The organism is Roseibium algae, from assembly GCF_037783265.1.
In the GTDB taxonomy this organism is placed as follows: domain Bacteria; phylum Pseudomonadota; class Alphaproteobacteria; order Rhizobiales; family Stappiaceae; genus Roseibium; species Roseibium algae.
Map to the genome: position 1 here is coordinate 56361 of NZ_JBAKIA010000014.1, position 57671 is coordinate 114031.

A 57671-nucleotide genomic window follows, 5' to 3' on the forward strand; every position below is an offset into this window, starting at 1 on the left:
CACTCTCCAGAATTCTGAGCGACGTGGTGCCAACAGCCACAACCTTGTTGCCCCGAGCTCTGACAGCCTTGAGTGCCTCAACAGTCTGAGCGCTGATGTCTCCCCATTCGGCATGCATTTTGTGGTCGCCGGTGTCATCTGCCTTGACCGGCAAGAATGTTCCAGCGCCAACATGTAGGGTTACCCGGTGCTGTTCAATGCCGCGCTGATCGATCTTTGCCAAAAGCTCCGGCGTAAAATGAAGCCCGGCTGTAGGTGCCGCAACAGCACCCTTTCGGTCAGCAAACATGGTCTGATAGTCGGACTTGTCCTGCTCGTCTTCACCGCGTTTGAGGGCAATATAGGGCGGCAGTGGAATATGCCCGACGCCTACAATCCCATCATCCAGCGCAGAACCGCTTCGGTCAAACACCAAAAGCGTTTCTCCGGCATCGCGTTTCTCGGCAACCGTGGCTTCCAGAAAGCCTGAAGAATCCACTGCCGCATCAGCGCAGACATCGCCGACAAACCGAATTACATCGCCCATGACCAGTTTCTTGGCAGGACGCACAAAAACCCACCAACGGTCGTCACCTGCTCGCAAATGCAAGGTCGCGCTAATTTTGGCAACCGCATCGCCGCGTGTCCGTGTTCCCTCCAGCTGAGCCGGAATGACCTTGGTATCGTTGAAGACAAGCGCATCACCCGGCTCAAGGCAATCTGCCAGATCAGAGACACCGGCATCGGTCAGCTCACGATCACCTCCCGGGCGCACGACAAGCATCCGGGCAGAATCACGCGGACGGGCTGGACGCAGGGCGATCCGCTCATTGGGAAGATCAAAATCGAAGAGGTCGACACGCATGGGTCTATAACAATCGCTCGTGAAAGTGTGCTTCAAAAACCGAATTAAGCCGGGGATCTAAGCTGTCCAGGCCCGGTTTTGAAACACAAGCCGATAGCCATCCGGGTCTTCAAATGTTTTTCCAACCACATCCCAATAGGGATTGTTGGACGCTGCGGGCTGATAGCCATGGAGGCGCATGCGGTCAACTGCTGTTTGCCATTCCTGATGATCAGGCAAATACAATACCAGAAGGTTTTCAGACCCCACAGCCCTCGACGCTTCAACACCCGCCTCTTTCACAAGCTCCAAGTGCCAGGGTGCCTGTGGATACCCAAGAACCAAGCCGTCAAATCCGTCATGGTCAGCGAATGATGCAAGAATACTGAACCCGGCACCATCACAATAGAAATGTTTGAGCGTGGCGAGGTCATTGGCAGGCCTCGCCACGCGCAGGATCGGGATCTTTGGTAGATCAGAGTTCATCAGGCAACGTCAGCTGCAACCTTGATGGAGACAATGTTGTCAGGGTTCTGAACTGGCTCGCCGCGTTTGATCTTGTCGACATTTTCCATGCCTTCAGAAACCTGGCCCCAAACAGTGTACTGACCATCCAGGAAACCAGCTTCGCCGAAGCAGATGAAGAACTGGCTGTCGCCGGAATCAGGGTTCTGAGCACGGGCCATAGAACAGACACCACGACCATGATGTTCGTCGTTGAATTCTGCTTTCAGCTTTTTGCCGGAACCGCCTGTACCTGTTCCCTGTGGGCAACCGGTCTGAGCCATGAATCCTTCGATTACACGGTGAAAAACAATACCGTCATAAAAACCTTCGCGAACCAGTTCCTTGATGCGCGCAACATGGTTTGGTGCAATGTCAGGCTTCATTTCAATCACGATGTGCCCTTGAGTGGTTTCCATCAAGAGTGTGTTTTCGGCGTCTTTGTACTCAGCCATCGGTATCTCCGTCGTTTGCGAGGCGCATTGCCTCTGTCTTATGTTGTTTTGCCGGTTAGCCAGCGTCAGCAGCAACCTGCATTTTTACGATCTTGTCCGGATTTGCCGGCGGCTCGCCCTTGGCGATGTTGTCGACCAGATCCATGCCATCGACCACTTCACCCCAGACCGTGTATTGGCCATTGAGGAAATTGCCATCGTCAAACATGATGAAAAACTGGGAATTCGCGCTGTCCGGGCTTGCTGCACGTGCCATGCCAAGAACGCCGCGCTTAAATGGCTCTTTTGAAAACTCGGCCTTGATGTCAGCTCCCTTGGAGCCGCCCATGCCAGTGCCGGTCGGATCACCAGTCTGGGCCATGAAGCCATCAATTACACGGTGAAAGATAATGCCATCATAGAAGCCTTCACGGGTCAATTCCTTGATGCGTGCAACGTGGTTTGGCGCAAGATCCGGGCGCAACTTGATAGTCACCCGTCCGTCTTTAAGGTCTAGATAAAGTGTGTTTTCCGGATCGAGATCCTGGGCGCCAGCCAAAGCTGGTGCAAACATGATTGACGCAATGAGCATCACAATTGAAAGCAAACGAGACACATGGAACTCCATTTGGTCGGGGAAACGTGTGGCCTTGGGTCAGCCCCTGGCTTTATCAGCCAGAGGTCCGGCCACAGTCGGCGGAACGAAAGCACCTGCATCGCCGCCCATTTTGGCGATTTGACGTACAAGCGTGGCGGTGATGTGGCGACTGGCAGGGGAAGCCGGTAAAAACACTGTTTTGATGTCCGGTGCCATGGTGCCGTTCATCCCTGCCATCTGCATTTCATAATCAAGATCAGTGCCGTCGCGCAGACCACGCACCAAAAGATTGGCACCAAGGTCACGGGCGGTCTCAATGACCAGATTGGAGAAGGAAACAACCTTGATCCGAGCTGCTTCATCAGTTCCAAAAGCTGCAATGGCGCAATCATGGATCATCTGGCCGCGCTCTTCGAAAGTGAAAAGCGGCACTTTTCCTGGATGAATGCCAATCGCAACGATGACTTCATCCGCCAAAGCAAGCGCCTGGCTGAGGATATCAAGGTGGCCATTGGTGACGGGATCAAAGGAACCCGGATAAAGCGCTGTCCGTTTCATGGCGCACTCCATAGCTTGATCGAGCCGGTACGACAAGCCGGAAAGCCGAAACTAGACAGGGTAGAGCAGATCCCCAGTGGTTATAAAGCCGCAGTTTTGTGATGGGCATCACGACACAATGGGAAAACAACCGTCATTTTAGTCTCATCGACACACAGGGCATTACGCCCGGGAGGAAGCGAACATGACCCATTGCAGCGCCTTTCAAACCAATACGTTCTTGCAGGAATTCGGCAACCAGTCGTTTGACGATCACTCCCAAGCCGTCGGCACACGTGTTGTCAGCGTTCTGATCCTCAGCATTCTCGCAATCATTCTGGCAGTCTTCCTTGCATTTGAACCTTTGAACGCCAGTGCCAGAGCGGCTGACCAGAGCGCAGCTCTGGGAAAGTCTGACCGAATCGAAAGCGACCAGACTGGTAACTGCAATGGGGTGGCAAGGCGCGCTTGCGGCGTTTCCCTCTCTGAAAACATTACTGTTCGAAAGGTTGGTTTTGTTACGATCGACCGCCCATCTACCGAGCCGAACACATCCAATCTGGTTCGCGTTCCAAGAGGCAGCTAGCAAGCAAGAGCACCTCACACTCGAATGCAAAAACAGCGGCTCAGACATTTCTGTCTGGCCGCTGTTTTCATTTGAGTTTACTGGTCCGAACGCTTACTCGGCGCTCGGCTCACCATCTGTTTCCGGCTTGTCGTCTGAACCTGATGTGTCGTCGGCAGAGCCTTCTGGTGAAGCAGAAGCTACGCCGCCCTCACCCGTTCCTTCGGCCTCAGCGCCATCAGCATCTTCGATGTCATCGTCATCAACCTCGCTGACACGTTCCACGGCAACGACACTTTCATCGGTGGCTGTCTTGAAGACAATAACGCCCTGAGTCGCGCGACCTGCGATGCGAATGCCCTCAACCGGGCAGCGGATCAATTGACCGCCATCTGTGACCAACATGATCTGATCGTTGTCGTCGACCGGGAACGAGCCAATCAATTGACCATTGCGCTCATTCACAGCCATGGCTGTGATCCCCTTACCACCACGCCCGGTGACCCGGTACTCGAACGATGAGGTGCGCTTGCCATAGCCATTTTTCGACAGCGTGAGGATGATCTGCTCAGCGGCACTCATTTGCGCATAACGCTCCTGAGGCAGCGGACCGGCCACAACATCCTGTTCGTCTTCAGGTCCAGAATCAGTGGACGCATCATCAGCTTCACCGCGCAAGGCTCGGGACATCTTCAGATAGGCTGCCCGTTCTTCCGCATCAACATCAATGTGATGCAGGATCTGCATGGAGATCACGTGATCCTGGTCCGGAAGCCGGATGCCGCGCACACCGACAGAATTGCGTCCTGCAAAGACACGCACATCCGTTACCGGGAAGCGAATGCACTGGCCGGTTGCTGTGGTTAGCATGACGTCGGAATGTTCAGAGCACGTTTCAACGCCGACAATGCCGTCACCGTCATCCAGCTTCATCGCAATTTTACCGTTGCGGTTGATCTGAACAAAGTCGGACAGTTTGTTCCGGCGTACGGTGCCACGCACGGTGGCAAACATCACATCGAGGTTTGCCCAGCTTTCCTCATCCTCCGGCAGCGGCATAAGCGAGGTAATCTGCTCTCCCTGCTGTAGAGGAAGCATATTGATCAGAGCTTTGCCCTTGCCGGTTGGTCCGCCAAGCGGAAGGCGCCAGACCTTCATCTTGTATGCTATGCCACGAGAAGAGAAGAACAGCACAGGCGTATGGGTGTTGGCCACGAACAGGCGTGTGACGAAATCCTCGTCCTTGGTTGCCATGCCCGAACGCCCCTTGCCGCCTCGGCGTTGAGCCCGATAGGTCGCCAGCGGAACGCGCTTGATGTAGCCCGCATGGGACACGGTCACGACCATGTCTTCACGCTGGATCAGATCTTCTTCATCGAAGTCTGCACCGCCATCGATAATCTCGGTCTTCCGCGGGGTCGCGAATTCTTCGCGAATCTCGAGCATTTCAGTCCGAATAATGTCTTGAATCCGCTCGCGAGACCGCAGGATATCAAGGTATTCAGTGATTTCGGCACCAATCTTGTTGAGTTCTTCCTCAATTTCATCGCGTCCCATCGCCGTCAGGCGTTGGAGCCGCAACTCAAGAATGGCCCGGGCCTGTTCTTCAGACAGCTTGTAGGTACCGTCGTCCTGAACCAGATGACGTGGATCATCAATCAGACGAATGAGAGACTCAACATCCTGAGCTGGCCAATTGCGTTCCATCAACTGGCGACGGGCGGTCGCTGGATCGGGAGCCGCACGGATCAGCTTGATAACTTCATCAATATTGGCAACGGCAATGCCCAAGCCGACCAAGATATGGGCACGATCACGACATTTGCGCAGCAGGAACCGGGTCCGCCGTCCAATGACTTCCTCACGGAAGGCAACAAAAGCCTTCAACATGTCGGACAAGTTCATCAGTTCCGGCTTGCCGCCATTCAGTGCAACCATGTTGCAGCCAAAAGAGCTCTGCAGCTGCGAGAAGCGATAAAGCTGATTGAGAACAACGTCAGCAACCGCATCGCGCTTCAGCTCAATAACAACGCGCATACCGGAGCGATCGCTCTCATCGCGAATATCGGAGATGCCTTCGATGCGCTTGTCGCGAACAGCCTCGGCGATCTTTTCGATCATCGAGGATTTATTCACCTGATAGGGGATTTCCGAAATGATCAGGGCGAAGCGATCCTTGCGGATTTCCTCAACCTCAACACGGCCACGCATGACGACCGAGCCGCGTCCGGTTTCAAACGCGGAGCGAATGCCTGAGCGCCCAAGGATTATGCCTCCGGTCGGGAAATCCGGACCAGGAACAATCTCCATGAGCTCTTCAAGGCTCAACTCCGGATTTTCCATCATGGCGATGGCAGCGTCGATAACTTCGCCCAGATTATGCGGCGGAATATTCGTTGCCATACCAACGGCAATGCCGCCAGCACCATTGGCCAGGAGGTTTGGGAACTTGGCCGGAAGAACAACCGGTTCGCTTTCCGAGTTGTCATAGTTTTCCTGATAATCGACTGTTTCCTTGTCGATATCATCAAGAAGCTTATGAGCAACCTTCTTCAGGCGGCATTCTGTATAACGCATGGCCGCAGCGGGATCGCCATCGATCGAGCCAAAGTTGCCCTGCCCGTCGATCAGCGGCAGTCGCAGCGAAAAGCTCTGCGCCATACGGACCAAGGCGTCGTAAATCGCGCTGTCACCATGGGGGTGGTATTTACCCATCACGTCACCGACGACACGTGCCGACTTGCGATAGGGTTTATTCCATTCATAGCCGGTTTCATGCATGGAATACATGATGCGGCGGTGCACTGGTTTCAGGCCGTCCCGGACGTCAGGAAGCGCACGGCTGACGATCACGCTCATCGCATAATCGAGATAGCTGCGCTTCATTTCGTCGACGATGGAAATCGGCTTGATGTCGGAAGGCATTACGCCACCCGGAGTGCTGGTATCCTGATCAGCCAAGGATTGTACTCATATCGTTGTTATTGCTTTTTCTTTTATATCCGATTCACGAGTTTGAACCAAATGTGACACTTTCCTCGACGCAACATACTTCCCTGCTATTTCAATGACTTGCGAGCGTCATACACAGGCCTGAAAATAGATTTTCAAACCACCCATGATCTGAAGGCAATTCAGTGACTATGATGACATTCAAACGCCAGCTCTAGGGACCGCGATCAAGCCAATGTCCGACTTTATCATCAATGCCTTTGCAACCCTTTTTGTTACCATAGATCCGGTTGGATTGGCCCCGATGTTCCTGGCTGTGACGGCAGGATTGTCAGCAACTGAAAGACGCCGCGTAGCGATCCGGGCCACCGTGACAGCCGCCGGAATTCTGATGCTGTTCTACTTCGCCGGGCAAACCGTTTTGAATGTGCTCGGCATCTCGGTCTCCGCGTTTCGGGTCGCAGGCGGAATATTGCTGTTCATCATCGCGATCGAAATGGTGTTCGGAAAACGTGCCGAGCGCAAGTCTGAAACGGCCGAAAAAGCCATCGGAGAGCACACAGCTGCCGACCTTCATGAAGTGGCGATTTTCCCTCTAGCAATCCCGCTGATAGCCGGGCCTGCAGCTATATCGGCAATCATCCTCCTGTCGGGTCAAGCACCCGATACACTCGCTTATGCAGGCCTTGGAGCGGTCATTGTCATCATTCTTGCCAGCTGCATGTTGACATTCTTTCTCGCGGACAAGATCGAACGACTGATGGGTGATACGGCACAGCTCGTGATCACACGGCTACTCGGGGTCCTTTTGGCAGCTCTGTCCGTGCAGTTCATCGCTGACGGCATCCTCGTGCTCGTGCGCACCTCAAGCTGAGGACACGGGCATTGGGTTTCAAGGTACCAGTTTGACCTCATAGACCTGCGCAGCCACGCCGTGGACGGTGTCGCGAGCCCGTACACTCACCGTATCCAAGCCCTCTGGAATGGCAACACCGCTCAAGGAGCGGGTGAACGGCTGCTCGTTGACATGCGGATGGGCCAAGACCCGCTCGCCGAGCACTTCGCCATTTGGAGCAATCACCTGCCATAGATCTGCATAATGATCCCAGCCTTCATCTGCGTGCTTTAAGGTCACATCGAAGCGCCAGCCATTGGATTCATGCTCGGCGACCACATTCACGATCTCCACGTCGCCAGCGCGAACACCCATTGACCACACAAGGCCACACCAAAGCGTCACAACTGTCAGAATATGTTTGTGCATTCGTCTCCACCTTCCCGCCGGAACGGTTTGTTCTTGATGGATTGTACGTTTGCGCATGGCAGCCCTTGTATAAAGTCACAAGCTCGTCATAGCTTCTGGCCAGAGACTAAGACAAGCTAAGCTGAGCTGAGCATCTGGCGCAAACACAAGCCTGAACGCAGGCTCAAACACCGATAAAGGGAAAACCACCCATGGCTGGACACGGATCTAAGAAAGTCATTTACGCAGCTTTGGCAGGCAATGCCCTGATCTCCGTCACGAAATTTGCCGCAGCCCTCTTTACCGGATCGTCTGCGATGATGTCTGAAGGTATCCACTCTCTGGTGGACACAGGCAACCAGGGTCTTTTGCTTTACGGTATGAAAAAAGCCAAAAAGCCAGCCGATCAGCAACATCCATTTGGTTACGGTGCAGAGCTTTATTTCTGGTCTTTTGTGGTCGCCATCCTGATCTTCGCGGTGGGCGCAGGTGTCTCCATCTATGAAGGCATACACAAGGTCCTTGATCCGCATCCAGTTACCGATCCACACATCGCCTATATCGTTCTGGGTCTCGCCATGATCTTTGAGGCCGGGGCCTGGTGGATTGCCTACAAGGCCTTCAATGAAGTGCGTGGTTCAAAGAGCCTGATGAGCGCCGTACGCGATAGCAAGGACCCGACCATATTTACTGTCTTGTTTGAAGACACAGCTGCCATGCTCGGCCTGGTGGTTGCTTTCCTCGGCCTGCTTGGCGCCCAATACTTGGAACTGCCTTGGCTTGACGGCGCTGCATCGATCACCATCGGCATAATCCTCGGAGCAACGGCGATCTTGCTCGCCTATGAAACCAAGGGCTTGCTGATTGGCGAAGGGGCAGATCCGGAAACACTCAAAACCATTCGCTCGATAGTGTCGGCGGCCCCCTCTGTTCAGTCACTGAACGAGATCAGAACCCTGCACAGGGGTCCTCAGGACATCCTTCTGGCGCTGTCCGTCGATTTTGAAGATGAGCTGAAAGTCGGAGCAGTGGAAGATGCCATTTATGCACTGGAAGTCGCGATCAAACGACAGTTTCCAGATGTAAAACGGCTTTTCATTGAAGTTCAGTCAACAGAGCATCACGAGGAAATGCTGAAAGCCGAATTGGAAAGCCACTGAGGCCTCATTTGCTGAGGCCTCACGCTTGTTCTGAAACCTGTTGGCCAATCTGTTCTGGCCACAGGTCCATGTGGGTGTCACCCCAAGCCTTCAGAGCCCGGATAACGGGTTCAAGGCTACGGCCCAGATCAGTTAGAGCGTATTCCACCTTTGGCGGCACGACAGGATAGACCGTTCGACTGATAAGACCATCGGCCTCAAGAGCACGCAGCTGGTTGGTCAGCATGCGTTGTGTGACGCTTGGAAGGCGGCGTTTGATCTCGCTGAAACGCATGGTGCCGTCGATCAGATGGTAGAGAATGACTCCCTTCCATTTCCCATCAATCAGGCTCAGAGTTGCTTCCACCGCGCAGCCTGGGCTGCATTCAAATGCCGCGTGTTTGGTCTTGGCCAATCCGGTATCCTTTTTTACACTGAGTTCCCTTTTCGACACTAAGGGTACTTTATGTGCGTTCTTGTAACATACAAGTGTATGCGCCACTTCTCCGCCTAGCAAACAAGGAGATTGCAATGCGCGCCATCGGATATCAAAAATCCCTGCCTATCAGTGAGATAAACTCTCTCTCAGACATTGACCAGCCACGTCCGCAAGCTGCCGGAACTGACCTTCTGGTGGAGATTCGGGCGGTCTCAGTCAATCCTGTCGACACGAAGGTACGAATGCGCGCTGAACCTGAAGATGGCGCCTATAAAGTATTGGGCTGGGATGCAACCGGTGTGGTTGTCGGTGTTGGAAAAGACACAAGTCGGTTCAAGGTCGGTGATGAGGTGTTCTATGCCGGTGACGTTACCCGCGCTGGGACAAATTCCGAATTTCACCTGATTGACGAACGCATCGTCGGGCACAAGCCAAAATCCCTGTCATGGGCGCAAGCAGCTGCCCTGCCTTTGACTGCAATCACTGCATGGGAAGCTCTTTTTGAACGGCTCAAAGTCTCAGACCCAACTCCAACAGCTGCTAATACGCTCCTGATCATTGGCGGAGCTGGCGGCGTTGGTTCCATCGCCATTCAGCTCGCACGCAAACTCACCAATCTGACCGTAATTGCGACGGCCTCCCGTCCTGAGACACGCCAATGGGCAACCGACCTTGGAGCACATTATGTCATCGATCACTCCAATCCGCTGGCCGGTGAAATCGAGGCCCTTGGCATCACAGCTCCCGACTTCGTCTTTTCCACGACCAACACGGGTGACCACTTAAGCGAAATCGCAAAATTGATCGCGCCCCAGGGACGCTTTTGCCTGATTGACGATCCTGCAGACTTGAACATCATGCCATTCAAACTGAAGAGTATCTCAACCCACTGGGAGATGATGTTCACGCGTTCCATGTTCCAGACGTCGGACATGGACGAACAGGGCAAGCTGCTCAACCAGGTCTCGAGACTGGTCGATGAGGGAACTCTGAAGACAACGCTTGGTGAGCATTTCGGCACAATCAACGCCGCTAATCTGAAAAAAGCTCATGCCCATCTGGAAACTGGCAAGGCAAGAGGCAAGGTGGTGCTAGAAGGTTTCGGCGATTGAGGAAACACCACTCATAAATAAAGGCGGGAGCACATGCTCCCGCCTTTTAGAATATCCCCATTGATCTGACAAAACCTCTCAAGGCTGATCGGCGACATCATCGACGATAACCTGGGGTATTCCCTTTGAACAATGTTCGATGCGCGCATCGATGCTATAGACCTCACGCAGCAAATTGGGCGTTATCACATCCGACGTTGGCCCACTGGCTCTCAATCTCCCGCCAGATAAAACCATCACGCTTTCGGCAAACCTCATCGCATGATTGATGTCATGCAACGCGATCAGAATGAGCATTTTTTTTTCAACCGCCAGAGCGCGCACGATCCGTAACAACTCGATCTGGCGGTTTAAATCCAATGCAGAGGTTGGCTCATCCATTAAGAGAATATCCGGATTGCGCACCAGCGCCTGCGCCGCACTGACCAGCTGCCGCTGACCTCCGCTCAGATCGCCAATGTTGTGATGGGAAATGCTTTCAAGTTTCAGCAGGTCAACCACTTCGTCGACCTTGGCAAGGTCATCACCTTTGACCTTAAGCGCACGGCCTTGCATCCGGGCCAGTATGATCGATTCATAAACGCTTAGAACCGGATTGGCCCCAGTGTCCTGAGGCATGTAACAGACCGCTTGAGGGGATGAAGCCCCCGTGACCAGCACCTCACCTGCCCCTTTCATCACCCCTGCAATTCGACGAAACAAGGTCGATTTCCCCGCCGCATTGGGCCCGATCAGTGCCACCACCTGACCACCCTTGAAAATGGGCGTGGAGATGTCGGTCAAAATCGGTGTTCGACCATAGCCAGCACACACGGCATTCAGTTGCAAACTTACCATGACGGCCTGGACGTCCTCAGAATCAGGGACAGGAAGAACGGAATCCCGACCAGAGACGTCACAATCCCGATGGGAAACACGGTTCCGGGGATCAGAACTTTGGAAACGATGGAACTCAGCGATAGGATCAAGGCGCCGCACAGCGCAGAGGCAGGCAGAAAGAACCTTTGATCTTCTCCGACCAGAATGCGCGCGATATGCGGCCCGACCAGTCCGATGAAGCCAATCGTTCCCACAAAAGCCACCGGGATTGCCGACAGCAGGCTGACCAGAACCAGAGTTTCCAAACGCAGTCGCTTGGCATTGACCCCGAAACTTTCCGCTTTGGTGTCCCCGAGCCTCATGGCCGTCAGCGCCCATCCGCGCCGAATGAAAAACGGGATAACGGCAACGAAGACAGCCAGTGTGATCCAGACCTTCGGCCAGGTCGCCTTGGTCAGGCTTCCCATGGTCCAGAACACGACCGCTGACAAAGCCTGCTGACTGGCAAAAAACTGTATCAAAGCCAGAAGCGCATTGAAGCTGAACACCAACGCAATGCCGAGCAGGACGATGGTTTCAACCGTTACACCGCGCTTGAGCGTCAACAAATGGATCAACAACGCTGTCAGCATTGCCATGACAAATGCATTCAGCGGCACCACATATTGAATGGAGCCCGGAATAATCGCGATGCCAAAGGCCAGCGCCAGAGCTGCGCCAAAACTTGCGCCAGCTGAAATCCCCAAGGTGAAGGGACTGGCGAGCGGATTGTTTAAAATGGTCTGCATCTGGGCTCCAGCGACAGACAAGGACGCCCCGACGATCACCGCCATCAGGGCGATGGGCATACGGATATCCCACAGGACCACGCGTTCTTGCAAACTCGCAGATCCCGGCATGAATATCGCGGTCACGACCTGCTGCAAACTATAGCGCGCAGGGCCAAGTGCCAGATCAAAACACAGGCTCAACAGTAATCCCATGAGGAGCGTCGCCAAAATAGCCTGTCGCCGAAAGACAGCGGCGCGGTAAAAACCGCGCCCCTGCCCTTCACTCAAATCATTTTGAATTTCAGTCGTTGTCATTCAGCGAGACCCAATAGCCGGGCTCATAGCTGACCGGAAGATAATTCTCATGCAGTTCTTTCATGGTCGCTTCCGGGTCAAGTGTTTCAAACAGATCCGGATGCAGCCATTTTGCGATCTTCTGGATCGCAACAAATTGATACGGGCTGTTGTAGAACTGATGCCAAATGGCGTGAAAATTTCCTGCCTCGACAGCATCGATTCCCGTCATTGCAGGACGCTTGGTCAAATTCATCAACTTGCGACGGGCTTCCGTCATATCAGCACCGGGACCAACACCGACCCAACCGCCACCGGGGACATAAGCATCCCAGTTGCCGCCGGTCACAATCACCTGATCCGGATTGGCGGCGATGATCTGCTCGGGGTTCAAAGTGCCAAAGGTATTCGGGATGATCCCGCTAGCGATATTTGTACCACCGGCAAGTTCAATATAACGGCCAAAGTTGCCGTCTCCAAAACTCATGCAGCATTCTTCAGAATAGCCACCTGCCCGGTCAATCAAGACCTTGGGACGATCAGGGTTCGCCGCTTCGATCACATCTGTTACCCGAGCCATCTGGATGTTGCGAAAATCAATAAAGCCCTTGGCTTCAGCTTCCTTGCCGAACAGTTTTCCCATCAGGCGCATACTGTCTTCGGTATGCTCAAGTGGCTTTTCACGGAAATCCACATAGACCAACGGAATACCAACAGCCGCCAGCTTTTCGTCATAGCCTGCATCTTCCGTCGCAGGCTTGGCTTCCAAGTTCATAATGATCACATCCGGGTTCAGGGCAACGGCCTGTTCCACGTCGAATGTGCCATCCTTGAACCCACCGAAGGTGGGAATGTCCAACAGCTTAGGGAATTTTTCCTTGTAGCGAGCATAACTGTCAGGATCTGCCTGCGAGAAATCCTTGCGCCATCCGACGACCCGCTTGAATGGATCATTCCGATCCAGAGCGCCCACCAGATAGATCTGACGGCCTTCCCCCAGAATAACACGGTCAACAGGCACGTTCAGCGTGACATCACGCCCGGCAATGTCCGTAACTGTAATTTCTTTAGCCGATGCGAAGCTCGTAATCGTCGCTAGTGAAACGCCAAATGCGAGGCCTAGGATACGTGTCAGCAAGGTAGTTCCCTTCATGATTTGACACACACAAATGGCTACAAGCGTTCGTCATCATGTTTCCAGGACGCGGACTACATTGCACACCAGATGTCTCAATGATCTACAAATTCACTGCAAGGGACAGCCCGAAAGCCTGAGCCAATGCAGCTGCAATATCGCGTATCAAACATGAATATAATAATCAAGTTATAGAATATGAATAGTTATCGCTTGCTCGTGAACTCTAACAACCCTGAATATTGAACGCATTTAATATGCACCAAAGAAGTAAGGAAATTATAGATCCGCTCGTCGAAGGGAGCGGGCTTCAAATATGGAACTCCATAAAAAAAGCCAGCGCAACAAAGACGCTGGCTCTTATTCATTCATGAAGGACGGAGAAGAGAGACAGGCCTTTAGGTTTGTCGGTCTCTCTATTTCACCATCGTTATTCCCACTCGATCGTGCCGGGTGGCTTTGAGGTAATGTCGTAGGTGCAGCGATTAATGCCTTTGACTTCATTGATGATACGCGTTGCGGTCTCACCGAGAAATTCATGGCTGAACGGATAGAAGTCAGCCGTCATGCCATCAACACTGGTCACCGCCCGCAAAGCGCAGGCATAGTCATAGGTGCGATAATCGCCCATGACGCCAACGGTCCGAACGGGGAGGATCGCGACGAACGCCTGCCAGATTTCATCATAGAGACCGTGCTTGCGGATCTGATCGATGTAGATTGCGTCAGCCTGACGCAGGATCTCCAGTTTTTCACGGGTGATTTCGCCCGGGCAACGAATAGCCAAACCAGGTCCCGGGAACGGATGGCGTCCGATGAAGTCCTTCGGCAGGCCCAGTTCACGGCCAAGCGCACGGACTTCGTCCTTGAACAATTCTCGCAAGGGCTCGACGAGCTTCAGTCCCATTTTTTCCGGCAAACCGCCGACATTATGATGGGACTTGATGGTCACCGATGGACCGCCAGAAAAACTAACGCTTTCAATGACGTCCGGATAGAGTGTGCCCTGCGCTAGGAATTCCGCGCCCTCGATTTCATTGGCATATTTCTGGAACACGTCAATGAACAGTTTGCCGATGATCTTGCGCTTGGTTTCCGGATCCGATTGACCATCCAGAGCACCCAGAAACAGTTCCTGTTCATCGGCGTGAATCAGGCGAATATTGTAATTGTCGCGGAACATGGCGACGACTTCATCAGCCTCACCCAAACGCAGCAGACCATGATCAACAAAAACGCAAGTCAGTTGGTCGCCAATGGCTTCATGGATCAAGACAGCAGCAACTGAACTGTCAACACCGCCAGACAGACCACAGATAACCTTTTTGTCGCCAACCTGTTCTCGGATCTTGGCAATGGCATCTTCGCGGTAAGCGCCCATAGTCCAATCGCCAGTAAAGCCAGCCAGAGTGATGAAGTTCTCATAGAGCTTGGCGCCATTGGGCGTGTGATGCACTTCCGGATGGAACTGCACCGCATAAAAATTCCGCGATACATCAGCGGTGATGGCAAACGGTGCATTTGGTGAGGTGCCAAAAACCTCAAAATCAGGCGCTATCTCGCTGACGTGGTCGCCATGAGACATCCAGACTTGCTCGCGCTCACCTTCGAACCAGCCATCCAGAAGGCCTAGCGTTACATCTTTCGGCGTCACGTAAGCACGGCCAAACTCAGCGGTCTTGTGACCACGTTCCACCTTACCGCCGAGGCAATGCATCATGACTTGCTGGCCATAGCAGATGCCCAACACCGGGACACCCAGTGTGAAGACAGTTGGTGGCGGCATCGGAGCGCCATCGTCAAAGACCGAACACGGCCCCCCTGAAAGGATCACGGCCTTGGGCGCAAACTCTGCCAAAAAGCCATCTGTGACATTCTGATAGGGATGAATTTCGCAATAGACGTTGAGCTCCCGCAAACGCCGCGCAATGAGCTGCGTCACTTGAGAACCAAAATCGACGATGAGGAGACGGTCATGCTTTATCATGAGAGGTTTCTAACGTCATCAGAGCCTGATTTGAAGCGGAAAATCACGCCAATTGCCTGCCTTTCCACGCCCTAAGATCTCATTTGGGTAAACCAGAGTTTCAAAGTGTCCAAGAAGTTTGCACAAGCTTCTGTGCCTAAGCTCGGCCTTTGGCGATGTTCGAGACTGTTTTGCCCCAAAGGCTCGCTACAATGACCCTATGATGATTCGATTGTGACGTTTGAAATCGGCTAATTTCCGGGAAAAATCGACCAATTTTTCGTCAAGCAGGAAACACCCAGAACCTGATGTACTCAGGGACCCGATATGTGGATTGCCAAATGACAACGTCGGCTAGAGACGCTTTTGATTATGCGCTGGACTGCGAACGCCGAGGCGATCCCAAATCAGCTCTTGCAGCCTACCTTGAGGCTTTGGAGCTTGATCCCGAAGACATGGAAATCATTTATCGCACGGCAACGGCTTTGTTGCGGGCCGGGTTTCTGGAAGAAGCAGCCTCCCAGTTGCGACGGGTCGTTTTTGTTGAGCCGACACATATTCCGGCGCGAGCAAATCTGGGAAATTGTCAATTGCTGATGGGCGACATGAGCAACGCCGAAGACAATTTCAACAGCGTTTTGGAAGCCTCTCCTGATAACCACAATGCGCTGTATGGCCTTGCAACGGTATGCCTTAAACAAGACAAGCGGCAGCAGGCACTTGTAACTGCCGAACGCTTGATGACGCTGTTGCCTGAGAATGCACCTGCCCTTACGCTCTATGCACAAGCAGCTAGTGACGACCCACAGGCTTCCCGAGCTGCTGCGGCCTACCGCAAGGCGCTGACCATAGATCCAACCTATATACCGGCGCTTCTCGGGCTGGCCAAACTCTCAATTCGGCGCAAGCGCTATGATGAAGCGCTGATGTTTGCGGAAAAAGCCTGCCATCTATCTCCTTCTGAATCTGAACCGAACCGGGTTTTGGCAGAAGCCCATGAGGCAGCAGGCAACCTGCAGCAGGCAAGGGCCGGTTATACCAAGGCATTGACCTATTCTGGCGATGAAAAGGCCAGTTTGCTCGTGTCCCTAAGCACAATTAGCCGGAAATTGGGCGAATATCCCAAAGCTCTGTTACATGCGTTTGATGCCTGGCAGAGAGCCCCAGGACGCAAGGATGCGGGAAATGCGCTTGGAGCAGCCTTGAAAAACCTCGGTCGATCAACAGATGCCAGAGCCATTTTAACTTCCATGGCCCAAGGCAAGTCTCTGGACAGTGCTTTGGAGCGCAGGCTGTTTGATCTGGCGCGGGATTTGTTGGATCAGACCGTTTCGCTCGCCGATGAAAAATCGCTGGCCGCACAAGCCGAAAATGAAGCGGCCGCATTCGAAATAACAGCCGAAATCGCACTTACTGGAGAAGTGACCACTGCGGAAGATGTCGCTTCGGCAAGTGCCATTCCAGCGGGCCAACTTGATGAAGCCCCGCTGGAGAATAGGGGTGAGAAAACCACCTGAGTGACGACCGGCTCACCGAACAACCTATAAGCCGGAAGCGTATTAGTCTGTCTTTCGGCCGAGCAATGCAAAGAAGAAACCATCCGTTTCGGTGGTTGCTGGCGTCAAGGTGACCCCACCTTCTTCCGTGACATAGGCAGGCAGCCTGTCTTCGCCGAACACGTGTTTCCAAATTGCAATGGCATCAACGGCTTCAAAGTCTGAGTTTTCAGCCAGAAAACGCTTTACCTGATCGCCATTTTCCTGTGGCAGAATCGAACACGTCACATATGCGATACGTCCGCCTAGTTTCACGAACTCTTTCGCAGTGTCCAGAACTTTACGCTGCTCTTCAAGACGGTCAGCCAGTGCTTTTTCCGAAAGCTTCCACTTGGAATCTGGACGGCGACGCCAAACGCCTGTTCCCGTACAAGGTGCGTCGATGAACACAAGGTCCATTGCTTCCTTGAGTGGATCAAGGTTTGAACTGGCAGGGTCGCGAACCTGTACATTCCGAACACTGGAGCGCTGAAGCCGCTCATGAATTGGAGCCAATCGCAAACGATCCGAATCATAGGCGTAAATCTGACCCTTATTGTCCATGGTAGCAGCCAGAGCCAACGTCTTGCCACCACCGCCAGCACAAAGATCCAAGACCTGTTCGCCTGGTTTGGCGCAGGCGAGAGCTGCAGCGATCTGACTGGCTTCATCTTGAAGCTCAAACCAACCTTTGCGATAGCCTTCCTCAGCCTGAACATGAGGCATGCGGGAAGCGCCCGGTTTTGCCTTTATACGCAGTGCCGTCGGCGTGATGCTTGTGGCTTCCGCATTCACATGCGCCAACCGCTTCAAGAGCTTTTCACGGTCAGATTTCAATGAGTTTGTGCGCAGGTCAATCGGTGCACGCGTGGCAAGAGCCTTGCCCTCATTTACAGCATTGTCGCCAAAAGCGGCCTCGAAATACGGCCAAAGCCATGCGGGAACATCGGCAGCAACTTCTGGCTCTAGATCGTCAACAGACTCATTTGCAAGCGCAGATTCTTCTGCTTCATTCAGGGCTTCAGGAGAGTGGGGATCCTCACCCAGAACTTCCTTCAACCGGTCGATGCCATTGCCCCAAGCAAAAACATAAGTTCCGAGGATTTGCATCCGTGGTTCGGATGAACCGGTTCGGGCTGTCAGGCTCGACTTGTGCCGAAGTGCATCGAATACCAGATTGCCGATAACCGTTCTGTCGCCGGACCCGGCAAACCGATGGGATGTTCCCCAGTCGCGCAGCGCAGGCTGCACTGGGCGATGGCGCGTTTCAACCTCGGTCAGAACCTCGATTGCTGCAGATAGGCGGCCGCCATCTTTCATGGACTAAACTCCAAAGCTCCGGCCTTCAACCTTGGGAGGCCGGGCCGTTGTTATAATTAATTATAGACCGGACGGGTAATTCGGGCTTTCCCGAGTAATCGTCACATCATGTGCATGACTTTCACGAAGGCCTGCGCCGGAAATCCGGACGAAACGTGCCTTTTCCTGAAAGTCGGGTATCGTCTTGCCACCGACATATCCCATGGCAGCTCGCAAACCGCCAGCAAGCTGATGCAGTACGCTGGACAAGGATCCTTTGTAGGCAACCTGTCCTTCAATACCTTCTGGCACCAGCTTCAGACTATCACGAACTTCCGCCTGGAAGTATCTATCGGCAGAACCGCGCGCCATGGCTCCGACGGACCCCATACCACGATAAGATTTATAAGAGCGCCCTTGATGCAGATAAACTTCACCAGGGCTTTCTTCTGTTCCGGCCAGAAGGGACCCCACCATTACGGAGGATGCACCTGCAGCCATGGCCTTTGCCAGATCGCCGGAATATTTGATCCCGCCATCGGCCATGACCGGCACATCGAGTTTATTAGCCGCATCAACGGCCTCCATGATGGCCGTTAACTGAGGCACACCAACGCCAGCCACAATCCGTGTCGTGCAAATGGAGCCTGGTCCGATACCGACTTTTACACCGTCAGCACCAGAATCAATCAGCGCCCTGGTGGCTTCACCAGTTGCAACGTTACCGGCCAGAACCTGAACCGAATTGGACAGGTTCTTGACCTTGGTCACCATCTCCAGAACACGCGCCGAATGACCATGTGCTGTATCGACAACAACCATGTCAACACCAGCATCAATCAGACGCTCGGCTCGCGCCATGCCTTCATCCCCAACGCTTGTTGCCGCGGCAACCAGCAAACGTCCCTGAGAATCTTTGGACGCATTTGGGTTAAGTTTGGCTTTTTCCATGTCCTTGACAGTGATCAAGCCAATACAGTTTAAATTGTCGTCCGTGACGAGCAATTTTTCGATCCGGTGTTGATGCAGAAGTCTCTTGGCTTCTTCCTGGCTCACGCCATCATTCACCGTGATCAGATTTTCCCGCGTCATCAGCTCGTAAACGCGCTGATTGGGGTCAGATGCAAACCGAACATCGCGGTTGGTCAAAATACCAACAAGCCGCCCTGTGACCTGACCACCGACACCACCATTATCAACAACAGGAACGCCGGAAATTCCATAGCGCTCCATCAGGTCGAGAGCATCTTTCAACGTCGCATCCGGTCCAATCACCAGGGGATTGACAACCATGCCGGATTCGAACTTCTTCACCATCCGAACTTCTTCGGCCTGCCGGTCAAGAGACAGGTTGCGGTGAATGACGCCAATGCCACCAGCCTGGGCCATGGCAATCGCAAGACGTCCCTCAGTCACCGTATCCATAGCGGATGAAATTATCGGCAGGTTTAGCTCTAGCTCCCGTGTTAGCCGGGATTTCAGCACAGTCTCGCCTGGCATAACCTCGGAATGGCCGGGGATCAGCAGAACATCGTCAAATGTGAGCGCTTCAGCGCCTGTTGACGGAACAAAAAATGAGGCCATCGCCAATTCCCCTTTATAAAATGCATGAGAGGGACGCAAGATCTTGGGGTTCTTGCATCCGTCGATTCGCTTCGGCAATGCCGGAGAAGTTGGCGCGGGTCAATACCACGCAGATCACAGGAAGAAAACCCTGAAGAATGAGAATTCCGCTCTTCAACCCATTCAAACCCGTATAAATTTCAATATGACGATCTAAGGGTCAAACCTGATCGTTTTTGGCCCGATCTTCGGCGTTGCCTCTGAAGCCCTTCGCTATCACATAGAGCTCAGGACTTTCTTTCCGGCTCGCAGGTGGCTTCACATGGGCGACCGACTTGAAGTCACGCTTGAGATCGTTCAACAAGGCATGCTCGGTACCGCCGCGAAAAACCTTGGCCAGGAATGTTCCACCAGGAACCAGGTTCCGCTGGGCAAATTCAATTGCCACTTCGAACAAATGCGTTGTCCGCAAATGATCTGTCTGGCGGTGACCCGTCGTTGGTGATGCCATATCGGACAGAACCACATCCGGACGATGGCCGCCGAGTGCCTCAAGCAACGCCTCTGGAGCATCATCATCAAGAAAATCCTTTTGAAGGAACAGCGCACCGCGCACATGATCCATCTCAAGGTAATCAATCCCAACGACCTTCGGCGCATCGAGCGATGACTGCACGCGGGCAGCAGCAACCTGACACCAACCACCAGGGGCCGCTCCCAGATCCACCACCCGGTAGCCGGGCTTCAGGATCTTGTGCTTGTCGTCAATCTCGATCAGCTTGAAGGCCGCACGAGAGCGATATCCGTCGGCCTGGGCACGGCGCACATAGGGGTCGTTTAATTGCCTGTGCAACCAGCGGGTCGAGGATTCGCGGCGCCCTGCTGCGGTTTTCACCCGCACCTTAAAACCCCGGTCCCCGGTGCCCTTGCTCCTGCGCGTCATGTTCTGCCTCTTTGGCGTCCGCCTCGGCGATCGCTTGTCTTTTTAGACCACACACCATCGGCGGCCATGAGTTCTGTCAGAATGCCTTCACGAAGACCCCGGTCCGCGACCCGAAGGCGCGAACACGTCCAGCGCCGGCGGATGGCTTCCAAAATAGCACAGCCCGCCAGAACGAGATCAGCACGATCCGCGCCGATGCAAGGGTTCTCAACCCGTTCTTCGTAGGACATTTCGCGCAGCCGATCAATCATTGCGCCAACTTGATGGTCTTCCAACCAGACGCCATCGACCCTGCGTCGATCATATCGTCTCAATCCGAGATGAATTCCGGCAAGCGTTGTCACTGTTCCCGATGTGCCCAGCATGTGCACCGAGCCGCTTGCAATTGCCTCGGTCAATTCATCACCGAGATTAAACCCTGCAAGATGTCCGGCCACATCTGCCACCATTGCCTCGAATACATCAAACGTAACATTCACACCGCCGTGACGCTCGGCCAGATTGACAACCCCTACCGGCAGTGAATCCCAGGAGCGAATGAAACGGGTCAACGCAAAACCGCGCGCACCGCTCCGGTTACGCAGATCCAGCCAGACGATTTCCGATGACCCTCCCCCAATGTCAAACAGGATCACGCCATCTGCATGCTGATCGACCAAAGTCACGCAACCGGCCACCGCCAGTCGTGCTTCTGTTTCACGGTCAACAACCTCGAGTGCCAGTCCCGTCTCTTTCTGAACCCGTGAGATGAATTCAGCGCCATTTTCCGCCGCACGGCAAGCTTCCGTTGCGATCAATCTGGAGCGCTGAACACCGCGCTCGGCCAGTTTGCGGTGGCAATTGGCCAGAGCATCAATGGACCGCTCCATGGCATTTTCGCTAAGACGGCGGCTCGCACCAACCCCCTCACCCAGACGCACTATTCTGGAATAAGCATCCACCACCCGGAAGCCACGTTCTTCCGGCTTGGCAATCAGCAAGCGGCAATTGTTGGTGCCAAGATCAAGCGCAGCATAGAGCGTTTGGTTCAGGTCGTCCTCTTCGTAGTGCCTGCGCAGATACCGCGAAGGGCGATGGTCTCCAGTCCGGCTATGACGACCTTGTGGCCCAGTGCCGGTTCCAGCCCCAGGTCTGTTGGCAGGTCTAACATGCTTGGGCTGATCAGGCAGAAAGGCTGCGGCGCTCACATCGGGCTGAGGTCCGAGCCCCGGAATTTGACCAGCAGCACGACCGGCAACCTGGCCTGAATTTACATTTCGCACATGTCCGTCATGGGACGCTGGATGCCCTCCCGCAGCCCGCTGATCGCCAGGGGTTTCAGCAGAACCGGCCGGCAAACCAACCTCAGCACGGGTGAACACGGAGCGTTTGCCGCCGCGTCGACGTTTGCGGCGCTTATGCGGATTTTCCGGTCCACGTGTCTTGGCAATCTGTTCTGAGCCAGCCCCAGCCTTCGGAGCCTTGCCGGAAAAAGAACGCTCATCGGAGGAGCCCTCACCAGCACCAGACGACTTCCTACGGGATGCAGGATTATCGGAAGACACAGTGCTTGTAGCGCCGGCAGAGCCATACCCTGCAGCGCTTTTATGCCCGCTTCCAGTTTGCTCCTGCCGGCTTAAGGAATTGGCAGCGCCCGCTCCGCCAGACACAGCATTTTGACCGCCGCTCCTGCGTCGCCGCTTGCGTCCCTTGGAGACGGAATTGGGGCGTCCCTCTGTCGTTCCGGAGTGTGCCTCGCCAGATCCATGACCATCTGATTCTCCACGGTTTTGTGGAGGGACTGATGGCGTTGCTTGCCCAATTTGGGCAGTCGTGGCACCCGCGCCGCGCTTTTTGCGCCGGCGTCTGGATGCAGCCCGTTTTCCGCGGACTGCAGGTTCTCCGGACGTTTCAGGGGACCCTCGCCCGGCATCGGGCGGTTCCTGACCTGAATTTGTCACGTCTTAAGCCTTTTCAAGGCGCCCCTTCAGCTGATTAAGCTTTTTGAAGTTCGCACCGTTTCATCGTTGACCAAACTGTAACAGGTCGTGAGGGGCGCGCATAGCGGCTCAGTGCATTTGTGACAGACCTATTTTTGCAACAGATTTTATATCCTGAGTTACCTTAAGTCCGGGCAGGATCCGGCTTGCGTTTCAGTGGATTAAAACAGCTTTTTGAAAACACCGGGAAAAAGTTGAAACTGCCTGTTGCATCGCCGTCCAACTTAGATGTATACCGCCATCAACGTTGAGCTTTTGGCGAACGTTCTGAAGTTGCATGGCAATTTCGGTATTGGGGAATAGGTTAACGGTAGACCCGCAGACTCTGACTCTGTTAGTCCTGGTTCGAATCCAGGTTCCCCAGCCAATTTTTCTGTAAGTCATTGATATTGCGTTGTTCCGATCCATTCCGGACCGGTTGATTTCGGCTATTCGACCAACTGACACCCAAAACTGGTGTAGCGCGCAAGTTCGGATGGCATTTCGCGCAAGAACGAATGGCAACCGATTTGGATTGCGTTTCGCCTTCTTTTCTAGCCTCCCCCTTCCCTTTTTAGAAACTCTGCCCTGAGAGTGCGCCACGCATGCGCTGCAGCCAGGGGGACAACTCCGTTACCGGCTGCTCTGGATCGCTCCACCCGATTGGCCAGCCCATCAGCCAGTCCGAGAAGTTCGGGTTGAAGGTCCAGTCGCCCGGACAGGTGCGTGTTCCAAGATTGATGGCAGCCCGGATCAGGGGCCGCTTATATGTAATTCGTCGTGGACATATGGACGGCTCAGTAGTTCAAACCACGTTGCGTTCCCGGTAGGTTTGCAGGAATGTGCGGATACGCTCGTCTTCGGGGTCCTGGCTGAAGATTTCAGCAGGTGGAACACAAGCGACCAGTCGCCCGGCATCCAAAAAAGCCACCCGGTCCGCCACGTGGGCTGCAAAGCCCATCTCGTGGGTAACGACAACCATGGTCATGCCTTCCGCGGCCATTTCCTTCATGACTGTCAGAACTTCGCCCACCAGCTCGGGATCAAGCGCAGAGGTCGGCTCGTCAAACAGCATGACCGTCGGTTCCATGGCAATGGCCCTTGCAATCGCCACACGCTGCTGCTGGCCGCCAGACAGGTTAGCCGGGTAGTTTTCAGTCTTGTCTGACAGGTTCACCTTACCCAAAGCTTCACGGGCTTTTTCATGGGCCTTGGATTTGGGCAAGCCCTTTACCTGAATGAGCGCCTCAGCGACATTTTCCAGCGCTGTCAGATGGGGCCAAAGATTGAACTGCTGAAACACCATGCCGATGTGCTGACGCTGTTGGCGCAACGCATTGGTAGAAAGGGCTTTACGCGGGGTGGAATCACCATCCTGCCAACCGATCAGATCACCATTGAGACGCACTTCGCCGCCATCATAGGCCTCCAGGAAATTCAGACAGCGCAGCAAAGTGCTTTTACCGGATCCGGACGGACCGATCAGACACAGAACCTCGGAGCGATTGACATCCAGAGTGACGTCATTCAGAGCAACGAAATCTCCGAAATACTTACTCATGCCGCGCACCGAGATGATCGGTTCGCCTGTCTTGGGGGACATTGCAGATGTGTCAGACATAATAGCTCTCGTATTCACAAGGTTCAAACCAACTTCAGGTCGCCAAACTCAGTTGGCCCGTTTCAGATGACGCGTGACACGGGCCTCGACCCGTCCGCCAATCCAGCTGGTGCCAATGACCATCAGCCAGTAGAACAGCGACAACACCAGAAATGGCTCAACGAAGGTAAAGGTTTCCGCCGCCATGGTCTGCGTTTCATACAGCAGTTCAGGCACAGTCACGACCGACAAGATGGCTGTTTCCTTGGTCAGGATGATGAAGAAATTCGTCAAAGGTGCCGTGATCGGTACCAGCATCTGTGGCAGGATAATCCGCCTCAGGATGCGTGCCTCGGACAAGCCAACACAGCGCGCAGCCTCAATTTGCCCTGTTGGCACCGCATTAAAGCCGCCCCGGAAAATTTCTGAGAAATATGGGCTGCCATAGACAACGAAGCTCAAGATCCCGGCCTGGATGGGCGACAGGACCAGGCCGATATAAGGGCCGCCATAATAGAGAATGAAAAGCTGGATCATGAAGGGCGTTCCCCGGATGACCTCAACATAGGTGGAAATCAGCCAGCGGAAAGGTGCAGCCCCCCAGCGATAAAGACATGCAATCGCAAAGCCCAGCACAAGCCCGCCAAATGAGCCGACCAACCAGCACAAGATAGTGACGGCAAAGCCGGACAGGAGCGCAGGTCCATAACGAACGAAAAGATCGAGTTCCATGATCCGCCCTACCCCACCTGCATGCGCCGCTCGGCCAATCGGCCAAGGCGGGAAATGACAAAATTGATCACGAAATAGATCGCGGCAGCGGCAATGAAGATCTCAAGCGGCCGATAGGTCTGACCGGTGATGTTCTGAGACACACGGGTGAGCTCGCCGATGCCAACCACAGAGGCAAGCGATGAGACTTTCACCAACAAGATCAATTCATTGACCAAAGACGGCAAGCCGATGCGGATTGCCTGGGGAACAAGGATCCGGCGCCACAGAGAAAAGGCTGGAATGCCGAGCGCATTGGCTGCTTCTGTTTGTCCGGCTGGAATGGATTGAATGGACCCGCGCAGAATTTCAGCGGTGTAGGCCGCCGAACATAGGCCGACCGCCAGGATAGCCGCCAGAATGGCTGGCAAATCTAGCCCGATATAGGGCAGCATATAATAGAACATCAGCAGTTGAACGAGAAGCGGTACGCCCCGGAAAAAGCTGATGTAAAGAGCCGCGATGCGCCAAACAAAGGCGTCCTTGGACAGGCGTGCAGCGCATAAAAATGTCCCCCAGACGATGCTGATCGCCATGCCCGCAATCGAGATGGCCAACGTCCAGCGGGCTGCTGCCAGCATATACGGCAGGTTCTGCCAAATAACTTCGAATGAGAAATTCACTCGTCCGCCCCCAAAGTGGCTCGCCGTGAACGAACGGCGAAGGAGAGCCCGGCAGATCCAGATCTGCCGGGCCGAAGTATCATGTAACCTGATGCCTGATTATTTTACAGTCGGCATGGTTGTGGGCAGTTCCGGAGCTGTTCCGAGCCACTTTTCATTGATCGCCTTGAGACGGCCGTCCTTGTGCATTTTAAGGATAGCGTCGTTGATCGCTGCGATCAAAGTTGCACTGTCTTCACCGGCGGGAGCAACCCAGCCGAAGTACTTGGGATCGCCGAACGGAGGCATGACCATTTCGAACAGGCCAGGACGCTGAACGGCAGCATAGCCCATCAATGGCATGGAGTTGGCAACGCCCTGAATACGGCCAGCAGCCAGATCGGCCAGAGCTTCATCGATGTTGACATACTCGCGGACATCAGCAGGAGGAGAAAGCGTTTCAGAGAATGCCTTCAACTGTTCCAGCTGAGCCGAGCCCTTCTGAGAGCCAACGGCCTTGCCTGCAATGTCGGACGGCTTGGTGATGCTTGTGTCACCGGCCTTTTTGGCCAGAGCCACAGTTGCGTTTCCGATTGGCAGAGTGAAGCTGTAGCGCTTCATGCGTTCTGCCGTGATTGTCACAGGTGCATTTACAACATCGAATTTGCCAGCTTCCAGGCCAGGCAAGATCGACTGCCAAGGCAAATCAAGGAACTCAACTTCAACGCCGAGTTCTTTGGCAACTTCTGTGAAAAGATCATGGCAAATGCCCTGATATTCGCCGTCCTTGAGGATGTCGAACGGCGCATAATGCATTTCCGTTGCAGCAGTGATCTTGCCCTTTGCCTTGATGTCGGAAAGCAAATCGGCATGAGCTGCCCCGGAAACACCAAAGCTGATGGCTGCGGCTGCAACAAGACCTAGAATTTTAAACTTCATGGCAGATATTCCCCTATGTTTACAATCTGGTTAGGTGGTTGGAAGGGTATTGTTTTTATACAATCTTTCAGGTGAGAATACCCGGAAGATTGAGGTTATTTTCTTTCGCACAGTCCAGCGCGATTTCGTACCCGGCATCTGCATGACGCATGACACCCGTCGCAGGATCGTTCCACAAGACCCTGCCGATACGTTCATCTGCATCTGCAGTGCCATCGCAGCAAATGACCATGCCGGAATGCTGGGAAAAGCCCATACCGACACCGCCGCCATGATGCAGCGACACCCATGTCGCGCCTGAAGCAGTGTTGAGCAAAGCGTTCAACAGCGGCCAATCGGATACGGCATCCGAACCGTCCTTCATCGCTTCGGTTTCCCGATTTGGAGAGGCCACGGAGCCTGAATCCAGATGATCGCGACCAATCACGACTGGTGCTTTCAATTCGCCAGTGCGGACCATCTCGTTGAACGCAAGCCCAAGCCGGTGACGTTGACCAAGTCCAACCCAGCAAATGCGTGCAGGCAAGCCCTGAAACGCGATGCGCTCGCGGGCCATGTCGAGCCAATTGTGCAGATGTTCGTCGTCCGGAATCAGTTCCTTGACCTTGGCATCGGTCTTGTAAATGTCCTCTGGGTCGCCGGACAATGCGCACCAGCGGAACGGGCCGACACCGCGACAAAACAGCGGACGGATATAGGCTGGCACAAAACCTGGGAAGGCAAAGGCATTCTCAAGCCCTTCATCGAGGGCGACCTGGCGAATGTTATTGCCATAATCCAGCGTTGGAACACCCTTGTCCCAGAAGGCCACCATGGCTTCGACCTGTTCGCGCATGGAAGCACGCGCTGCTGTTTCAACAGCCTTGGGATCGCTCTCACGCTTTTCGCGCCACTCGGCAACGCTCCACCCCTTTGGCAGATAGCCGTTGATCGGGTCATGAGCAGACGTCTGGTCAGTGACGATATCCGGACGAATGCCTCGACGTTCCAGCTCAGGGAAGATCTCGGCGGCGTTGCCGAGCAAACCGACTGACTTGGCTTCACCGGCAGCGGTCCAGCGTTCAATCATCGCCAGCGCCTCGTCCAGGCTGGTGGCTTTTTCATCGACGTACCGGGTGCGGATGCGAAAATCGATCCGGGTTTCGTCACACTCAACGGCCAAGCAACAGGCTCCGGCCATGACAGCGGCCAGAGGTTGAGCACCGCCCATACCGCCCAGGCCACCGGTCAGGATCCATTTGCCTTTCAGGTCGCCGCCATAATGCTGACGCCCGGCTTCCACGAAAGTCTCGTAAGTGCCCTGAACGATGCCCTGTGTGCCAATATAGATCCACGAACCAGCGGTCATCTGGCCGTACATTGCCAGACCTTTTTTATCCAATTCGTTGAAGTGATCCCAGGTGGCCCAATGGGGCACCAGATTGGAATTGGCAATCAGAACCCGAGGCGCGTCTTTATGGGTCCGGAACACGCCAACAGGCTTGCCGGACTGAACCATCAGGGTCTCAGTGTCTTCCAGAGATTTCAGCGCAGATACGATCTTGTCAAAATCTTCCCATGTTCGCGCAGCACGGCCAATGCCGCCATAAACCACAAGCTCATGCGGGTTCTCGGCAACATCTGGATGTAGATTGTTCATCAACATGCGCAAGGGCGCTTCAGTCAGCCAGGACTTGGCATTCAGTTCCGTGCCCGTGGGCGGAAACACGTCGCGCGAATTGTGGCTACGATCAACCATTGTCGGATCCTCCCGATGGGGTGTTTTCTGTTTTAATAGGTTGGGTTTTGCAAAGGTCTCCGGCAACAGCCGCCAGGTCTTCCAAAATAGACGTCAAATGCGGGCGAATCCTGCCAGCCTTTTCAAGTTCATAGGCAAAAGGCTTGGCTTCTGTGCTGAGATGGGTCGACTGGGCCAGCTCCATCTGGATGGCATGTACGCCAGTGTCTGGCTGACCATAATGGCGAGTTGTCCAGCCCCCTTTGAAGCGACCGTTCAACACAGACGTGTATCTTTTGGCTGCCGTGGTTCGCGCAACGACGGCAGCCTCGATGGCTGGTGAACAGGTTGCGCCGCCATTTGTTCCAACGTTGAAGTCTGGCAAAGCGCCTTCAAATAGGAACGGAATATGAGAGCGGATAGAATGGCAATCATAGAGGATTGCGATGCCGTGGATCTCTTTAACCCGGGAAATCTCGGCAGCAAGCGCATCGTGATAGGCCGCATGATAGTTTTTGCGCCGCGTCTCGATTTCCTCAGCTGAAGGCTCTTGCCCCTCCAGGTAGATTGGCAGGCCATCGAAATCTGTCACCGGGCAAAGGCTGGTGGTGTTTTGCCCCGGATAAAGGCTCACGCCTTCAGGGTCACGGTTGGCATCAATCACGTAGCGATGAAAGGTTGCCGCGACCATGGTCGCACCGGGCAGCAGGTTCGAATAAAGTTTGTCAACGTGCCAATCGGTGTCAGTCAGGCCCTGCCCTGTCTCATTCAGACGAGCAAATATATCTGCTGGAACATGAGTTCCCGAATGAGGCAAGCCCAGAATGATCGGACTATCGCCCTTCGTGACGACAACCGACTCCATTAAAACTCACCTAGTGCGAGAAGCGGCAAGTCTGAGACTGCAGCGAGAAGTTTGCCGGTGGAAACGATCTCGGCTGCGGATTTCAAATCGGGTGCCATGAAGCGATCTTCCAACAAAGGTTCGACATCCAGACGCAGGCAATCAATCGAAGTTTGCAAGGATTTACTGGTTTTCAGAGGTGCCCTGCACTCAATCCCCAGTGACGCACAGAGCAGTTCCACGCCCAGGATATTGCCCAGATTGGCCGTCATCCGTGACAGGCGACGTGCTCCGTGAGCAGCCATCGATACGTGGTCTTCCTGGTTCGCGCTGGTTGGCGTTGAATCCGTCGAACACGGGTGCGACAGATGCTTGTTCTCACTCATCAAGGCCGCTGTGGTGACTTCGGCGATCATCAGTCCTGAATTCAGGCCCGGGTTCATGGCCAGGAACGGCGGCAGATCGAAGGAAAGCGTCGGATCAACCATCAGCGCTACACGGCGCTGGGCGATGGAGCCGATTTCAGCAAGTGCCAGCGCGATCTGATCAGCGGCAAAGGCGACAGGCTCAGCATGGAAGTTGCCGCCGGAGACAATCTGATCGGCTTCAGTCAGTACCAGTGGGTTGTCCGTGGCTGCATTCGCTTCAATTTCAAGCGTCTTTGCAGCATTGCGCAGGAGATCAACGCAGGCACCGACAACCTGTGGCTGGCAGCGGATGCAATATGGATCTTGCACGCGGCTGTCGCCATCACGGTGGCTTTCGCGAATTTCAGAGCCTGCCATCAGATCGCGCATGGCAGCTGCCACCTCAATCTGGCCCCGATGACCACGCAGCGCATGAATTTCCGGCAAAAGCGGTGCCGTTGACCCCATAATAGCATCTGTCGAAAGGCTGGACGTTATCAGGCATGACTGAGCCAATCTCCAGGCGTCAAACAGTCCGATCAGCCCATAAGCCGTGGAGAACTGGGTGCCATTGATCAGCCCGAGGCCTTCCTTGGGACCAAGCACAACAGGCGTCAAACCTGCCTTGGCCAAGGCGTCTGCACCACTGAGCCGCTCGCCTTGATAATAAGCCTCGCCCTCGCCGATCATCGCCGCAGTCATATGCGCAAGAGGAGCAAGATCGCCAGATGCACCGACAGACCCTTGTGCCGGAACAACAGGCACAACGCCCTTGGCCAACATCGCCTCAATCAGCTGAAGCACATCCCAGCGGACGCCAGATGCGCCGCGCGCCAGCGACATTAACTTCAACGCCATCATCAGGCGAACAGCGGAGGCATCCATTTCCTCGCCAACGCCACAGCAATGGCTCAGGATCAAGTTTCTTTGAAGAGTTTCAGTATCTTCCGGGGCAATTTTCACACTGGCAAGCTTGCCGAACCCAGTGTTGACACCATAGACAGCAACGGATCCCGCAGCCGCAATTCGAACTCGCTCTGCGGCACCATCCACGCCAGCTTTCGCTGCCGGGTTGATAGTGACAACGGCATCCTGCCGCCAGATCGTTTCCAGCTCGGCAAGCGTTACATTGCCAGGGGTCAGCACCATCGTGCTCATAAGATCTCTCCGAAAATACGCTCATGAAGGGGATTGAAGCCAATCCGATAAGACAACTCAGCCGGATGCTCTACATCCCAGATGGCAAGGTCAGCCTTGAAGCCAGCGCGCAGAACACCGCAGTCTTTAAGACCCAACGCCTTGGCAGCTTCTCGGGTTACACCGGAAAGGGCCTCTTCTGGCGTCATGCGGAACAGTGTGCAGGACATGTTGAGGGTCAGAAGAAGCGACGTCATCGGCGATGAGCCGGGATTGCAATCTGTTGCAATGGCGATGGGCACGCCGTGCTTACGAAGAAGCTCGACCGGCGGCATCTGTTTTTCGCGCAAAGTGTAAAACGCACCAGGCAGGAGAACGGCAACTGTGCCAGCTTTCGCCATGGCAATGACACCAGCTTCATCAAGATATTCAAGATGGTCAGCAGACAGTGCCTGGTAACCGGCAGCAAGTGCAGCGCCGCCGAGGTTCGACAACTGTTCAGCGTGGAGTTTAACCGGTAGGCCCAGACTGATCGCCTTGTCGAAAACGCGTGTAATTTGCTCTGTCGAGAAGGCGATCCCCTCGCAAAAGCCGTCAACCATATCGACGAGGCCTAATTCATGAGCCTTTTCCAGGGTCGGCAGGCAGACTTCCGACAGATAGCCGTCCTCCCGGCCTTTATAATCCGCAGGAACGGCATGTGCGCCGAGGAAAGTCGTGCGCACGCGAACAGCGCGCTCCTGGCCAATCCGGCGAGCCACCGTCAGCATCCGCAGTTCAGTTTCGACATCAAGACCATAACCTGATTTGATTTCCAGCGTGGTGACGCCCTCGGCAATGAGCGCATCTACGCGCTTGAGAGCATCGCGTAAAAGCTGATCTTCACTGGCAGCTCGTGTTGCAGTGACTGTCGAGACGATCCCGCCCCCGGCGCGGGCCACTTCTTCATAGGTCGCCCCATTGAGGCGCATTTCAAACTCACGCGCACGATTGCCACCAAATACCACATGGGTGTGGCAGTCGATCAGAGCTGGTGTCACCAAACGGCCACCAACGTCTTTGCGCTCCAGAGCATCAAACGTATCCGGCAGATCTTGGGCGGCTCCGCACCAGGCAATACTGCCGTCGATGACAGCCAGTGCACCCGCATCGATCAAACCATAGGCGGAAGCTCCGCCTTCCAGAGACGCCAGTCGGGCATTTGTAAGGAGGAAAGACGCCAAGACAGCCTCGTGGTTGATGATTAAGCTTGATTAAATCGCGTTATTTGAGATTATGCATGGACATAATAACCTGTCAACGAGGTTTGAGCCCGTGCCGCCAATTTCCGCATTTGACCAAATTTTGCCCGCACAGACCGTTTTCGCCAAAGAAGCGCTCACCCCGGAGGGCTGGCAACAAGATGTGCTGGTCACCATCGGGACAGACGGATTTATACAGGACGTCAAGGTTGGCAGTGTGCCGGCAGGCAAGCTTTCTACAACCAAGACGGTCAGCACATTACTACCAGCCCCTGTTAATCTGCACAGCCATGCATTCCAGCGTGCCATGGCTGGCATGAGCGAACGACGCGGCCCCCAAAATCGCGACACATTCTGGACCTGGCGCCAAATCATGTTCCGCTTTCTGGATGCATTGACGCCAGACGACGTTGAAACCATTGCAGCCTTCGTGCAGATGGAAATGCTTGAAGCGGGGTATGCTGCTGTCGGTGAATTCCACTACGTCCACCATCAGCCCTCTGGCGAACCTTATGCGAACCTCGGCGAACTGTCGGAAAGGATTGCTGCAGCCAGTGCAACAACGGGCATAGGCCTTACATTACTGCCAGTGCTTTACACACAAGGCGGCTGCGACGGACGTCCTCTGTCCGCGGGCCAAATCCGCTTTGGCAACGATCCGGAACGGTTCTTCAAGCTTCATGAAATGGCCAGAAAAACCGTAGACCTTTTGGCGGATGACTGCATCACTGGTGTTGCTCCGCATTCGCTTCGGGCTGTAACGCGCGAAGGATTGGCAGCCTGCATAGGACTGGCCTCAGACAAACCCATTCACATGCATCTGGCAGAGCAAGTGGAAGAAGTCACGGAAATCGAGGCCGCTTATGGTCAGCGCCCGGTAGACTGGCTTTTGAACCAACAAGCGATCAATGAGCGCTGGTGCCTGATTCACTGCACCCAGATGACACATTCTGAGACATTGGCTCTGGCAGAAACCGGAGCTGTTGCGGGTCTTTGCCCGATCACGGAATCCAGCCTGGGCGACGGTATATTTGACGGCCTCAATTATCTGAATGCCGGTGGTCGATTTGGTCTGGGATCGGACAGTAACATCCGCATCTCCCTGTCTGAAGAACTCAGGACCTTCGAATATTCGCAGCGCCTGCGGGACAAATGCCGTGCCAGCGTCGCAACGCCAGAAAAATCGACCGGGCGTGTTCTGTTTGAAAACGCTGTTCTCGGCGGCGCACAAGCAGGAGGTCGGAAATCAGGCGCAATTGCTCCCGGATACCGCGCGGATCTGATGGCGCTGGACGGCAACGCACTTGATCTTGACGGTTGCTCAGGCGACGAGACCCTGGATACTTGGATATTCGCAGGCGATGATCGTATGGTTGCAGATGTTTGGTCCGCAGGACGGTATCTGGTGGAAGGGGGGCGACATCGAAATGCAGACGCGATAAGGAACCGCTACAGATCGACCATGCAGGCGTTGAGAGACAGACTTTGACGGCAAAAGAAGCCAACAGTTGGACCAGGATAAGAGGCGAATTGCTCCGCCGAATCAATGAGCGTGTTTGGCAGCCGGGGGATCTTATTCCAGGTGAGGTTGATCTGGCCGAGGAGTTTGGCTGTGCCCGAACAACCGTCAATCGCGCCCTGAGAGACCTGGCTGATTCCGGCCTTGTCACCCGAAAGCGTAAGGCTGGCACACGGGTTGCCGTCAATCCGCCCCATAAAGCGACATTGACGATCCCGATCATACGCGCAGATGTTGAAGCCAGAGGTTGTGTCTATCGCCACGCACTGGTGACCCGCGAGGAACGCTACCTACCCCATCATCTGGGCGGTGCGTTTCGACTGCCTGAAGGCGCCCAGCTCCTTTATACCGAGACCATGCATTACGCCGATGACAGGCCCTTCATCTTCGAAGAACGCTATACCAATGTAGACACGGTGCCAGCATTTGGCACAATGGATTTCGAAGACATCAGCGCCAATGAATGGCTGGTACAAAACACACCTTATTCAGGCGGTGATATGGTTTTTTTTGCAGCCAACGCTGACGAAACACTGGCACGCTATTTTGACACCGCACCGGGCACGGCCGTCTTCGCGATTGAGCGCACGACCTGGGACGGGAGCGACCCGATCACCCATGTGCGCATGACTTACACACCCGGTTACCGCATGCGGACACAAATCTAGGTTTTGTGCCCGCCAAAACACTTCCAAGTATTTTCAGACGTCATTCGCCAGCTGCGGCAACGGCTTCAGCGGTCAGACCGACAAGGTTTTCATAAAGCTCTGCATCCGTTGCACCCTCGGTGCCGAAAACCAACACGCGCGATGAGCTATCCAGCCCAATGGCTGTACGCTCTTCAGCACCATCGTTGAGTGCCAGAAGCGCCATCAAACCGGCCACGGCAGATTCGCCAGCAACCAGTTTCGGATCACCATATGTGCCATCAGCCAACAGACGCATTCCTTCAATGGCTGACTGATCATCAAGACCAACCACCGCATCTGCGCTCGTTTTTAAGATACTCCAGGCCAGGTCAGAAATTTCCCCGCAGGCCAGACCTGCCATCAAGGTGTCCAGATCACCGTGAACTGCGGTCGGCTGACCGTTTCTGAACGTCTCCAGCCAACAGGCTGAATTCAGTGGATCGGCAAGGACAACAACGGGCCTTTTGTCGCCATAGCGCCGCCAGAGATACGCCACAACGGCAGCAGCCATACCGCCAACGCCGGTTTGAAGGAATACATGGGTCGGGGCTTGCTGGTCCTGCAACTGCTCCATGGCCTCATGGACCATGAGTTCATAGCCCTGCATCACGTCCTTGGGGATTTCCGTGTAGCCCTCATAGGAGGTATCAGACACGATGATCCAACCGTTTTGGTCAGCATGGCTTTGCGCTTCACGGATGCTGTCGTCGTAGTTGCCCTTGCAACGGGTCACGGTCGCGCCAAATGACTTCATCGCAGTTTTCCGGCCAACGCTGACACCTTCATGAATGAAAATTGCGCAACTGCAACCGAATGTTCTCGCTCCCCAGGCCACAGAGCGGCCGTGATTTCCGTCCGTGGCACAGGCTACGGTCATCGTTGCTGCATGATCGGCAAATGCACTGGTATCTGACGGGGAAATACCTTTGTCTGCTGCTGTCCGGCACAGCACCTGCCACACCGCATATGCCCCACCCAAAGCCTTAAAACTGCCCAAGCCGAAGCGCGAAGCTTCATCTTTATAAAGCAACTGAGCAACACCGGCTTCCTCCGCCAACCCCGATAGAGCTACAAGCGGCGTTGGTTCATAACCGGACCAACCACAAATCGTGTCGCAAGCCTTTGCAAATGCATCATCGTTCAAAATGGCTGCCTGTTCAGCGCCATAAGCCTCACGGCTTGCGTCCCTATTCAGGCAAAAAGCATGTGTCATGAGATAGTTATCCATGAAATGGCGCGTCAGGGCGCTGGATTCGAAAAAGACGGTTGGCAAGAATGCGATGAAATTCCCACAAAAGACAAGAAAAACCCCGCGAGCCCAAAATCCTAATGCATGTCCGAAAGTAGTTTGCCAACAATCACTCTATCTGTTTTAGACAAAACCATTCTCGCAACGTTCAGAGCGTGCTAGATGAGATGTGATTTCGCCATGCCACAAAGGGCCAAGTTTTCATGACGATCCTGATCACCGGAGGAGCGGGCTACATCGGCTCCCATTGTTGCGTCACCTTTCTGGAAGCTGGGCATGACATCGTCGTCCTCGACAATCTGGGCACATCCAACGTGGAAAGCTTGAACCGTATCGCGGAGATCGCGCAACAGAAGATCAGTTTTGAACAGATCGATATCCGCGACAAACCAGCCGTTGCAGATGCCCTCAAGCGTTATCGGTGCTCGGCTGTTGTCCATTTCGCTGGCCTTAAGATCGTTGGTGAATCGATCTCCGATCCCCTTTCCTATTATGACAATAACGTCGTTGGCACCCATCGTTTGCTGGCCGCCATGCAAGAGACTGGCGTCAGGAAACTGATCTTCTCATCCTCCGCCAATGTCTATGGACCGCCAGAAACCCAACCTGTGACGGAAGCTCATCCAACCGGGCCGATCTCGCCCTATGGCAAGACCAAGGCGATCATCGAACAAATGCTGACAGATCTGGCGGTCAGTGATGAGAGCTGGAGGATCGCAATCCTGAGATATTTTAATCCGGTTGGTGCCCACAAAAGCGGGCTAATTGGCGAAGATCCACAGGATGTGCCGACCAACCTGATGCCCTATATCGCGCAAGTGGCTGCCGGGCGACGAGACTGCCTGTCCGTCTTCGGTGATGATTACGACACTCCGGACGGAACCGGCGTCAGGGACTACATCCATGTTGTTGATTTGGTCGAGGGCCACCTGAAGGCCTATGAAACACTGGCCCAAAGAGACAGCGCAGACAACTGCCTGACCGTCAATCTTGGCACAGGCACCGGATACTCCGTCCTGGACATGATTAAGGCTTTCCAACGCGCCTCTAACAAACCCATCCCATACACAATTGCGCCACGCCGTGATGGTGACGTGGCATCGTGCTATGCGGATACAAGCCAGGCCTCAAAGGTCATCGGCTGGACGGCAAAAAGGGATCTGGAAGCCATGTGTCATGACACATGGAATTGGGTTTGCAAGAACCCGAACGGTTACGAGGACTGATGAATTTAGGTCATGGCTTGCGTCTCTGATCTTGATCAGAAGAGCGCAACCTCAATCAATATTTTCACAGCGATCACCACAAGCAGCGCCAAGATGATCCTGTCGAAGGTGGCGCGGGCGATCTTGGTCGCCATCCATGCGCCAACCGGCATGACGGCCAATATGGCTACAGTGGCCCCAAGTCCGAGCAAAAAACGGTCAAACGTCAATAGTCCGACGGCCACCATGCGCTCAAACTGCATGGCCGACATGATACCGAAGAACACTGAAATCGTTGCAATAAAGGCGCCGCGGGGAAGCTTGAGAGCGTTGAGGAAAGTCAGGGATGCCGGAGCTGAAATGCCCGTTGCCCCTTGCAGGATACCGCCCAGTATTCCTGCTGGACCCGCCAGCTTGACAGCCAAGCCATAAGGAAGAATCCAGTCTGCGTTCAGCAGCCGGAAACCAACGTACCCAAGAACCACGAGCGACATGCAAATCAGCAGCAAGTCGGAGGGAAGTCCGGCCAGCAGATAGGTGCCAATGATCGCCCCGATAGCGCCGCCCCCTGCAAAAAGCACAACAAACTGCCACGATAACAAGGATTTCCGAAACTGCCATCCTTGCCAGACGTTGGTTAGAAGATTGGGTGTGACAAACACCGCAACCGCAAACTGCACATCAAACATGGCAGCCAGAACAGGCACGCCGATCACAGGAGCTCCTGCACCGGTCGCCCCTTTTAGCAGTCCGCCAAGGGCACAGGCCAAAAGCGCATAGACGACTATCGAAATATCAATTTCACTCAAAACAAACTCTCGCAATTTGAAAAATGCATTTATTCTTCGCCTCAGCGAGCCTTCAGCTTTTTAACAGGCTCAGTTCCAAGAACTGAACGGACGTCATAACTACGGCGTTTGTTTCAGCAAGGCCAGCGTTCGTATCAATTTCAATATCTGATAACGGATTGGATCATCTGACGTTCTTGATCCAATGAGCATTTGATACCCCTCTCAATAGCTTACACGTTTCAGGGCTCTTGAAAGGCGAGATGTCGCACCTCCTGCCTTTTACTTGTTTCTCTCTTGCGAGCACCGCAACACAATGTTACAAAATTACAGTTATAAAATAACATATCAACTTGGAGACTTCCCTTGCTCGCCTCGTATTTCACCTCCCCTTCATTCAGCCGCAAAAAAGCCTTTGGCGCTTCAACCGTTCTGGCCGCATCCCTCATGTTCAGTGCGTCTGCTTACGCGGCCCCACAGGTCGTAGCAACAATCAAACCAATCCATTCGCTGGTTGCTGGCGTGATGGAAGGTGTAGGCACACCCGAAATCCTGATCGATGGCGCAGCTTCCCCACATAGCTTTGCCCTGAAGCCATCCCAGGCCTCCAGCTTGCAGAATGCAGACGTGGTTTTCTGGGTCGGCGAAAACCTTGAGACATCGCTGGCGAAGGCGCTTGAGTCTCTGCCTGGCAAGGCAACCGTCGTTGAATTATCAGAAACGCCAAAACTTGAACTTCTGCCCTTCAGGACGAATGATGGCTTCGGCGACCATGATGAAGATGAGCATCACGACGGCGACCATGACGACCATGGGCACGATGCTCATGATGACCATGATCACGACAAAGCTGACGCCCACGCAGACCACGATCACGACAAGGCGGAATCAGAAGAACATGCTGACCACGATGCGCATGAAGAAAAGCATCATGATGAAGCCGGTCACGAAGGCCATCATCATACAGGTCTAGATCCACACATCTGGCTGGATCCGGAAAACGCAATTATTCTGGTTGATTCCATTGCGAATTCGCTGTCCGAAGCCGACTCTGAAAACGCCGCTACCTATCAGGCAAATGCCGCAAAGATGAAGGACCACATCGCTGCTTTGGAAACAGAGATCCAGACATCCCTAGAGCCTGTGCGCGGTCGTCCGTTTGTTGTGTTCCACGATGCCTATCACTATTTCGAGGATCGATTTTCCATTCCGGCATCGGGCGCGATCGCACTCAATCCGGAAACACCTGCTGGTGCAGACCGAATTTCTGATATTCGCGAGACCGTCAAGGACAAGGGCATTGTCTGCGTCTTCTCAGAACCGCAGTTCCCGGCAAAGCTAGTCACGGTCGTTCTAGAAGGTTCTTCTGCAAAGACTGCTACTCTGGATCCACTTGGAACCGATCTGCAGGATGGTCCGGGCCTCTATGAAGCCCTGCTTCGTCAGATCGCCAAGTCTATGACCACTTGCCTCTCTTAGAGCAGGAATCCCTTTCACAAGACCTTTAATAGAGACTTGTGAAAGGTGCGGCATTCTCGGTGCCCCCCCACTGGGAATGCCACCTATTCCAAAGAAAACATATAAAAAAGGCCGCCCGAAAAACTTCGGGCGGCCTTTTTAATTTCAAACAACAGCAGGTTCCTGACCTAAGTTCAGCGATCAGCTGCGCGCCTTTTCAGTCGCACCAAGTGCCTTCAGCAAATAGCGATCCCTGTTGTAGACGTCTGTATAATAATCAACTTTCCCGTTCAGCTCAGGCCAGGCAGTAAAATAGGAAACATAGACTGGAATTTCGCCAGGCACCTTTTCCTGCCGGTTTTGCCCCTGGCCAATCTGAGCGGAGACATAATCCTTTGTCTTGCCCAGAACTGCAGCGGCCATGGCCCTTGGATCCTGCAAACGCACACACCCATGGCTGAACGCGCGTGCATCCTTTTTGAACAGGCTCTTTGACGGCGTGTCATGCATGTAAATGTGATGCTTGTTCGGGAAAAGGATCTTGAGTTCGCCAAGCGCATTGCTGCGACCTGGGTACTGACGCACGTTTACCGAAGATTTTTTCGAGGCCACCGAATACCAGTCGACGCTGGAAGAGGAAATTTTCTTTCCACCGGGTGTCGTCACCTCATAGCCAGAACGGTCCAGATAGCTCGGATCCTTTGCCAGCTTTGGGATCATCTCATTGACGATGATTGAATAAGGAACACCCCAATAAGGGTTGTATTCAACGACTTCGATGGTGTCATAGAAGAAATTCGTCTGGTTCGACTTCTTTCCAACCACAACTCGCATCGACAGCGGGTCTTCGCCAGGGGCCGTATAGGTTGCAGTAAAGGCAGGCTGATTGATGAAGACCTTGCGTGCACCGAGCTGTTCAGGAAGCCAACGACGACGTTCCATCGCCAGCTCAACCTTGGCGATTTTCGCCTCATTGGTCACACCGACCATGGCAATAATCGAGTTCTTGCCAACGATGCCATCGGCGGACAGATTGTTTTCCTTCTGGAATGCTTTGACCAGAGCCACCAATTCCGGCGTATATTCATCTGTGCCTTGATAGGCGGACAGCGTCACAGCCTGATCCTGCCGAAGAGCATCGCTTCCATTCTTAGAAATCGCGGCCACGATATTATTCATTTCCGGGCTGGCCTGGCCCGGTTTCAAGAAGGTACCGGGCGTGATAACAATCCGGTCGTCTTCCTTGTCCTGCGCGCGCAGACGGGACAATTCAGCTTTCAAAGCTGCAAACTCGGCGTTCTGTGGCTGATGAGCCTCAATTGAGCCTGCGACGTCCATCGTAGTGGCGAGGTTTTCGATAGCAGCGACAAGGTCAACCTTGTGTCGCGGCAGATCATGATATTCGGAAATCCTATTTGGATCGACACGGCCACGTTCTGCATCCAATGCATAGGTCATGACAGCCGCCGTCATTTCCATCTCGAACGTCATCAGCGCGGCGTCGCGCTCAGCCCCATCAAGACCGGACAACGCAGGCAAGGAAACACGATAATCATCGCCATCAAGACCATAGTCTGCGGCGCTGGCCAAAACCCGGCGCGCTGTACCTGCACGCGCTGTCGGTCGGCCATCTTCAACCCAGACGAAGCCGGGATGGTCACGGTAATAGGCATTAACGGCTTTACCGACTTCAGGAAGTACCTTGATCGAAATGGATTTCAGAGCCGGACGTGCCTTATCAAAAGGCGTCAGGATCAATGGCGCGCTCTGAACTTCAGGTGCAGTACCTTCCGTTCCAGCGTCCACAGCAGGCACTTCCACGGCAGCCGTCTTGACCTTGGACAGGCCATCCAAAGATACAGAAACCAGGCGATCCGGCTTGTAGGTAAAGTATTTCGGCGCTGATACCCGGACTTTGATCGGTTTCTGTCGCTGTTCTTGCTCCTGAGCCTCACGAGCCTTCAACTCTTTCAGGCGCGCACCTTCAGGATTAAACAAACGCTGAAACAGACCCTGCGCCGCCGCATTTCCGGCGCTCAACGGGACAAGGGCCGTTCCCAAGCAGAGTGTCATGACGCCAGCCAACAGAACAGTCGTTGTATTGGACTTCAAAGAGCGTTTGTCGCCAGATTTGCGAAGAAGGGGGAAGTCAGTGTTCATGTTGCGCCTTGCCAAGCTGTGCATTTCCATTTTGCCTTAAGCCGATGAATACAGCTGGCCACACCATGCGCGAACCGCCGCATCCAATTTTAAAAATCTATCTCAACAGCCAGAATGCCCCAACTGGCTTTGTAAACCATTGACGAACGCGGGAAGCCCAACCCCAATCCGTGCATGTTTCGCTGGCAATCCAATGTCGCTGCAAACACGCACTGCACATTTACTACACCAATGCTGGCTACAGGGTTAAGCGGCTTTTTACCACAGTTCACCGAGTTCACGATGCTGTGAATATCCTCCCCTACGCCATAGCGACACAATACGGCTGATTTCAGGCTTCCGGATCAAGCGTCAAGTGCCAAAAAAGGCCGGAAAGAAAGAGCTCCTTCCGGCCTTTTGGCATTTCACAGTTTCAATTGATCAGAATGGAATTTCGTCATCCATCGAGCCGGCACCGCCGCCACCACCGTAACCGCTGCCTGCTCCGCCACCGGATCCTCCGGTCGATCCGCCGCCACCGTAGCCACCGCCCGAGCTGCCACCAGATCCACCACCATAACCGCCGCCACCTGAAGATTCTCCGCCGCCGTAACCGCCGCCGGATGATCCTTCAGAGCCGCCACCGCCACCGCCTTCACCGCGGCCGTCGAGCATGGTCAAAGTCGAATTGAAGCCCTGAAGGACAATCTCTGTCGAATACTGATCCTGCCCCTGCTGATTCTGCCATTTGCGTGTCTGTAACTGGCCTTCGAGATAAACTTTCGAGCCTTTGCGCAAGAACTGCTCTGCGACCTTGCAAAGACCTTCACTGAATATCACCACCCGGTGCCATTCAGTCTTTTCACGGCGCTCGCCACTGCTGCGGTCCCGCCAGGATTCAGACGTCGCAATGCGCAAATTGGCGATAGGCCGCCCATCCTGCGTCCGGCGAATTTCAGGATCCGCCCCCAGATTTCCAACCAAAATGACTTTATTGACACTACCGGCCATGACGCAAACTCCTTCGTCGTTGTCATGAGCTCGCCCAGTCTGCCCACCAATCTCACAACCATTTGAGATTTGGCAGAGAGCTTTTAGATAAGCAATGCCGACGAAACGCCGCACCGAGCCCATGCATTCTTATTCATTTTCCCGACCCTAGCCCGTCGCGGGCGCAGCTGCGGAATATTTTCTCCGCATGGCTATCCTTTTCCACAAGGCGCTGGCGAATTCAGTCAGTATTAAAGCCAAATGCCGCAAGCCCCATCCGATTTCAAAACCTGACCTTCCAAGCCTTTTGATCATATCGACCGGCAGAACCAGAGCAAAAACAGCCTCAAGACTGGCATTCGAACCTCAGCATATTTCCGCTTGCAGAACCATATTTGTTCCATTTATGTTCTCATTACATCACAACGTAACACGAGGCCTTCACAAGCGCCCTATGATCAAAGCGACATCTGGCAGGATGGCATCCGCAATCCAAGTTGCTATATGTCTCGTAACTCTCAACGGCGGTAGCCTCTTAATTACAAATGAAACAACCAACTGTCGCAAGATGTGCGGCAATCGCTTTGGATTGAAATAGAATGGCCGTGCCGAGAAATGACCGGACTGCCGCATCAGGGACATTGACCGCATGACCAAGGACGTTTCGAGAGCCAAGTCCGGCGCCTCCATTGTCGATCCGACCCGAGTGATTTCTGTTCGCGGCGCTCGTGAACACAATCTGAAGGGCGTCGACATTGACCTGCCACGGGACAAGCTCATCGTCATGACCGGCCTGTCAGGCTCGGGCAAATCGTCCCTCGCCTTTGATACGATCTATGCAGAAGGGCAACGTCGTTATGTGGAGAGCCTTTCCGCATATGCCCGTCAGTTTCTGGAAATGATGCAGAAACCGGACGTCGATCAGATCGACGGTCTGTCGCCAGCTATTTCCATTGAACAAAAAACAACCTCCCGCAATCCGAGGTCTACAGTCGGTACAGTCACCGAGATCTACGACTACATGCGGCTTTTGTTCGCCCGCGTTGGGGTGCCCTATTCACCCGCCACCGGCCTGCCTATCGAAAGCCAGACGGTCAGTCAGATGGTCGACAAGATCATGGAAATGGAGGAAGGTACCCGGCTTTTCCTGTTGGCCCCCATCGTGCGAGGCCGAAAAGGCGAGTACCGCAAGGAACTTGCCGAGCTGATGAAAAAAGGCTTCCAGCGGGTCAAGATCGATGGCGAATTCCACGAAATCTCGGAAGCCCCGACGCTCGACAAGAAGTACAAACACGATATTGATATAGTCGTGGACAGAATAGTCGTGCGCGACGATATCGCGGGACGTCTTGCGGATTCCATTGAAACAGCGCTTGGCTTGGCCGATGGGCTCGCCATTGCCGAATTCGCAGACAAGCCGCTCAAGGCCCCGGCAAAAGGGGCCGTTCTAAAGAACCAAAACGAGACCCATGAAAGACTGGTGTTTTCCGAAAAATTTGCCTGCCCGGTATCCGGCTTTACCATTGAGGAAATCGAACCGCGTCTGTTTTCCTTCAACAATCCTTTTGGAGCCTGCCCGACCTGTGATGGACTGGGCACCACCTTGGCCTTTGAGGCCGATCTTGTCGTGCCCGATCAAACCTTATCCTTGCGGGAAGGGGCGATCTTGCCTTGGGCCAAGACCGGCTCAACCTCCCCCTACTACAACCAGACACTGGAAGCTCTGGCCAAGCACCATGACGTTTCCATGGCCACGCCCTGGAAGGACCTGCCAGTAGAGGCACAGGACAGTATTCTCCATGGCACCGGCAAAACCAAAGTAGATTTTTTCTATGATGATGGCGTGCGCAGCTACAGCTCCGCCAAGACATTTGAAGGCGTCATCGGCAACATCGAGCGGCGCTGGCGGGAGACAGAAAGCAACTGGGTTCGGGAGGAACTGGCGCGCTATCAATCTGATCACGCCTGCCCAGTCTGTCAGGGCTACCGGCTGAAACCGGAAGCCCTTGCGGTAAAAATCGCAGATCGGCACATCAGCCATGTAACCCAGCTGTCCATCAAGGATGCGGCTGAGTGGTTCGACGCCCTGCCCGACCGCCTCAACAAGAAACAGGAAGAGATTGCCGGACGGATCCTCAAGGAAATCCGCGAACGCCTCAAATTTCTGAACGATGTTGGCCTTGAATATCTCAGCATGTCTCGCTCTTCAGGCACGTTGTCTGGAGGGGAAAGCCAGCGGATCCGCCTTGCTTCACAGATCGGCTCAGGTTTGACCGGCGTGCTTTATGTTCTGGATGAGCCATCCATCGGCCTGCACCAGCGCGACAACGCCCGCCTGATCGAGACACTGAAACACCTCAGGGACCTGGGCAACACTGTGATTGTCGTGGAGCATGACGAAGACGCGGTGATGGCAGCAGATCATGTGGTCGATGTGGGCCCCGGAGCTGGTATCCACGGCGGTGAAATCATCGCCTTTGGCAGCCCGGCGGACGTCATGGCCAACCCAAAGTCCCTGACGGGACAATATCTGTCCGGCACAAAGATGATCCCCTTGCCAGCTGAACGCCGGAAAATCGACAAGAAGCGTAAGCTTAAGGTAATCGGAGCAAGAGGCAACAACCTCAAGGACGTCACCGTCGACGTGCCGCTCGGCACTTTCACCAGCGTCACAGGCGTATCGGGTGGCGGCAAGTCGACCTTTCTTATCGACACCCTGTTCAAATCGGCAGCCCGTCGCCTGAACGGCGCAAGGGTCAACCCGGCGCCTCATGATCGCATCGAGGGCCTGGAACATCTGGACAAGGTGATAGACATTGATCAGTCGCCGATCGGGCGCACACCACGCTCCAACCCAGCCACCTACACTGGGGCTTTCACGCCGATCCGTGAATGGTTTGCGGGCATGCCCGAGGCGAAAGCACGTGGCTATCTGCCCGGTCGGTTCTCGTTCAACGTCAAAGGCGGCCGCTGCGAGGCATGCCAGGGCGACGGCGTGATCAAGATCGAGATGCACTTCCTGCCGGACGTCTATGTCACCTGCGACGTTTGCAAAGGCAGGCGCTACAACAGGGAAACGCTTGAGGTCCTGTTCAAGGGCAAATCTATTGCCGATGTTCTGGACATGCCTGTGGAAGAAGCCGCCAACTTCTTTTCCGCCGTGCCTGCGGTGCGCGACAAGATGAAAACACTTGCACGGGTCGGGCTTGGCTACATCAAGGTCGGACAACAAGCCACGACCTTGTCTGGTGGTGAAGCACAAAGGGTCAAGCTGGCCAAGGAGCTATCCAGGCGTTCAACCGGCCGCACTCTCTATATACTGGATGAGCCAACCACTGGCCTGCACTTCCATGATGTCGCCAAACTGCTTGAGGTGCTGCATGAGCTAGTAGACCAGGGCAACAGCGTTCTTGTGATCGAGCATAATCTCGAAGTCATCAAGACTGCTGACTGGGTCATAGACCTTGGACCAGAAGGCGGCGATGGTGGAGGCACTATTGTTGCGACCGGCAGGCCTGAAGATGTCGCCAAAGTGTCCACGAGCTACACAGGGCAGTTTCTGGCGGAGCTTTTGGAACGTCGTCCACAGCGAGAGATAGACGCAGCCGAATAATGTGCGGCGCAGCAATCCCGATCAAATCATTCAGATTGCTGCACTAAATCTCGTTTCATGCATTTCTGGCATGTGTATTTTTGCTGCATTGCACTGAGCGCATAACTGACATGCAGAGAACGCGCTTCCTTTATTTCGATCTCCGAATTATATCTTCGTCAACAGATTGATACTGCGTCGCAACAAAAAATGTTGCAACGCCATATCCAAGGAAGATATAAAATGTTCGACAACGTCGTTCGCAAATACAGCAGCTGGGTCAAGTACCGTCGCACCGTTGATGAACTGTCCCGTCTGTCACAGCGTGAACTTAGCGACCTGGGCATCAGCCGCAATGACATCAAGTTTGTTGCGCGTCGCTCAACAGTCTAACTAGAGATCGCGTCCCTAAGAGCCACCTCCTCCCAGGCTCCGGGGCGTGTGACAACGGCGAGGCACCCTCCTCCCAGTCTCGCCGGTCAAAACGACGCCCACCAGCACCTCCTCCCGCTGGTGGGTGTTCGTTTTTGTAAGATCTGAATTCAAGACTAGAAATTCAAAAATCATTTAACCGCTAAATATACACAACCGCCACGTCTCCGACGAATGGCGGTATTTTTGTATTCATTCACCGGACGTTTATTTCTGACACTCATCAGTTCATTCCACGCAAGAAATTTCTTATTAATAAGAAGTAAATGCGACATATGACCTGCAATTTATGCAGGACAGGCCTGCAGTTTCCCCCCTAGCTGAACATATACATCTTTCTTATCTAGTGTTCATCAGATTGAACGGGCCAGACGCTGATCCACGGTGCCATGGCCAAGAAGATATACAAAGGCCAAGACCATGATCGATAGCGTTGTTCGCAAGTACCATAACTGGAAGCGTTTCCGGGCCACTCATGACGAGTTGTCTCAGTTGTCCAACCGTGAACTCAATGACCTCGGCATCAGCCGCGCAGACATTGCTTTTCACGCACGCGCTTCCATGCGCTAAAAAATTCAGCCTGTTCCGACCCTCCCACGGGACAAGCTGATGCGCTCCGCTTGCAGCGCGGAGCCTCTAAAACGCTCGCCGGATATCCTCCCACCGGCGGGCGTTTTTGATTCTAGAACCAAATAACGATCAAGGCGAAGGGGTTATTTGAACAAGTTTCGAATGGCTAGGCTCTTTACCGACAGAAAAACATACTCCAAACCCGCCCTTTGCAAGCCTAGCCAGCTCTTTTGGACATCCACACAGTCAGTTCTGAAATTTTCGGCGGTTTACCGTTTGAGTCAGGCCAAGAATCAACTGCGAACACAGCATTTGTGTTGATTTCACGTACAGTGGCTGTTGCGTGGGGATAACGCCCATCGAGAAAGAACCCGCGTGCAACCGGCGAACTGACGCTGTGATGCTTTAAAAACCCATGTTTTTCAGCCACCAACAACAGAGAATTTGTGTTGGTCGCTTCGTCGATACAATCCATCTGCCCACGAACTCTGGCGTTTTGCATATCAAGCCCGCCAACGTCATTGGACGATCCAACAGTAGGGCCGACCCGTGTTTCTTGCCACTGAACGGCTTTTGAGATTGCCCGACGTTCCGCCGCTGGTGATTTCCGGCCAGAAGCAAGGATTGTTTTCAGGCGCCTCAGATCCCTGCCGGAAAAATCGACAGGTGTTGTGTAGGTACATCCGAATCCGTGACAGATATAAATGCGTGATGCAGTTGGCCCAATCGCCTCACGCCCATTGTACCATGCGCTGGCATTGCCGTTGGCTTGACCAGCGCAGCCAGCCAGAGTTGCCAAAGCACACAGCAACGAGCCGGTCAACAGAACTGGTTTTATCAAGCTTCCGAATTTCATTCCTTGCCCCCCCGGCAAACCCATTTCATTTCCGACTAAAAATCGTCACAACAAAAATCACGGCCAGAAGCTTGACCGCTGATTCTCAATTCCAATCTCTTTGTCATGTGGTCAAAAACTATTCCTGACCTAACGTGATTTTGCATCATGGCATTGCGACAAGCGAGCCAAGACTGTAATCAGAACCGGAAAACATGCCGTTTGATCGCAGCCTTTTCGGCTAAACCGTCCGAAGCACGATAAAACATGACGGCAGCACACTCCCGAAGGACAAACAGATGAACCCCATCCATGTGATTGGCGGCGGCCTTGCTGGTTCAGAAGCGGCCTGGCAAATTGCACAACGCGGAATTCCAGTCGTGCTCCATGAGATGCGCCCTGTCCGGAAGACTGATGCTCATCAGGGCGAAAGCCTTGCAGAGCTGGTATGCTCCAATTCATTCCGCTCCGACGACAGCGAACAAAATGCCGTTGGCCTGCTGCATCACGAACTGCGCCGTGCCGGATCACTGATCCTGTCTTGCGGCGATGCCAATCAAGTTCCTGCTGGCAGCGCCCTTGCAGTTGACCGGGACGGGTTCTCCGCTTCCGTGACAAAGGCACTTGAGGACCATCCACTGATCACCATCAATCGGGAAGAAATCGCCGGACTGCCTCCAGAAGATTGGGACAGCGTCATTGTGGCCACGGGGCCTTTGACGTCGCCTGCCATGTCGAAAGCGGTTCTGGAGCGATGCGGTGAAGAGGCACTGGCGTTTTTTGATGCCATTGCCCCTATTGTACATTTCGACAGCGTGGACCTAAGTAAGGCTTGGTTCCAGTCGCGCTACGACAAGATCGGACCAGGGGGCAATGGCAAGGATTATCTGAATTGCCCGATGGACAAAGAACAATATGACGCCTTTATCGATGCGCTCATCGCTGGCGACACCACAGATTTCAAGGAATGGGAAGCCAATACGCCCTATTTCGACGGTTGTCTGCCGATTGAAGTCATGGCAGCGCGCGGCCGCGAGACTCTGCGCCATGGTCCTATGAAACCAATGGGCCTAACCAATGAACATAATCCGGATGTGAAGGCCTATGCTGTCGTCCAGTTGCGCCAGGACAATGCCCTGGGGACACTTTATAATATCGTTGGTTTCCAGACCAAGCTGAAATACGGCGCGCAGGCAGACATCCTGAAGATGATTCCCGGCCTTGAAAATGCCCAGTTCGCAAGGCTCGGCGGCTTGCACCGGAATACATTCCTGAACTCACCCAAGGTTCTGGATGAAACCCTGCGGTTGAAGGCCGAGCCGCGTCTGCGCTTTGCCGGCCAGATTACCGGGTGTGAAGGCTACGTAGAATCCGCCAGTGTAGGCTGCATGACCGGTCTATTTGCTGCCATGGAACGACTCGGGCAGAGTTTCGACATGCCGCCGGAAACTACGGCTATGGGCGCATTGATCGGCCATATTACCGGTGGTCACATTAACCGCGAAACGGAGCAGAACTCTCCTCGCTCCTTTCAGCCAATGAACGTCAACTTTGGTCTTTTTCCACCAATTGAAGTCCCTAAGCATGATGATGAAGGCAATCGCATCAAGGGAAAAGACAAAACCCGCGCCAAGAAACTGGCCATGACCCGGCGGGCAAAGGCTGATTTTGAAAGCTGGATTACAAGCTTTGAACCTGCTCAGGCAGCTGAGTAGATCCAACAAAGCCAATTGGAAACAGGGTCAGATCCCAATTCATCCCCCTGAGATCTGACCCTGATTTTTAGCTATAACACCAATGTCCAAGTCTTTGTCCCCGACCGGCTGTTCATCCAAAAGTTTTGGGCGCATCGGTCGCCGTCGAATCCAGTAGGTCTTGTGGTGCAAGTGGCCAGACTGGTGCCTTCTCACTATCCTGAGCCAGATAATTTGTCGAAGATGGCAACGCAAAATCAGCGCCGCAATCGCGTACTATTTCCATCGCCTTGAGCAGAATTTTTTCCTGAATTTCCAGGAACATGTTCCGATCAGCTGTCTTGATATAAGCGTAAATTTCAACGTCGAGCGTATAGGATCCCATACCGACGAAACGGACACGCAAGGGCGCTTCGGCGACCATCTCATGCTGCTCCAGATAGCTGCGGATCTCTTCAATCAGCTGAGCCATCTGCACCTCTGTCGTGCCATAGCGAAGGCCGAGCTTGTGACGCAGAAAATATTCATCCCGGCGGCTGTAATTGATGATCTTGCGTTTGGCCAGATCAGCATTTGAGATCGTGATCATTGTTCGGTCCAGCGCCCGAATACGGGTTGAGCGTATGCCGATCGCTTCAACGGTTCCCGATAGGTCATCGAATTCGCAAAACTCGCCAACACGCACCATTTTGTCAGCATACAAGATAATACCGCCGATCAGGTTCTCCAAAGTTGGCTGCGCGGCCAAGGCAACGGCAAGACCGCCAACCCCAAGCCCGGCAATCACGCCATAGACGGGTATTCCAATGCGGGTCGCCCCATATCCCGTAACAATCAAGCCAGCCACAAGACCGAATAGCCTGAAAGCCGTCAGGAGCAGGCTGGAATCCATTGGTTGGCCAGTCCCAACCGGATTGCGAATAATCCAGACGGAAGCAAGATCAATAAAGCGGTAAACCAACCACCCCAGACAGGTCCAGACAAGGGCTGTCGAAACGGTTCCCACGGCAACCATCGTGCTGCCCGTAATGTTGACCTGTTCCTCGATCAAATATCGATAGACCAGAATCGTCCCAATGATCAGGATTGGCAACTGCAGGGAGCGGAGGCGCCGACGGAATTCCAGAACGGAAACCGCCCGCATGCGATCCCAGCGAGACAGGACAACCGGCAGAGAAATTGCAACTATCGTAAGCAGAAACAATGCGAGCCACTGCCAATAGGCCTGTGAAAATATATGGTTCCCCAGCCAAGCAGGACCGGCTCTGATCAGGTCATACCACTTCGGCGCGACCAGATTGCCCGGCGTGTAGATGTAGTAAGCATAGAGATCATCGCCAATGTCTTCGCGCGGCGCAAAGGCTTTGATCAATTCATAGTCTTCAGGAATAAGGGCAACCGACTCCCGGGTCATCAGAAACCGACTTCCCGCACCTGGTACTCTTGTTCGCTCAAAAACAAGATCGGTCCCCGGAATGGTCCACCGCTCAGGCAACTGAGCAATAGCCATGGAATTCAGAAAAGACCCTGCAGCTGATCCGGGAACATCTGCCATTTTGGGAAGATAAATTCGATCCAGTATTTCTTGAAATTGTAGTGATATCTCCAGGCTCGCTCGTTGACGTGCGGTTTCGGGAATACCTGACAGATCGAAAACACCGCTGGCCTTGTCTAGCAAAGCACGAACTTGTTGCAGTTTCAATTCGTCAGCATCACTCAGCAAACGCTCATTACTGTCATGAAATGCCGTCCGCACTTCTCGCCAGACAGTGCTTGCCTGGTCCATGAGCAAGATGAAGCTTTCCAGGCTTGCGCGCGGGCTACTGGTATCCGGCGGAGCCAAGGGATTTTCCCGAAGATAGGTTTTGAGATCGAAGGTGGATTCAAGAACAATTTCATCATCGGTGGACTGGTGAGCGTTATCTGCCGCCGAAGTCACCGCCTGAGCAAAAGCCTGATGATACGGTGTCACAAAAGGCGCACCCGCCAACAGACCCCCAAGGAAGAAAAATACAGAAAACAGAATTCGAGAATTGAAAATTGAAACAGATCGACCCATGAAAACCCTCAAGATTTGCGCAAACACCAATCACGCATAAGCCCCAAGAAATATCACTAGCAGAAAGACCTAAACTCTAGGTTACAGAGCTGCACTGTTGTACCGCCTGGAATTAAATCATTTTCACAATCACACCCGCAGGCCCGATTTTCTTGCTGCGCGCCAAAGGGTCCATTGACGGCGCAACTGGGACAGTTCAATGGGAGTTTTAAGCGGATCGAGACCGGCCGTTTCCATTTTCTTCAAGAACGGCTCCACAAGAGCCAAAGGCAGAAAGGCTGGCGCAATATGGGGCGGAATATGCGTCACCTGAGAGCGAACCCGCTCGATATGATGCCGGGCATGAGCGCGCAGCTCGGACAGGGCAGCGGCCAACGGAGGCGTTGCCTCGCCCTTCAACACAGACTGAGGATCAACGCTATGGCGGTCTAGAAGATCCTTGGGCAAAAACATCTGACCGCGCGCGGCATGCCATGGCAAGGCGCGCATCAAGCCACACAGGCCATAAGCAACGCCTGCATGGCCCGCCAATTCAGCCAGTCCCGGATCCTGTCCTTCATTCAGAACAATGCTGCCGAGTTGAACAAGAGCCGAAGAGGTCTCCCCGCAATAGCCCTCAAGATCATTGAGGCTTGGCATCGGATCATCATAAAGGTCAAAAACACGCGCATCGATCAGCGCAACAAGAGCCGCCTTTGGCAGATTGAAACGCTCGTTAGTCCCGGCAAGCGCTGCGGCGACAGGATTGGCAGCAACAGCACCATGCTCTGTGCCTTCCAGGAAATCGCGCCACCATTGCAGCCGGACCTCACCTGGAAGTGGATCGCTGACCAAATCCCGGACCCGGGCGATTTCCGAATTGAAAGCATAAAGCGCAAGAAGACCCGGACGTACATCTGCATCGGCAAATAAGGCTGCCAGATACCGGTCGCGATCCTGCGCATAGACAAGATCACTGGCATGGTCGAAGTTTGTGGTCATCTCGGCAGATATGGCCCTTCCGGCCCACTTTAAGCTCTAGTCAACAGCCAACAGAGCCGCAGCTACGGCCCGCTCCTCAGACAACATGACATTGAACGTTCGAACGGCAGCGCCTGTCGACATGCTGTCGGCGATAATGCCCGCGTCCCGAAACACTTGTTTCAGATCCGCTGGTAGAGGCCGCAGATCCGGTCCTGTCCCAATCAGCAGAACTTCAATGTCTGCGGTATCATCCAGAACCTTTTCAAACGCCTCGACCGTTAGATCGGCAAAGCTGACCGGGCTCCAGCCAAAAATCCCGCTAGGAACACAGAGGACGGATCCCCGGTGGGACATCTTGGCAAAGCGGAACCCGCCGTCGCCATAAGCGTCCAGCGGGGCCCGCCCCGGAAAATGAGCATCCCGGATTTCCATGTCGCCCCTTTAAGCTGCCGGAGCAGCGTTTACATCGCTGTCCACTGCCTTCTTGTCATCTCCATCAGGAGATTTTCCATCACTGCGCAGATTGAACAGGATCAGGAAAGGTGCCGCCAGAAAGATCGATGAATAAGTCCCAATCAAGATGCCGAATATCATCGCCAGGGTGAACGAGCGAATGACCTCGCCGCCGAAGATCCAAAGCGCAATCAGCGCAAGAAGCGTCGTCACAGATGTCAGCGTTGTACGGGACAAAGTCTCGTTGATCGACCGATCAAGCACTTCAGTCAGCGGCAACTTCTTGTAGCGTCGCAGGTTTTCACGGATCCGATCATAGACCACAACGGTATCGTTCAAGGAATAACCGATGATCGTCAAGACCGCCGCAATCGATGAAAGCGAGAAATCAAGCTGCAGCACCACAAATAGGCCGATGGTAACGATAACATCATTGGCCGTGGTCAGGATCGCCCCAAGGGCAAATTGCCACTCAAAGCGGAACCAGATGTAGAACAGAATGGCAATCAGCGAGACCGCAACAGCGAGCGCACCAGCACGAGCCAGTTCACTCGAGACACGCGGTCCGACAACTTCCACTCTCCGGAAGTCAACTTTGTCATCTTCAAAGACAGCACGGATCTTGCCGACAACAGATTGCTGGGCCAATTCGCCGCCCGGCTGCTCTTCAATCCGCACGAGCACTTCATTGGGAGCCCCAAATTCCTGCACCTGCACATCGCCGAGGCTGAGGTCAGCCAGTGTTGATCGAATACCTGCGATATCTGCAGGACCGTCGGTCCGCATCTCAATAACCGTGCCGCCCTTGAAGTCGATCCCGTAGTTGAGACCGACAACGCCGAACAGCGTCAAAGAGGCAATGGCCAGCAAGATGGACAGCGGAAAGCTGACCTTGCGCAGCCACATGAAGCGGTAGTTGGTATTATCCGGAACAAGTCGGAGCAATGGCATTTTCTCTTCTCCGGATCAAATTGGAAGTTTCGACGGCCGGCGGCGACGTACCCAAATGGATACGAGCAAACGGCTGAAGGTAAAGGCGGAAAACACCGTTGTGAAAATCCCGATTGCCAGGGTCACGGCAAAGCCGCGTACTGGGCCTGAGCCCAATTGGAACAGGATCAACGCGGCGATGAGCGTGGTAACATTGGCGTCCAGGATCGTGCCAAGTGCGCGCTTGTAGCCCGCATCAATGGCCGATATCGCGGATCGGCCCGCCCGGGCTTCCTCTCGAATACGCTCAAAGATCAGCACGTTGGCATCCACTGCCATGCCGATGGTCAAGACGATCCCCGCAATACCCGGAAGTGTCAGCGTTGCCTGCAGAACCGTGAGAGCCCCGAAGATCATGAAGATGTTCGCAGCAAGAGCGATATCGGCAATCACACCGAAGCGGCCATAGGCGAGCAGCATGAAGATCACAACGGCCACACCGGCGATGATCGATGCCAATTTGCCCGATTCAATAGAATCAGCTCCAAGGCCTGGGCCGATGGAACGTTCCTCGATCACGGTCAGCTTGGCAGGCAAGGCACCAGCGCGCAGCAGAACCGAAAGATCGTTGGCACCATCCACCGTGAAGTTTCCGGAGATCTGACCGGAACCGCCCGTGATGGGCTCACGAATGACCGGCGCTGAGATGACTTCATCATCAAGCACGATGGCGAAAGGACGGCCAACATTTTGCTGCGTGACCACAGAGAACTTGCGGGCACCAGATGTATTGAAGCGGAAGTTCACAACAGGCTCGTTGTTACGCTGATCAAAACTCACCTGCGCATCCACAAGATCTTCGCCGGTCAGAAGAGGGGCTTCTTCCAGCAAATAGGGAATGGGCGGATCATCAACCGAATTCAGCACGATTGTTCCGGTAGGCGGGCGTGATTGCATCGCCTGTTCGCCGGACATCGACGTGTCAACCATGTGGAAGGTCAACTGAGCCGTCTGGCCAACAAGGGCCTTCAGACGTTCTGGGTCATCTTCACCCGGCGCTTCCACCAGGATACGATCTGAGCCTTGACGCTGAATGTTCGGCTCTGTCGTTCCGAGTTCATCAACACGGCGCCGAATGACTTCAATCGACTGTTCGACAATCGACTGCATCCGTTGAGACAAACCTTCTTCTGTATAGACGAAACGAACCAGACCATCATCGGTAATCGATAGGTCGAATTCATTGACCTGCTGGCCACCGAATACGGAAGAGACAAGTGGGTTGACCAGTTCTGTCAAACGCTCACGTGCATCATCCAGGCGATCCAGATCGCGAATGCGGACTTGAGCCGCCTCACCCTGAACACCCAGGCCTGTATAACCAATACGGGGCTGTTCGCGCAGCGATGCGCGAATCTCACCGACCAGCGTTTTGAAACGCTTCTGGATATAGTCCGGTTTGTCGATCTCATAGAGGAGATAGGCCCCGCCCTGAAGATCCAGACCAAGAACCATTTTGCTCTTGGGCAGAAAATCGGGCCAGCTTTCAACAGTCTTGTTGGAAAAGAAGTTCGGCAGCGTCATGACGACGCCTGTAACAATCGCAAGGGCGATCAGTACGATCTTCCAGCGGGCAAAATAAAGCATGACGAAAGCCTGTCTTGGGAAGCCAGGCCGGAGAACCGGCCCGGCGCAGGGGCATATTTCCTAACGAGATATGGTCGCGGGTATTATGCGCCGTCCTTGGCAGGTTCGGACTTGGAGCGAACCTCCTGAACCATGGCACGTACAATCCGTACCTTGACGCCTTCAGCCAATTCAACCTGAAGCTCTGTGTCGTCAACAACCTTGGAAACCTTGCCGATCAATCCACCGGTGGAGACGATTGTATCACCGCGGCGCAGGTTGGCGATCAGCTCCTGATGCTGCTTCATGCGTTGGCGCTGAGGGCGAATGATGAGGAAGTACATGATCGCAAAGATCAGCACGAACGGCAGCAATGACATCAGGAAGTCAGGGCTCAGCGGGCTGGCCGATTGTGCGTAGGCAGGTGTTACAAACATCTTGTTCTCCTTGAGGGTCAGTTTCCGCAAGAGTCCATTTTCAGGCTCTTTGCGCAAACCGCCAAATTCCAGTGGCCGGACTATACTGGTGACGCGGCGCTTTTCAAGTAAAGCCAGTAGCTTCTAGCGTACCGCTTTGCAAATAACCGGCGTTTTCCAGATCCATCGGCCATGCTACTCGTCTGAAATGTCCTGTCAGACCCCAAAGTGGGTCCAAGATCAAAGGTTACAAGAGCAGATGTCCGATCAATCCGAGCTTGCCGTACTAAATGAGAAACTCGATTCCCTGATTGGCCTCATAGCCCGGGCAGTTCCGCGCATGCCTTCTGCGACAGACCTTGACGCAGCAGATGCATTTGTCTGGTCCCCCTCACCTGGCGAACTTTTGCCAATTCACAAGGTCAACCGGGTCGACATCGGTCTTTTGTGTTCGGTCGCCCGTGTCCGCGATCTTCTGCTGGACAACACAAGGCGCTTTGCCAAAGGCTTACCTGCAAACAATGTGCTTTTGTGGGGCGCACGCGGCATGGGTAAGTCATCCCTGGTCAAGGCTGCGCATGCTGCAATCAATATTGAGAATGGCAACACAAGCCTGAAACTCGTCGAGATCCACCGCGAGGACATCGAAAGCCTGCCTGCACTGATGAAACAGATCAAGGAGGGAACCCAGCGGTTCATCGTCTTTTGCGACGATCTGAGCTTCGACAATGACGACACGTCTTACAAATCACTCAAAGCCGTGTTGGAAGGGGGGATTGAAGGCCGTCCAGACAACGTCATTTTCTATGCGACATCTAATCGTCGTCACCTGATGCCGCGCGACATGATCGAGAACGAACGATCGACCGCCATCAATCCGTCAGAAGCCGTTGAGGAAAAAGTCTCCCTGTCCGACCGGTTCGGCTTGTGGCTTGGTTTCCACAAATGCAGCCAAGACGACTATCTCGAAATGGTGGAAGGTTATGTAGCCCACTACGGTCTGAAACTTGATGCCAATGAGCTCAGAGCCGAAGCTCTTGAATGGGCGACCACACGCGGCAGCCGATCTGGCCGTGTTGCTTATCAGTACATTCAGGATCTTGCAGGAAGACTGGGAAAGTCCCTGACCTAAGAACCAGACCTAATTTTCAAACTCATAAAAAAAGGCTCCGAACTCCGGAGCCTTTTCCACAATCAAATCGTCGCCATCAAGTTGACGGCATGTATTTCATAGGATCGACAGGCTTGTTGCCACGGCGAAGTTCGAAATGAACCTGTGGCTGGGAAACAGAGCCTGTTGCACCGGCGAGGCCAACAACTTCGCCGCGCGTGACTTTGTCGCCGCGTTTCACGTTCAGTTTTGAATTATGCGCATAGGCGGAAACCCAGCCATTTTCATGACGCAGGAGCACAAGGTTGCCGTAGCCCTTCAGCTCATTGCCTGAATAAATAACCGTTCCATTGTCTGCGGCCTTGACCGGAGTGCCTTCTGGAACGGCAAGGTTGACGCCATCATTGCGTGTTCCACCTGGTTTCGATCCGAAGTTCGAGATAATACGGCCTCGAACCGGCCAACGAAAACTTGGAATAACCGCAGAAACTGGTTCAACATTGGCAACGACCTGCGGCCGTGTAATCGGCTCAGTTGGGCGCGCATCATTACCGCTTGACTGTTGGCCCTTAGCAGAATCCTTCGGCATCGGAACATAACCACTGACAGAACCAACTTTACGAGGTTCATTGCGCGCACTGTTCCAGGAGGAAGGCTTTGTCTTTGGACCAGATGTAATTTGAATCGGAGTGGCATCATTGGCCACCTTCCCGCTGCTAATTTCAGCAAAAGTAGGCTGATGGTACGGCTTACGCTCTGGCATAGGTGTAGAGGAATACACCGTTTCAGTCGGACGAACTGAGCCAGTTATAACCTGGTCATATGGCGAAGGCTTTGGCACAGCGCCAACATTCACCAGACCAACGTTTCGTGTGGCTGCACCGGTCGGAACCGCAGTTGCCATGCTCGCTGTTTTGGTCGTCGCGCCTGATGCGCCATTTCCAGACGAATAAACATAGGTCGGGATCACAATCGTTTGGCCAGGTCGCACCTGCGATGGATCTTCAATTCCGTTCACAGCCACGATCGCTTCAACAGGCACACCATAACGGCGAGACAGCGATGTC

50 protein-coding genes and 1 tRNA gene (2 of these 51 cut by a window edge) are annotated in these 57671 nt (G+C 54.0%); 15 read left to right on the forward strand and 36 right to left on the reverse strand.

Going from position 1 to position 57671, the window contains the following annotated elements; all coding sequences use genetic code 11:
• The 5 genes from queA to coaD form a co-directional block, all read right to left on the reverse strand.
• Positions 1-844: the 5' portion of a tRNA preQ1(34) S-adenosylmethionine ribosyltransferase-isomerase QueA gene (queA, locus tag V6575_RS17780; protein WP_340276235.1), read on the reverse strand. The gene continues 263 nt to the left of window position 1, outside the view; 844 of the gene's 1107 nt are visible here — the first part of the coding sequence; it begins with the start codon at positions 842-844; its stop codon lies off the left edge, out of view.
• A gap of 57 nt (positions 845-901) precedes the next feature.
• Positions 902-1309, reverse strand: a complete 408-nt coding sequence (locus tag V6575_RS17785; RefSeq protein ID WP_340276236.1) for a VOC family protein — start codon at positions 1307-1309, stop codon at positions 902-904.
• Positions 1309-1782, reverse strand: a complete 474-nt coding sequence (locus V6575_RS17790; protein ID WP_340276237.1) for a peptidylprolyl isomerase — start codon at positions 1780-1782, stop codon at positions 1309-1311. Before V6575_RS17790 ends, V6575_RS17785 begins: the two co-directional genes overlap by 1 nt.
• Positions 1783-1837: 55 nt before the next feature.
• Positions 1838-2353: a peptidylprolyl isomerase gene (locus tag V6575_RS17795; protein WP_340276357.1), complete on the reverse strand. Its 516-nt coding sequence runs from the start codon at positions 2351-2353 to the stop codon at positions 1838-1840.
• A 63-nt stretch (positions 2354-2416) separates the two neighbouring features.
• Positions 2417-2917 carry a pantetheine-phosphate adenylyltransferase gene (gene coaD, locus V6575_RS17800; protein WP_340276238.1) on the reverse strand — a complete coding sequence of 167 codons (501 nt, stop codon included), beginning with the start codon at positions 2915-2917 and terminating at the stop codon, positions 2417-2419.
• 184 nt (positions 2918-3101) lie between these two features.
• On the opposite strand from coaD, the gene V6575_RS17805 reads away from it, so the two are divergent.
• Positions 3102-3482 carry a hypothetical protein gene (locus V6575_RS17805; protein WP_340276239.1) on the forward strand — a complete coding sequence of 127 codons (381 nt, stop codon included), beginning with the start codon at positions 3102-3104 and terminating at the stop codon, positions 3480-3482.
• Positions 3483-3575: 93 nt separating this feature from the next.
• Here V6575_RS17805 and gyrA read toward each other — a convergent pair whose 3' ends face one another.
• A complete protein-coding gene (gyrA, locus tag V6575_RS17810; RefSeq protein WP_340276358.1) occupies positions 3576-6386 on the reverse strand; it encodes a DNA gyrase subunit A in 2811 nt (936 codons plus the stop codon).
• 262 nt (positions 6387-6648) lie between these two features.
• On the opposite strand from gyrA, the gene V6575_RS17815 reads away from it, so the two are divergent.
• Entirely contained in the window at positions 6649-7287 is a 639-nt protein-coding gene (locus V6575_RS17815; protein ID WP_340276241.1) for a MarC family protein, read from the forward strand.
• 18 nt (positions 7288-7305) lie between these two features.
• On the opposite strand, the gene V6575_RS17820 is transcribed toward V6575_RS17815, so the two are convergent.
• Positions 7306-7677, reverse strand: coding sequence for a hypothetical protein (locus V6575_RS17820; protein ID WP_422785600.1), 372 nt, complete (start codon positions 7675-7677; stop codon positions 7306-7308).
• Positions 7678-7868: 191 nt separating this feature from the next.
• On the opposite strand from V6575_RS17820, the gene V6575_RS17825 reads away from it, so the two are divergent.
• Entirely contained in the window at positions 7869-8816 is a 948-nt protein-coding gene (locus V6575_RS17825; protein ID WP_340276242.1) for a cation diffusion facilitator family transporter, read from the forward strand.
• A 19-nt stretch (positions 8817-8835) separates the two neighbouring features.
• Here the strand turns inward: V6575_RS17825 and V6575_RS17830 are convergent, their stop codons facing one another.
• Positions 8836-9210 carry a winged helix-turn-helix transcriptional regulator gene (locus V6575_RS17830; RefSeq protein ID WP_340276243.1) on the reverse strand — a complete coding sequence of 125 codons (375 nt, stop codon included), beginning with the start codon at positions 9208-9210 and terminating at the stop codon, positions 8836-8838.
• 116 nt (positions 9211-9326) lie between these two features.
• Between V6575_RS17830 and V6575_RS17835 the strand changes: the two genes are divergently transcribed.
• Complete coding sequence (locus tag V6575_RS17835) at positions 9327-10346, forward strand: zinc-binding alcohol dehydrogenase family protein (RefSeq protein ID WP_340276244.1); 1020 nt, start codon at positions 9327-9329, stop codon at positions 10344-10346.
• 78 nt (positions 10347-10424) lie between these two features.
• On the opposite strand, the gene V6575_RS17840 is transcribed toward V6575_RS17835, so the two are convergent.
• The 4 genes from V6575_RS17840 to guaA form a co-directional block, all read right to left on the reverse strand.
• Positions 10425-11183, reverse strand: coding sequence for an ABC transporter ATP-binding protein (locus V6575_RS17840; protein WP_340276245.1), 759 nt, complete (start codon positions 11181-11183; stop codon positions 10425-10427).
• A complete protein-coding gene (locus V6575_RS17845) occupies positions 11177-12250 on the reverse strand; it encodes a FecCD family ABC transporter permease (protein ID WP_340276246.1) in 1074 nt (357 codons plus the stop codon). Before V6575_RS17845 ends, V6575_RS17840 begins: the two co-directional genes overlap by 7 nt.
• Positions 12237-13382, reverse strand: coding sequence for an ABC transporter substrate-binding protein (locus V6575_RS17850; RefSeq protein ID WP_340276247.1), 1146 nt, complete (start codon positions 13380-13382; stop codon positions 12237-12239). The genes V6575_RS17845 and V6575_RS17850 overlap by 14 nt, the downstream gene beginning before the upstream one ends.
• A 412-nt stretch (positions 13383-13794) precedes the next feature.
• On the reverse strand, positions 13795-15351 hold the full coding sequence (gene guaA / locus V6575_RS17855) for a glutamine-hydrolyzing GMP synthase (protein ID WP_340276248.1): 1557 nt from the start codon (positions 15349-15351) through the stop codon (positions 13795-13797).
• Between the two features lie 320 nt (positions 15352-15671).
• Between guaA and V6575_RS17860 the strand changes: the two genes are divergently transcribed.
• The gene (locus V6575_RS17860) at positions 15672-16847 is read left to right on the forward strand and encodes a tetratricopeptide repeat protein (RefSeq protein ID WP_340276249.1); all 1176 of its coding nucleotides are present in this window, start codon (positions 15672-15674) and stop codon (positions 16845-16847) included.
• Between the two features lie 42 nt (positions 16848-16889).
• Here V6575_RS17860 and V6575_RS17865 read toward each other — a convergent pair whose 3' ends face one another.
• The 4 genes from V6575_RS17865 to V6575_RS17880 form a co-directional block, all read right to left on the reverse strand.
• Positions 16890-18185 carry an RsmB/NOP family class I SAM-dependent RNA methyltransferase gene (locus tag V6575_RS17865; RefSeq protein WP_340276250.1) on the reverse strand — a complete coding sequence of 432 codons (1296 nt, stop codon included), beginning with the start codon at positions 18183-18185 and terminating at the stop codon, positions 16890-16892.
• Between the two features lie 60 nt (positions 18186-18245).
• Positions 18246-19748 (reverse strand): IMP dehydrogenase, encoded by a 1503-nt coding sequence (gene guaB / locus V6575_RS17870; protein ID WP_340276251.1) that lies wholly within the window; start codon positions 19746-19748, stop codon positions 18246-18248.
• A 199-nt stretch (positions 19749-19947) separates the two neighbouring features.
• The gene (locus V6575_RS17875; protein ID WP_340276252.1) at positions 19948-20670 is read right to left on the reverse strand and encodes an RlmE family RNA methyltransferase; all 723 of its coding nucleotides are present in this window, start codon (positions 20668-20670) and stop codon (positions 19948-19950) included.
• A complete protein-coding gene (locus V6575_RS17880) occupies positions 20667-22610 on the reverse strand; it encodes a Ppx/GppA phosphatase family protein (RefSeq protein ID WP_422785601.1) in 1944 nt (647 codons plus the stop codon). The genes V6575_RS17875 and V6575_RS17880 overlap by 4 nt, the downstream gene beginning before the upstream one ends.
• Positions 22611-22942: 332 nt before the next feature.
• On the opposite strand from V6575_RS17880, the gene V6575_RS17885 reads away from it, so the two are divergent.
• Positions 22943-23016: transfer RNA gene (locus tag V6575_RS17885), tRNA-Gln, on the forward strand.
• 417 nt (positions 23017-23433) lie between these two features.
• On the opposite strand, the gene V6575_RS17890 is transcribed toward V6575_RS17885, so the two are convergent.
• The 8 genes from V6575_RS17890 to hutI all read right to left on the reverse strand — a co-directional run bounded on the left by V6575_RS17890 (position 23434) and on the right by hutI (position 31868).
• Positions 23434-24249: an amino acid ABC transporter ATP-binding protein gene (locus V6575_RS17890; RefSeq protein ID WP_340276254.1), complete on the reverse strand. Its 816-nt coding sequence runs from the start codon at positions 24247-24249 to the stop codon at positions 23434-23436.
• Positions 24250-24297: 48 nt separating this feature from the next.
• Complete coding sequence (locus V6575_RS17895) at positions 24298-24960, reverse strand: amino acid ABC transporter permease (protein WP_340276255.1); 663 nt, start codon at positions 24958-24960, stop codon at positions 24298-24300.
• An 8-nt stretch (positions 24961-24968) separates the two neighbouring features.
• Complete coding sequence (locus tag V6575_RS17900) at positions 24969-25622, reverse strand: amino acid ABC transporter permease (RefSeq protein WP_340276257.1); 654 nt, start codon at positions 25620-25622, stop codon at positions 24969-24971.
• A 99-nt stretch (positions 25623-25721) separates the two neighbouring features.
• Positions 25722-26540: a transporter substrate-binding domain-containing protein gene (locus tag V6575_RS17905; protein WP_340276258.1), complete on the reverse strand. Its 819-nt coding sequence runs from the start codon at positions 26538-26540 to the stop codon at positions 25722-25724.
• A gap of 67 nt (positions 26541-26607) precedes the next feature.
• Entirely contained in the window at positions 26608-28278 is a 1671-nt protein-coding gene (gene hutU / locus V6575_RS17910) for a urocanate hydratase (protein ID WP_340276259.1), read from the reverse strand.
• Positions 28271-29122 (reverse strand): N-formylglutamate deformylase, encoded by an 852-nt coding sequence (gene hutG, locus V6575_RS17915; RefSeq protein ID WP_340276261.1) that lies wholly within the window; start codon positions 29120-29122, stop codon positions 28271-28273. The genes hutU and hutG overlap by 8 nt, the downstream gene beginning before the upstream one ends.
• A complete protein-coding gene (gene hutH, locus V6575_RS17920) occupies positions 29122-30666 on the reverse strand; it encodes a histidine ammonia-lyase (protein ID WP_340276262.1) in 1545 nt (514 codons plus the stop codon). Before hutH ends, hutG begins: the two co-directional genes overlap by 1 nt.
• Entirely contained in the window at positions 30663-31868 is a 1206-nt protein-coding gene (hutI, locus tag V6575_RS17925) for an imidazolonepropionase (RefSeq protein ID WP_340276263.1), read from the reverse strand. The genes hutH and hutI overlap by 4 nt, the downstream gene beginning before the upstream one ends.
• A gap of 121 nt (positions 31869-31989) precedes the next feature.
• Between hutI and V6575_RS17930 the strand changes: the two genes are divergently transcribed.
• Together V6575_RS17930 and V6575_RS17935 are read left to right on the forward strand one after the other, a co-directional pair.
• Positions 31990-33375 carry a formimidoylglutamate deiminase gene (locus V6575_RS17930; protein WP_340276265.1) on the forward strand — a complete coding sequence of 462 codons (1386 nt, stop codon included), beginning with the start codon at positions 31990-31992 and terminating at the stop codon, positions 33373-33375.
• Positions 33372-34073: a UTRA domain-containing protein gene (locus V6575_RS17935; protein ID WP_340276267.1), complete on the forward strand. Its 702-nt coding sequence runs from the start codon at positions 33372-33374 to the stop codon at positions 34071-34073. The genes V6575_RS17930 and V6575_RS17935 overlap by 4 nt, the downstream gene beginning before the upstream one ends.
• Before the next feature lie 40 nt (positions 34074-34113).
• On the opposite strand, the gene V6575_RS17940 is transcribed toward V6575_RS17935, so the two are convergent.
• A complete protein-coding gene (locus V6575_RS17940) occupies positions 34114-35307 on the reverse strand; it encodes a diaminopropionate ammonia-lyase (protein WP_340276269.1) in 1194 nt (397 codons plus the stop codon).
• A gap of 239 nt (positions 35308-35546) precedes the next feature.
• Here V6575_RS17940 and galE point away from each other — a divergent pair, with 239 nt between their 5' ends.
• Positions 35547-36569 carry a UDP-glucose 4-epimerase GalE gene (gene galE, locus V6575_RS17945; protein WP_340276271.1) on the forward strand — a complete coding sequence of 341 codons (1023 nt, stop codon included), beginning with the start codon at positions 35547-35549 and terminating at the stop codon, positions 36567-36569.
• Positions 36570-36604: 35 nt separating this feature from the next.
• Here the strand turns inward: galE and V6575_RS17950 are convergent, their stop codons facing one another.
• Positions 36605-37357 (reverse strand): sulfite exporter TauE/SafE family protein, encoded by a 753-nt coding sequence (locus V6575_RS17950; RefSeq protein WP_340276272.1) that lies wholly within the window; start codon positions 37355-37357, stop codon positions 36605-36607.
• 345 nt (positions 37358-37702) lie between these two features.
• Here V6575_RS17950 and V6575_RS17955 point away from each other — a divergent pair, with 345 nt between their 5' ends.
• Positions 37703-38815, forward strand: a complete 1113-nt coding sequence (locus V6575_RS17955) for a zinc ABC transporter substrate-binding protein (RefSeq protein WP_340276273.1) — start codon at positions 37703-37705, stop codon at positions 38813-38815.
• A gap of 180 nt (positions 38816-38995) precedes the next feature.
• Here V6575_RS17955 and V6575_RS17960 read toward each other — a convergent pair whose 3' ends face one another.
• Positions 38996-40954 carry a L,D-transpeptidase family protein gene (locus tag V6575_RS17960; RefSeq protein WP_340276274.1) on the reverse strand — a complete coding sequence of 653 codons (1959 nt, stop codon included), beginning with the start codon at positions 40952-40954 and terminating at the stop codon, positions 38996-38998.
• A gap of 420 nt (positions 40955-41374) precedes the next feature.
• Positions 41375-41944, reverse strand: a complete 570-nt coding sequence (locus V6575_RS17965) for a single-stranded DNA-binding protein (RefSeq protein WP_340276275.1) — start codon at positions 41942-41944, stop codon at positions 41375-41377.
• Positions 41945-42572: 628 nt separating this feature from the next.
• Between V6575_RS17965 and uvrA the strand changes: the two genes are divergently transcribed.
• The 3 genes from uvrA (at position 42573) to V6575_RS17980 (ending at position 46517) form a co-directional block, all read left to right on the forward strand.
• Positions 42573-45536 (forward strand): excinuclease ABC subunit UvrA, encoded by a 2964-nt coding sequence (gene uvrA, locus V6575_RS17970; protein ID WP_340276277.1) that lies wholly within the window; start codon positions 42573-42575, stop codon positions 45534-45536.
• A 222-nt stretch (positions 45537-45758) separates the two neighbouring features.
• A complete protein-coding gene (locus V6575_RS17975) occupies positions 45759-45908 on the forward strand; it encodes a DUF1127 domain-containing protein (protein ID WP_340276278.1) in 150 nt (49 codons plus the stop codon).
• Positions 45909-46367: 459 nt separating this feature from the next.
• On the forward strand, positions 46368-46517 hold the full coding sequence (locus tag V6575_RS17980; protein ID WP_340276280.1) for a DUF1127 domain-containing protein: 150 nt from the start codon (positions 46368-46370) through the stop codon (positions 46515-46517).
• 217 nt (positions 46518-46734) lie between these two features.
• On the opposite strand, the gene V6575_RS17985 is transcribed toward V6575_RS17980, so the two are convergent.
• Entirely contained in the window at positions 46735-47373 is a 639-nt protein-coding gene (locus tag V6575_RS17985; protein ID WP_340276281.1) for a hypothetical protein, read from the reverse strand.
• Positions 47374-47651: 278 nt separating this feature from the next.
• Here V6575_RS17985 and trmFO point away from each other — a divergent pair, with 278 nt between their 5' ends.
• On the forward strand, positions 47652-49067 hold the full coding sequence (gene trmFO / locus V6575_RS17990; protein ID WP_340276283.1) for a methylenetetrahydrofolate--tRNA-(uracil(54)-C(5))-methyltransferase (FADH(2)-oxidizing) TrmFO: 1416 nt from the start codon (positions 47652-47654) through the stop codon (positions 49065-49067).
• A 112-nt stretch (positions 49068-49179) separates the two neighbouring features.
• On the opposite strand, the gene V6575_RS17995 is transcribed toward trmFO, so the two are convergent.
• The 6 genes from V6575_RS17995 to yajC all read right to left on the reverse strand — a co-directional run bounded on the left by V6575_RS17995 (position 49180) and on the right by yajC (position 55514).
• The gene (locus V6575_RS17995) at positions 49180-51036 is read right to left on the reverse strand and encodes a mechanosensitive ion channel family protein (RefSeq protein WP_340276284.1); all 1857 of its coding nucleotides are present in this window, start codon (positions 51034-51036) and stop codon (positions 49180-49182) included.
• Positions 51037-51234: 198 nt separating this feature from the next.
• Positions 51235-52086 (reverse strand): phytoene/squalene synthase family protein, encoded by an 852-nt coding sequence (locus V6575_RS18000; RefSeq protein WP_340276286.1) that lies wholly within the window; start codon positions 52084-52086, stop codon positions 51235-51237.
• A 36-nt stretch (positions 52087-52122) separates the two neighbouring features.
• Positions 52123-52500, reverse strand: coding sequence for an Mth938-like domain-containing protein (locus V6575_RS18005; protein ID WP_340276287.1), 378 nt, complete (start codon positions 52498-52500; stop codon positions 52123-52125).
• 9 nt (positions 52501-52509) lie between these two features.
• Positions 52510-53472, reverse strand: a complete 963-nt coding sequence (gene secF, locus V6575_RS18010) for a protein translocase subunit SecF (protein ID WP_340276288.1) — start codon at positions 53470-53472, stop codon at positions 52510-52512.
• A gap of 15 nt (positions 53473-53487) precedes the next feature.
• Complete coding sequence (secD, locus tag V6575_RS18015; RefSeq protein ID WP_340276290.1) at positions 53488-55098, reverse strand: protein translocase subunit SecD; 1611 nt, start codon at positions 55096-55098, stop codon at positions 53488-53490.
• An 83-nt stretch (positions 55099-55181) separates the two neighbouring features.
• Positions 55182-55514, reverse strand: a complete 333-nt coding sequence (yajC, locus tag V6575_RS18020) for a preprotein translocase subunit YajC (RefSeq protein WP_340276292.1) — start codon at positions 55512-55514, stop codon at positions 55182-55184.
• Positions 55515-55752: 238 nt separating this feature from the next.
• Here yajC and V6575_RS18025 point away from each other — a divergent pair, with 238 nt between their 5' ends.
• On the forward strand, positions 55753-56625 hold the full coding sequence (locus tag V6575_RS18025; protein ID WP_340276293.1) for an ATP-binding protein: 873 nt from the start codon (positions 55753-55755) through the stop codon (positions 56623-56625).
• A gap of 76 nt (positions 56626-56701) precedes the next feature.
• Here V6575_RS18025 and V6575_RS18030 read toward each other — a convergent pair whose 3' ends face one another.
• Positions 56702-57671, reverse strand: the 3' portion of a protein-coding gene (locus V6575_RS18030) for a peptidoglycan DD-metalloendopeptidase family protein (RefSeq protein WP_340276294.1). 581 nt of this gene lie beyond the right edge of the window; 970 of the gene's 1551 nt are visible here — the last part of the coding sequence; its start codon lies beyond the right edge, outside the window; the stop codon is at positions 56702-56704.

Excerpts from the sequence above, each read along its gene's own strand:
- V6575_RS17785 (WP_340276236.1), bottom strand. The coding sequence starts at position 1,309 with ATGAACTCTGATCTACCAAAGATCCCGATCCTGCGCGTGGCGAGGCCT.
- V6575_RS17790 (WP_340276237.1), bottom strand. The coding sequence starts at position 1,782 with ATGGCTGAGTACAAAGACGCCGAAAACACACTCTTGATGGAAACCACT.
- V6575_RS17795 (WP_340276357.1), bottom strand. The coding sequence starts at position 2,353 with ATGCTCATTGCGTCAATCATGTTTGCACCAGCTTTGGCTGGCGCCCAG.
- coaD (WP_340276238.1), bottom strand. The coding sequence starts at position 2,917 with ATGAAACGGACAGCGCTTTATCCGGGTTCCTTTGATCCCGTCACCAAT.
- V6575_RS17805 (WP_340276239.1), top strand. The coding sequence starts at position 3,102 with ATGACCCATTGCAGCGCCTTTCAAACCAATACGTTCTTGCAGGAATTC.
- gyrA (WP_340276358.1), bottom strand. The coding sequence starts at position 6,386 with ATGCCTTCCGACATCAAGCCGATTTCCATCGTCGACGAAATGAAGCGC.
- V6575_RS17815 (WP_340276241.1), top strand. The coding sequence starts at position 6,649 with ATGTCCGACTTTATCATCAATGCCTTTGCAACCCTTTTTGTTACCATA.
- V6575_RS17820 (WP_422785600.1), bottom strand. The coding sequence starts at position 7,677 with ATGCACAAACATATTCTGACAGTTGTGACGCTTTGGTGTGGCCTTGTG.
- V6575_RS17825 (WP_340276242.1), top strand. The coding sequence starts at position 7,869 with ATGGCTGGACACGGATCTAAGAAAGTCATTTACGCAGCTTTGGCAGGC.
- V6575_RS17835 (WP_340276244.1), top strand. The coding sequence starts at position 9,327 with ATGCGCGCCATCGGATATCAAAAATCCCTGCCTATCAGTGAGATAAAC.
- V6575_RS17840 (WP_340276245.1), bottom strand. The coding sequence starts at position 11,183 with ATGGTAAGTTTGCAACTGAATGCCGTGTGTGCTGGCTATGGTCGAACA.
- V6575_RS17845 (WP_340276246.1), bottom strand. The coding sequence starts at position 12,250 with ATGACAACGACTGAAATTCAAAATGATTTGAGTGAAGGGCAGGGGCGC.
- V6575_RS17850 (WP_340276247.1), bottom strand. The coding sequence starts at position 13,382 with ATGAAGGGAACTACCTTGCTGACACGTATCCTAGGCCTCGCATTTGGC.
- guaA (WP_340276248.1), bottom strand. The coding sequence starts at position 15,351 with ATGATAAAGCATGACCGTCTCCTCATCGTCGATTTTGGTTCTCAAGTG.
- V6575_RS17860 (WP_340276249.1), top strand. The coding sequence starts at position 15,672 with ATGACAACGTCGGCTAGAGACGCTTTTGATTATGCGCTGGACTGCGAA.
- V6575_RS17865 (WP_340276250.1), bottom strand. The coding sequence starts at position 18,185 with ATGAAAGATGGCGGCCGCCTATCTGCAGCAATCGAGGTTCTGACCGAG.
- guaB (WP_340276251.1), bottom strand. The coding sequence starts at position 19,748 with ATGGCCTCATTTTTTGTTCCGTCAACAGGCGCTGAAGCGCTCACATTT.
- V6575_RS17875 (WP_340276252.1), bottom strand. The coding sequence starts at position 20,670 with ATGACGCGCAGGAGCAAGGGCACCGGGGACCGGGGTTTTAAGGTGCGG.
- V6575_RS17890 (WP_340276254.1), bottom strand. The coding sequence starts at position 24,249 with ATGTCTGACACATCTGCAATGTCCCCCAAGACAGGCGAACCGATCATC.
- V6575_RS17895 (WP_340276255.1), bottom strand. The coding sequence starts at position 24,960 with ATGGAACTCGATCTTTTCGTTCGTTATGGACCTGCGCTCCTGTCCGGC.
- V6575_RS17905 (WP_340276258.1), bottom strand. The coding sequence starts at position 26,540 with ATGAAGTTTAAAATTCTAGGTCTTGTTGCAGCCGCAGCCATCAGCTTT.
- hutU (WP_340276259.1), bottom strand. The coding sequence starts at position 28,278 with ATGGTTGATCGTAGCCACAATTCGCGCGACGTGTTTCCGCCCACGGGC.
- hutG (WP_340276261.1), bottom strand. The coding sequence starts at position 29,122 with ATGGAGTCGGTTGTCGTCACGAAGGGCGATAGTCCGATCATTCTGGGC.
- hutH (WP_340276262.1), bottom strand. The coding sequence starts at position 30,666 with ATGAGCACGATGGTGCTGACCCCTGGCAATGTAACGCTTGCCGAGCTG.
- V6575_RS17940 (WP_340276269.1), bottom strand. The coding sequence starts at position 35,307 with ATGACACATGCTTTTTGCCTGAATAGGGACGCAAGCCGTGAGGCTTAT.
- galE (WP_340276271.1), top strand. The coding sequence starts at position 35,547 with ATGACGATCCTGATCACCGGAGGAGCGGGCTACATCGGCTCCCATTGT.
- V6575_RS17960 (WP_340276274.1), bottom strand. The coding sequence starts at position 40,954 with ATGAACACTGACTTCCCCCTTCTTCGCAAATCTGGCGACAAACGCTCT.
- V6575_RS17965 (WP_340276275.1), bottom strand. The coding sequence starts at position 41,944 with ATGGCCGGTAGTGTCAATAAAGTCATTTTGGTTGGAAATCTGGGGGCG.
- uvrA (WP_340276277.1), top strand. The coding sequence starts at position 42,573 with ATGACCAAGGACGTTTCGAGAGCCAAGTCCGGCGCCTCCATTGTCGAT.
- V6575_RS17975 (WP_340276278.1), top strand. The coding sequence starts at position 45,759 with ATGTTCGACAACGTCGTTCGCAAATACAGCAGCTGGGTCAAGTACCGT.
- V6575_RS17980 (WP_340276280.1), top strand. The coding sequence starts at position 46,368 with ATGATCGATAGCGTTGTTCGCAAGTACCATAACTGGAAGCGTTTCCGG.
- V6575_RS17985 (WP_340276281.1), bottom strand. The coding sequence starts at position 47,373 with ATGAAATTCGGAAGCTTGATAAAACCAGTTCTGTTGACCGGCTCGTTG.
- trmFO (WP_340276283.1), top strand. The coding sequence starts at position 47,652 with ATGAACCCCATCCATGTGATTGGCGGCGGCCTTGCTGGTTCAGAAGCG.
- V6575_RS18000 (WP_340276286.1), bottom strand. The coding sequence starts at position 52,086 with ATGACCACAAACTTCGACCATGCCAGTGATCTTGTCTATGCGCAGGAT.
- V6575_RS18005 (WP_340276287.1), bottom strand. The coding sequence starts at position 52,500 with ATGGAAATCCGGGATGCTCATTTTCCGGGGCGGGCCCCGCTGGACGCT.
- secF (WP_340276288.1), bottom strand. The coding sequence starts at position 53,472 with ATGCCATTGCTCCGACTTGTTCCGGATAATACCAACTACCGCTTCATG.
- secD (WP_340276290.1), bottom strand. The coding sequence starts at position 55,098 with ATGCTTTATTTTGCCCGCTGGAAGATCGTACTGATCGCCCTTGCGATT.
- yajC (WP_340276292.1), bottom strand. The coding sequence starts at position 55,514 with ATGTTTGTAACACCTGCCTACGCACAATCGGCCAGCCCGCTGAGCCCT.
- V6575_RS18025 (WP_340276293.1), top strand. The coding sequence starts at position 55,753 with ATGTCCGATCAATCCGAGCTTGCCGTACTAAATGAGAAACTCGATTCC.